We start from the raw sequence: 51,849 nt of genomic DNA, 5'->3' as shown, positions 1-51,849 counted from the left end.
GTCACACCCGTTCCCATACCGAACACGGAAGTTAAGCTCTTTAGCGCCGATGGTAGTTGGGGGCTTCCCCCTGTGAGAGTAGGACGTCGCTAGGCGCAAAAAGTCGCTGCTGATAAACTCAGTAGTGGCTTTTTTTATATCCAAAAGAATAATCATTTATGCAGAGGCATAATTGACGCCCGCTGAAAGAAGTTAAATAAAAGCAATATATATAGGAGACATTTCACCAATCACTTGGTTGAAATGTCTCCTTCCTATATTTTATACAGTTGCTGTTCGTAGCTCTACCCGGCGAATCTTACCAGAAGTTGTTTTTGGTAGTTCATCGATAAAGACAATACTACGAGGATATTTATAAGGTGCTGTTAATGCTTTAACGTGCTCCTGTAGCTCTTTTGTTAACTTGGCCTCATCACGATCTCTGAAACCTTCTCGTAAGATGACAAAGGCTTTAACAATATGTCCTCTAATTTCATCTGGTGCTGCGACTACAGCACATTCTTGTACAGCTTCATGTTTATTTAAAGCATCCTCTACCTCAAATGGTCCAATCGTATAGCCTGATGAAATAATGATGTCATCTCCTCGACCTTCAAACCAGAAGTATCCGTCTGCATCGCATTTGGCCTGGTCACCAGTAATATACCAATCTCCACGGAAGGCAGCTTGTGTACGTTCAGGCTCACGATAGTACTCTTTAAATAGAGCAGGAGATGATTTATGTACAGCAATATCTCCAACTTCTCCAATTGGTGCCTCGTTACCCTCATGATCAATAATACGGATAATATTGCCTGGGGTAGGAACACCCATTGAACCAGGACGTAACTCAGAATTTTCAAGTGTGCCTATTAATAAAGTATTTTCCGTTTGGCCATAGCCATCGCGCACTTTAAGACCAAAGTTGTTCATAAATGTTTCGATGACTGGTCGATTTAATGGTTCACCAGCAGAAACAGCGCTACGTAGAGAAGATAGATTATAGTCTTTTAAATTATCAAGCTTCGCCATAATTCGATATTCTGTTGGAGTACAGCATAATACATTGACTTTTTCATCCTGAAGCAGTTGAAGGTATGTTTTTCCATCAAATCCTCCTTGGTATACAAATGCAGTTGCGCCTAGCATAATAGTCGATAAAAATGGACTCCAAATCCATTTTTGCCACCCTGGAGCTGCTGTAGCCCACACTAGATCACCTTCACGTACACCAAGCCATTGAGAAGCAGCTGTTCTAATATGTGCATATCCCCAACCGTGCGAATGAACAGCTCCTTTTGGTTTACCAGTCGTGCCTGATGTATAAGAAAGAAATGCCATATCATCTCTTTTCGTCGCCGCTGCTTTAAATGTATCCGGTTGTGTACTAGCCAATTCATTTAAAGACGTCCAATCACCTGTAGCAGTACCTATGACTAGTTTATTATTTAAAGCCTCTACTGAAGAAGTAATACGATCTACTTCACTAGTGAACACTTCATAGGCAATTACTGCCTTTGCGGAAGAGTGCTCCATACGATATTCTAAATCACTTGCACGTAACATTTCTGAGCATGAAATAGGAACAATTCCAGCCTTTAGACAGCCAAGAAAGACAAAATAAGCCTCAGGCAGACGTGGAATAATAACTAATACGCGATCTCCTTTTTGAAGCCCCTTCTTCGTTAAGACATTCGCATATTGATTCATTTTTTGAACAAGTTCAACATAGGAAATTGTTCGGCGTTCCTGTTGAGTATTTAGCCATCGTATTGCTTGACGATCACTATCTTGGGAAAATTTCTCTAATTCCTCTGTGATGTTATAGAATTCTGGTGCAATTAAATCGTTTGTTACCATGTGAACATTCCTCCCCAAACAAATTTAATAGAAAATTCATAAAACTATCTCCATTTTAACAATTACAATAATATACAGCAAGAATATTCTATACATAAAATAGAAATATTAGATTTAATAGAGAACTATTAGGGTTCAGGTGGATGTAAAGGTATACTTCGACAAAAAATATAAAAATTTTCACAAAAGTATTGCATAATTTATAATGCTTGCTATAATAATAAATGTACTTATAGAGGTTTTAAAAACCGAATTGAATAGTATTGTTCCGAAGTAGCTCAGTTGGTAGTAGCACCTGACTGTTAATCAGGTTGTCGCAGGTTCGAGTCCTGCCTTCGGAGCCATTTTTTTGCCCATTTATAATGGTGATGTTATACATATAAAAAAAGTATAAAAAAAGTATTGCATCGATCAGTAAATAATGTTATCATAATTCTTGTCTTGTTCGAGACATTTGAAAAATGGCCCCTTGGTCAAGTGGTTAAGACACCGCCCTTTCACGGCGGTAACACGGGTTCGAATCCCGTAGGGGTCACCATTTATAAAACTTTGTAGTAATGCGAAGGTTTAAAAAAAAATTAACTGTGAAGAAATAAACACCTGTTTCTATGGAGGATTAGCTCAGCTGGGAGAGCATCTGCCTTACAAGCAGAGGGTCGGCGGTTCGAGCCCGTCATCCTCCACCATAATGTGTTATTTCGGAGGGGTAGCGAAGTGGCTAAACGCGGCGGACTGTAAATCCGCTCCTTAGGGTTCGGCGGTTCGAATCCGTCCCCCTCCACCAGTTTTTTTATATATGATTGGGGTATAGCCAAGCGGTAAGGCAACGGATTTTGATTCCGTCATGCCTAGGTTCGAATCCTAGTACCCCAGCCATTTTTATATTTTTTGAGCCATTAGCTCAGTTGGTAGAGCATCTGACTTTTAATCAGAGGGTCGAAGGTTCGAGTCCTTCATGGCTCACTTTTATTGAATAAAAAGTGTAACATTAACTACAGATACTAATCTCTTGCTGAAAACAGCAGGAGATTTTTTTATGCTCTTCTTAATTGTATAAATATTCATAAAATTGTGAGGTTGAGCCAGGTAGGATACAGGCTTTACAATAGACTTACAAGTACAAGGGGGTATGAAAAAATGAATAAACTAAATATTTCTATTATTGGGGTACCAACAGATTATGGGCAAACTCGTAGAGGGGTAGATATGGGACCGAGTGCCATCCGTTACGCAGGTGTTGTAGAACGCTTAGAGGCAATTGGGCATGTAGTACATGATCAAGGGGATATACGTGTTAGTCAAAAACAAGAGGGTATTATTGTTGATAAACAACTTCTGAATTTAGAGGAAGTTATCGATGTAAGTACATCTTTGGCGAATAGTGTAAATAAGTCAGTGGAACAAAAGTCATTTCCACTTGTACTCGGTGGCGACCATAGTATTGCTATTGGTACACTTGCAGGACTTAGTGAGCAATATAAAAATTTAGGTGTTATTTGGTTCGATGCACATGCTGACCTTAACACACCTGAAACGACACCTTCTGGTAATATACATGGTATGCCGTTAGCAGTTAGCATTGGCCTTGGTCATGAACGCTTAGTGAAAATTCGTAATAATGTACCGAAAATTAAACCTGAAAACGTCATTATTATTGGAGCACGTTCCGTAGATCCAGGTGAACGTGAATTAATTGGTCAGCAAGGAATCAAGGTGTATACAATGCACGAGGTAGATCGTCTTGGGATGACGCGTGTAATGGAAGATGCTCTTGCCTATTTAAGAGCGCGCGATATAGATGGTTTGCATTTATCACTTGATTTAGATGGATTAGATCCACTTTATACTCCAGGGGTTGGGACACCTGTACCTGGTGGGATTACGTATCGAGAAAGCCATTTGGCGATGGAGATGCTTCAGGAATCAGGTATGCTCACATCTGCTGAATTTGTTGAGGTTAACCCAATTTTAGATGAAAAGAATAGAACAGCTGATGTTGCTGTAGCATTGATGGGTTCCTTATTTGGTGAGACCCTAGTATAAGGCTCATCACTCTAGTTTAAAGATATTTGACAAAAAATTGCCTATTGCCACAATGTATAAAAATCTTTTGCTATAATTAATAACAAAATGAAACTTTTCTTATCGATGGGTCGTATAGTATAAGACAGTTGTAAAGGTGGAGAAATCAACACAATGGATGCGTTAGTAAACAAGAGAATAAAACAAGTGCTTAAAGGTGATCAAAACGCATTTGCAGATATTGTGAGTCTCTATCAGCACAAACTGTACCAAGTATGCTTTAGGATGTTAGGGAACAAGCAAGAATCTGAGGATATTACACAAGAAGCGTTTGTTCGTGCCTATATGAACTTGCATACTTTTGATCAAAAAAGAAAATTTTCGACGTGGCTTTATCGCATAGCGACAAACCTTTGCATAGACCGAATCCGGAAGAAAAAGCCGGACTATTATTTAGATGCGGAAGTAGCTGGTACAGAAGGACTTGATATGTATTCGCAAATCGCAGCGGATGACCAGCTACCAGAAGAACAGATAGAGCAAATGGAACTGCAAGATCGTATTCAATATGAGATTGGACGTTTGCCGGATAAATACCGTTCAGTTATAGTATTGAAATACATTGAAGAATTATCATTACAGGAAATTAGCGAGATTTTAGATATGCCTCTTGGAACGGTGAAAACGAGGATTCACCGCGGACGTGAAGCATTACGTAAGCAATTAAACAATCTGTAGGAGGGGAAGCGTCATGAATACTTGTCCAGAGCATATTATAGACTATATCCATGATTATTTAGATGGTGACATTAGTCGTGAGCATGAGCAAGAGTTAAAACGCCATTTGCATACATGCAGTGATTGTAAACAATTGATGCAGGAATTAAGTGAAACAATCGCCTTTGTGAAGAGTGCTTCCCATATTACAGCACCTCCGCATTTTGAAGAAGCCGTCATGGCTCGTTTACCGAAACCCAAAAGTCGTGTAGGCATGCAAAAATGGATTCGCCGGCATCCATTCTTTGTGGCAGCGGCAGTTTTTTGTTTATTCATGAGTGCAACTTTACTAGGTAGTTTCATGGATGACCAACAATTCTCTGTGACTAAACAGCCAAACCTTGTTGTTGACGGTCAAACGGTTATTGTACCGAAGGGAGAAGTTGTAAAAGGCGACATTGTTGTTAAAAATGGTGATTTAATTGTTGAGGGTGAAGTGGATGGCAATATTACCGTTATTAACGGACAGTATATGGCATCTTCGGCAGTTGTTTCAGGAAAAATAGAAGAAATTGACGAAGTATTTGAATGGCTTTGGTATACGATTAAAAATTCAGTAAAGTCTGCTGTAACATTCGAGGAGAACCAAGCAACTAAATAACACTCTATACGTCCTAATAGATAGTGCACGTGAGAGGCTGAAAGGTCTACTCTTTTGAGTAGACTTTTTATTTGAAAAAAGTTACATTTGTTAAGAATGTGCTATACTTAAATGTGTATGGATTCGCAATGAAAAGTGGGGGATGCCACGTGCAAATTATCGAACATTTCACTAATTTAACACCTGTGAATATTGTTATTAACTTATTAGATGTACTGCTCGTATGGTACGTTATTTATAAAATTTTAACCCTCATTAAAGGTACGAAGGCTGTCCAATTATTAAAAGGGATTTTCGTAATTATTATTGCGCGCCTTGCTACAGACTTCTTTGGGTTAGAAACGTTAGGGTGGATGTTACAACAAGTTATCGAGTTTGGTTTCTTGGCGATTATTATCATTTTCCAACCTGAAATAAGACGTGGCCTTGAACAAATTGGTAGAGGCAAGCTATTCCAACGTTCAATTAGTCAAGTTGAAGAAGAACAAACGAGGCTTATTGAAGCGATGAAGAAATCTGTTAGTTATATGGCCAAGCGTCGTATAGGGGCGTTAATTTCTATTGAAAAAGAAACTGGTCTAAATGAATATATCGAAACGGGCATAGGACTAAATGCTGAGATTTCATCGGAGTTACTGATTAACATTTTTATACCTAATACACCGCTTCATGATGGAGCAGTGATAATGCAGAAAGATAAAATATCGGCAGCGGCTTGTTATTTACCGCTTTCTGAGAGTCCGTTTATCTCTAAAGAACTTGGGACACGCCACCGAGCTGCACTCGGCTTAAGTGAAGTGACAGATGCCATTACTATTGTCGTATCAGAAGAAACCGGTGCCATTAGTCTTACAATGAATGGTAATCTACATCGAAATCTTTCTCTAGAGGAATTCGAAGGGCTGTTGCGTAAAATGTGGTTCGGATTAGCACAGGAGTCAAATGCAGCCTCTAAGTTAACTTGGAGGGGGAAAAAGAATGGATAAAATGATGGATAGCCCTTGGGTGTTACGAATCGTCGCACTATTTCTAGCCTTTTTGTTATTTTTCTCCGTTCATACCGAATTATCTCCTAAAAATAAAACAATAACGAGTGAGCAAACAGAGGTAATTCGAGATGTACCTGTAGATGTTTTTTATGATGATAAGAACCTCATTGTAACAGGTATACCTAAGACGGTGGATGTTACGATAAAAGGTCCAATGCCACTTGTTATAAAAACAAAGACAACGAAGGATTTTTCTGTATTTGTGGATTTGAGTAAATTACTTATAGGTGAGCATAATGTTAACCTACAATACCAAAATATTTCTGATAAGTTGCAAGTTACATTAGACCCTAAGACTATTAAGGTAAACATTGAGGAAAAGGTCACACAGGAGTTTCGTGTTGACCCTGAGATGAGTAATCGTTTAATCGAAGAAGGATATATTTTAAATGGCATGACTGCTAATCCAGCTACGGTGTATGTTACAGGTGCCAAAAGTGCCATTGATAGCATTAGCTATGTAAAAGCCACTGTAACAGGTGAACAAGGCTTGAAAGAACCGTTCTCACAGATAGCGGAAGTTAAAGTATTAGATCGTGATTTAAATAAATTAGATGTTACGATTGAACCGAAAACTGTGAAGGTACAAGTAGATATTGGAGCATACAGCAGAGAGTTGCCTGTAGTGCTTAAGGAAGTAGGAAAAGTGGCAAATGATATAACCGTTAACCAGTTAACAGTTAGCACTACAATGGTGAGGGTATACGGTAGGAAATCTATCCTAGATGGTTTAACTGCAATACCATTAGAGGTGGACTTATCAAAAATTACAGAATCAACAACTTATGAATTTGATGTAAAATTACCAGAAGGTGTGACAAAAATATCTGAATCAAGGATTAAAGTGAAAGCAGACATTACGAAGGTAGAGCAGGAGAAAACACCAACAACGACACCAACAACTACCACACCTGCACCTTCACCCGTACCTGCACCTGCACCTGAACCTCCGCCTACTAAGGAGGAATCAGTCACTCCTTCTGAGGACAACACGCCACCAACAGAAAAAACAGAAGATGTTGATTCTTAAACAATAACTGACTATAATTTTATTTTGATTCAGTAGAGATTTCGTTCTCTATCGGTAAGGGTGTCATTTTCGGTTTTGAAACATTAACGAAAAAAGTTGCTCAGGCTAAATCAAAATACCTTATGCTAAATTTATCTGTGCTAATTTACAAGTCCAAATAAATGGGCATAGGGGCAAAATGAATAGTTACCAGAAAATGAACGAAAATAGACTTTTCCAAAAGTAAGCAGACGAGTGGTCTAGTTGTCAGTGTAGACAAGCGTGACCACCGTCTTGCATTGAAGGAGAGAATAATCAAAATGGGTAAATATTTTGGAACAGATGGCGTCCGTGGCGTCGCGAATAGTGAATTAACACCGGAGTTTGCATTTAAGCTTGGCCGCGTAGGTGGCTACGTTTTAACGAAGGATGCAACGGACCGTCCAAAGGTTTTAATCGGTCGTGACACACGTATTTCAGGTGAAATGCTTGAAGGTGCACTTGTAGCTGGTCTTTTATCAATCGGCGTAGAGGTAATGCGTCTTGGTGTTATTTCAACACCAGGTGTGGCTTACCTTACTCGAATTATGAGCGCAAATGCAGGCGTTATGATTTCAGCTTCACATAACCCAGTTGCTGATAATGGTATCAAATTTTTCGGTCCTGATGGCTTTAAACTAACAGATGCACAAGAGGCCGAAATCGAAGCAATATTAGATGCACAAGAAGATACATTGCCACGTCCAATCGGGGCAGATTTAGGTTCAGTAAGTGACTACTTCGAGGGTGGACAAAAATATATTCAATATTTAAAGCAAACAGTGGCTGAAGAATTTGAGGGCATCCATGTAGCATTAGATTGTGCACATGGCGCTACGTCTTCACTAGCTACACACCTATTTGCAGATTTAGAAGCGGATATCTCAACAATGGGTGCCTCACCAACAGGCTTAAATATTAATGAAGGTGTCGGTTCAACACATCCAGAGGGGTTAGCTAAATTTGTCACAGAAAAAGGTGCTGACGTTGGTCTAGCGTTCGATGGCGATGGGGACCGTTTAATCGCAGTAGATGAAAACGGTAAAATTGTTGATGGTGATCAAATTATGTTCATCATTGGGAAGCATTTAAATACAGTTGGTCGCTTGAAAAAGCAAACAATCGTGTCGACGGTAATGAGTAACATGGGCTTCTACAAAGCTGTTGAAGATAACGATATACACAGTGTACAAACAGCTGTAGGTGATCGTTATGTCGTAGAAGAAATGCGTGCCAATGATTATAATTTAGGCGGCGAGCAATCTGGCCATATTGTTTTCCTAGACTATAATACAACTGGTGATGGCTTATTAACGGGTATTCAGCTTGTTAACATTATGAAATCTACAGGTAAAAAACTGTCAGAGCTTGCTTCTGAAATGAAAATTTTCCCACAGCGTTTAGTCAACGTACGTGTAACAGACAAGCATGCTGTGACGGAAAATGCAAAAGTTGCTGCAGTGATCGCTGAGGTAGAAGCAGATATGGCTGGTAACGGTCGCGTGTTAGTGCGTCCTTCTGGTACTGAGCCACTTGTACGAGTAATGGTGGAAGCTGCGACAGAAGCAGACTGCGAGCATTATGTAGAGCGTATAGCAGATGTTGTCCGTACTGAGATGGGCTTAACGGAATAAATAGTTTATCTTCATTCAGTAGGTGATAAACACCCACTGAATGAAGATAAAGCCTCCGGCGGATGTCACGGATTTTGAAAGGAATGAATTGTGCAGGCACAATTCAAAACCCAGACGAAATTACGCCAAGGCGAAATTTATCAACAACTCGATTTCCTTTCAAAGGAGGTCGGGTTTTTTTATTTGGCACAAAAAAGTAACTTATAGAAAAGTAAAAGTTGTGGATAGAACCATCGAAGTGATGGATAGAACGATTCTGTGTTTCACATATTGAGAGCTCGCCAACGAAATGAATGTTTTCAAAGAGAATGGGAACAGTAGTACAGAGTCACAATTATAAGGAGTGTTGTATGGCAATGGCTAAAATTGCTACGGTGATTACTGATATGTTCGAGGACGCCGAATTTACGAGTCCTAAAGGAGCGTTAGAAGCGGCAGGTCATGAACTAATAACGATTGATACGACAGCGGGCATTGAGGTAGAGGGTAAGCACGGGGAGAAAGTAAAAATAGATAAAGGCATCGATGAGGTAACGGCTTCTGAATTCGATGCATTGTTCATCCCAGGTGGGTTTTCTCCTGATATATTACGTGTAGATGATCGCGTTGTGGCATTTGTAAAGGAGTTTATGGACGATATGAAGCCAACCTTTGCTATTTGTCATGGACCTCAATTACTCATTACAGCAAAAACATTAAATGGTCGTGACGCAACTGGCTACAAATCAATTCGAGTAGACTTAGAAAATGCAGGTGCGATATTCCATGACGAGGAAGTGTTTGTTTGCCAAAAACAATTAGTAACAAGCCGCACACCGGAAGATCTACCAGCATTTAATCGAGAAATTGTGAGATTATTAGCGAGTGAAGAAGGCTAAGTTTAAAAGGCACAGGTGAATATGCCTGTGCCTTTCATGTTATTCAATTAGGACAGCCCTACTTCTTTTTCAACGCGATAATAGCATTGGTAATTTGCCCAAGTCCGATGCCAATAATAATGCCAACGCCAGCGCCGATTGCAGTATTAATCCAGCCCCTGTCCAAAAAAGCTTCATAGCCACCGCCAGTTAGAAAACCGATTAAACCGCCGATACCCAATCCTAAAAATAGAAAACCACCATAAAACAACCCGATTGCTTCATAATCTGCAGGGTCACGATCTTCGTAATACTGCTGGAAACGTTCATTTAAATCTTCAGATTGCTCAGAGTTACTGGCAAATTTCAATTCCTCGCTGGCCTTATGAAAGGCTTCTTGCTCCATTAAACCTTGTGACATTAAATCATTCATATAATCGCTCATATATAGTATCATGTCGTCTTGTGCTTCTCGACCTTGATCGGAACGTCCTTTAAACTTGGACAGTTGCTTGTCGATTTTACGTTTAGTTTGCCCACTTTTTTTGCGCAGCTTTTCCATATAGGTCATTTCAGCGTCTTGCAAATAATTCTGAGATTGTTCCTTCGCGAAACGATTAATTCTCTCCTGAATTTCACGACTAAAGCTCATGTTTGTTCCCTCCATTATTTCTTAAAATTTCAATACGGCTACTTAAAAAATCCCATTTAGCCCAGAAGGACGTCAATTTTTCTTGCCCTTGTTCATTAAGCGTATAAAATTTCCTTGGTGGACCCATTTCAGATGGCTTTTTGACAATATTGACAAGATGATTTCTTTCCAAACGCATAAGTAACGCATAAACAGTTCCTTCAGCTATGCCCTCGAACCCCATTTGCGTGAGATATTTGACAATCTCATAACCGTAGATTTCACCACGGCTGATGATTTCTAATACAATACCTTCTAAAACTCCTTTGAGCATTTCACTCAGATTATCCACGATCTCACCCCTAGGCTAAGCTTACCTTGTACTAAGTGTTGCTAAGTACTGTATATAGTATTGCTAAGTAGTGATTTTGTCAAGCGATTAAAAAAGGGGGTTTCGTTCCGAGGTATATTTTCTTTGACTTAGTTCAACACAAATTTATAGCAGAGAATAGTGGTTGCTGACCTATGGAAAAAAACATCATATATTTAATAGGAATTTCAAGATAATGCTTTATAGCAGATTGTTTGTCTACATTTTGTCACTAAAAAGTAGGAGAAATAGGTGTTTTTTATAACGGAAATTTGACGTACAGCATATGATTGAGTATGATGGAGAAGTTGAATATGAGGTCCGACCTTATCATTTAACGAGAGCGCATAAGGAGGGAAGAAAGCGCAAAATCGGAAAACAATTATAGCGCCTGAGCTGAAGAAATTGGACGAAACTATCTTCAGCAGACGAGGTGGAGGTTTATCGAAAATTCGGCGGATGCCTCCCAATCGACATACCCGATTGTCACTTTTCATTTTGAAAGCATTTGAGTGATTGAATGTACAGAAAATGGAGAAGGTATAGTTAAAGCAATAGATAAATAGAGAAACCTCACGTATCGAATGGTTACTGTTCAGATGGCTGAATGAGTGTTAAGAATGTGTATGTATTAGTTACGTTTATTTTATTTACCTTCTTTCAGCAGGTATCCAAACACCTGCAAAAAGAAGTTAAGCCTCCGGCGGATGTCACGGAAATCGGAATGGAGTTCTTAAGGATGTTAGCCTAAAATCATCGCATCCATGCGATAACAGCTAACTGACCTGCATCGGTAAAAACGCCACGTCCTGTGGCATTATCGAAATGACCGATATCGTGTCGGCCCTCGTGCAGGCCTAAGCACAAAGCCGATTCCGGACGCAATTATGCCGAGGCATAATTGATAAATAAGTATAGCTTTTACATTCATAAAAAAATTCGATAGGTTGAGGTCTAGTTTGTCATTGCGTCAAATTGACGATATCGGAGGACAAGAAATTATGTGTGGAATTGTAGGATATATTGGTGAATCAGATGCAAAGGAAATCTTATTAAAAGGTTTAGAGAAACTAGAGTACCGTGGTTATGATTCAGCAGGTATTGCAGTACGTAACGAAGATGGTGTAACAGTCTTCAAAGAAAAGGGTCGTATTGCCGATTTACGTGATGCAGTGGACGAGGACGTTGCTGCAAAAGCGGGTATTGGTCATACACGTTGGGCAACTCACGGTGTGCCCAACCGTTTAAATGCACACCCTCACCAAAGTGCAACAGGACGTTTTACGCTAGTACACAACGGAGTTATTGAAAACTATCATTTATTACAAAAAACATATTTAAAAGGTATTCCGATGAAATCTGATACAGACACAGAGGTCATCGTGCAATTAGTAGAGTTATTTGTGAAAGAAGGTTTAAGCACAGCTGAGGCGTTCCGTAAGACTCTATCTTTATTACACGGCTCATACGCATTAGCTCTTTTAGATGCAGAAACGGCTGATACAATTTTCGTTGCGAAAAACAAATCTCCACTTTTAGTAGGTGTTGGCGAAGGCTTCAATGTTGTAGCTTCAGATGCGATGGCGATGCTACAGGTAACAGATCAATATGTGGAGCTACACGATAAAGAGGTCGTAATCGTACACAAAGCTAGCGTTGAAATTACAAAATTAGACGGTTCCATAGTTGAGCGTGCACCATATACTGCAGAGCTTGATATGAGCGATATTGAAAAAGGTACGTACCCTCACTATATGTTAAAAGAAATGGATGAGCAGCCAACGGTTATTCGTAAAATCATTCAAGCATATGAAGGCGAGAATGGTGAATTAACAATTGACGCTGATGTTTTAGAAGCATTACAAGCAGCAGACCGTTTATATATTATTGCAGCCGGCACAAGCTATCATGCAGGTCTAATTGGTAAGCAATATTTCGAAAAAATGGCCGGTATCCCAGTAGAAGTTCATATTTCAAGTGAATTCGGCTACAATATGCCATTACTTTCAGAAAAACCATTGTTTATCTTTATTACACAATCAGGTGAAACAGCAGATAGCCGTCAAGTACTTGTGAAAATTAAAGAGCTTGGTTATCCAACATTAACAATTACAAACGTACCTGGCTCTACACTATCACGTGAAGCGGATCATACGCTTTTATTACATGCAGGCCCAGAAATTGCAGTAGCTTCAACAAAAGCATATGTAGCGCAAGTAGCTGTACTTGCTGTAACAGCATATGTAACGGCGAAGGCTAATGGCAAAGGCTTAGAATTCGATTTAAAACAAGAACTTGCGATTGCAGCAAATGGTATCCAAACAATTATCGATTCAAAAGATGTATTAGAGGATATCGCAGAGGACTACTTAAAAATAGCACGCAACGCATTCTTCATCGGTCGTAACATCGACTTCTATGTAAGCCTTGAGGGTGCCTTGAAGCTAAAAGAAATCTCTTACATCCAAGCAGAAGGCTTCGCAGGTGGCGAGCTGAAACACGGAACAATTGCCTTAATCGAAGAAGGTACACCAGTGTTTGCCCTTGTCACACAAGAAGCAGTATCATTAAATATCCGTGGTAATGTCAAAGAGGTAGCTGCACGTGGAGCATATCCATGCATTATTGCCATGGCTGGCGTAGATGAAGACGGTGACCGTTTAGTAATTCCTCAAGTTCATGAATTACTAACACCACTTGTATCTGTAGTGCCATTACAGTTAATTAGCTACTACGCAGCGCTACACCGCCGATGTGATGTAGATAAACCACGTAACTTGGCTAAATCAGTGACTGTGGAATAATTTTATGCAGCTACAGACTTCTTCTTGTTAGCATATAATAAAGTCATTTAAAGTGATTTTTTAAATATTCGTGCAATTCGCATCCGTTCGCTTGTAATAAAAGAAGCGAGCGGATGTTTTTTGTTTTGGATGTTTCATGGTATTAAGATAGAGTTGTTAAGGTTATACCCTTGCCGCGAAATAGTGATTGTCCTAAGCTAATCCTGATTCTATAATAGTGAATGTAGAATAGTTAGATAACAATGAATGAGGTGGCATATGAAAAAGCAATGGAACTTAATATTTGCAATAATTGTGGTCTTAATTATCGCGGTATTTTCAGTTATAAATGTTGACAAGGTAACGGTTAATTATTTATTTGGAAAAGCTGAGTGGCCATTGATCCTCGTTATTATTGGGTCAGTCCTATTGGGTGCCCTATTAGTTGGATTAATTAGTATGATGAAAATTTATCAACTTCAAAGAGCTTTGAAAAAGGCTGGAAGTGAAATAGATCAACATTCTTAAATATTGATTTATTTCACTAAGAAAAAAGATGTATCGTTTTGCCCCTTTAGACTATAGTTATCTAAAGGGGCATTTTTATGTCTAAGAGAGCAAGACATCTGAAGTAGAAAAGTGGATTAAAGAAGGACGTGGTATTGAGATATCTTTTTGTGAAGAATAAGGGATTCTTAAATATAAGTACCCCGTCCCGTATTGGCTAGCTAGGTCTAGTCTACTTAATAAAATATAAAGCAGAGACACGGTCATTTGATTGCTCCCTTAAAAAAGCAGTGCCCAGAAAAATGGGGCACTTGTGCAGAGGTAATAAAGTTGTTTAATTTACAATAAAGTCACTTTAAAAATAATATAGTTGTTTAAAAATCCTTCTTCCACTAACGGTGCAGGTAAGTTCAAGAAGTACTTGTTTCTTGTGGTAAAATTTATTCTGAATGAAAGTGAAAAGGGGAAAAGATGAAAAAAACTTTTAATAAGTTAGATAAGATACAAATTTGTTATTGCTATCACCGCATTACTACTAATGAAATGTTTCATTTTGGTATTTTTGGTGAAACAATCTTCTCAATTTCAAGAATCAAACTGATCAAAAATAAATTAATTATTTTTTAGTTTTGCGGTTTCCTTTTTAAATACTTCAATGCTTTTATTTAAGAAACTCATAATAGTTTTGATTTCATGATCATTATAACTTGAATAAATTTTCCTCATTTCCACTCCAAATGATTGAAAAATTGGAGCCAATTCAGTATATGTTTTTTCTATATTATTTTTAATTATTACTTTTCGTCGGTCACTAGGATGTTTATCTCTATATACATAGTTTTTCTTTTCAAGACGATCAACAACTGTTGTCACCATTCCAGTTGATAATCCCGTATGAATAGCAATCTCTCCTGCAGTTATCCCTCCGTTCGGAATAATTCCCAACACCTTATAATCCGTTATATTTAAATCCAATTTATTTGCAACTTCCTGATGAAACATAATTAAGGCAGAACTAAATTCTTGTCCAAGTATATTATTTTCTGTTTGATTATGATTTGAGTTTGTTTTATTTTCCATTGACATATAATTATCCTCCAATTATATTATTAAATATATCTCTAATTTAGAGATACTTTATTTTAGAGATACCGTTTTATTGAGTTATCTTATAAAAATTATATCAAAGTTGGAGGTTATTCACTCATGTTCATTATTGATAGTATTTATAAATTTATTTCTGCTTTCGATTTCTTTTTTTCAAGTTTTATCTTTATAGCTCTTTCAATCGTAACGTCTATAGGAAGGGTGTCACAAGTACTTTTTAAGAATAAGTTCAATAAACCAACATATATTATCTTGGAAATTTTAGTGGAACTTTTAAGAGTTTTGCAATATCTGTTGTTTATTGTTATAGGCTCAGGGGTTTCACTGAATACAACAAGTTTATTTCAAAATATCAGCAATGGACTGTCAGAAGTAACATCTCCAAAAATAATTTGGGATCTTATTGGTTTTATTGTTATATTTGGTCTTTATAATATTGTAATATTCTCTGTCTTTAATAAGTTTTTGATACAGAGAATTATTGAAAGAGTTCATATTCAACAACACTCTGCAAAAACTATTCGATTAGCAATTATACTTGGCTATAAGAATTTATTTTTGATACCAATTAGTGTTATTTACCTCTTTATAATACTTAACTTTATATAAATAATTAGAAAAGTGCATGTAATTTCCTTTTAATTACCACAATTGATGAAAGGTACAAAAAGGGCTACTCATAAAAGGTAGCCAATATTGATGAAGGTTAATCTATTATATGTAATAAGAAAAAATCCTCAAATATCAAAAATCCATAAATAATAGGTGGAACTTAAAATGTTCCAACTTTTCTGCAAACTACAAACTCTATTTGAAACGGTCGACCTTTATTCTAAATCCACAGTAATCCTCGGGTTTTCTTACGATAATTTAACGGAAATCGGATTCATATTAATAGCTATACATTTACTTGTACCTGCACGAAATATAAGAAAAGACAAGAAATCCATTTTTCCATATTTGATAATAGTGATGGCAATACTAATAATTTTCCTTTCAATCCATCAGTTATTTAACTAACAAGTGCTTTAGTTCAATAAGAATCAAACATCTTTATTAATGATTTTTAAGTACAAACACCTTTAAATGTATAGAAATTCAACAACTTTAACGAGCCATACTACACTAGATTGTAGTGTGGCTCTTATATTTACATAACAAAATTCAACAACTTTATTATCGTTTTACAGCACTGCTTTTTTGCGTGGATGTATAAATTCCATTATTTTAATAAAATGTATCTGCCACACTAGTGAATAAGGTATAAATTCCCTAGTTGCCCAATTCTATATTAATATTACCTTATTTTTAGCATTTATTTTTTGGAATCATAGTAATATTATTGTTTGGTGAGGCAAATTTTGATTGGGAAATTTAATCATCATGGATTTGGAATATGCTTTACATATAATTTTTTGTAGTAAATTTATTATTTGTGAAAACTTATTATACATATTTTAGAAAATTAATAGAGCGATAATATTGTTTTCACAGAATAAATATAATTTTATTAAAGTTCTGGAGGAATAAAATAATGGCAAAGCAAAACAAAGGTCGTAAATTTTTCGCAACTACAGCTACAGCAGCTCTAGTAGCATCAGCAATCGTACCAGTAGCATCAGCTGCTGAATTTAAAGATGCAAATAGCATTTCATCTTGGGCAAAAGAAGCTGTACAGTTTTTGACTGACAAAGGTTTCATCCAAGGCGATGAAAAAGGAAACTTCAACCCAGCTGGTACACTTACTCGTGCAGAAGCTGCTGAAATTTTATCAAAAGCATTAGATTTAAAAGCTACAGGAACAGAAGATTTTTCTGATGTAAATGAAAATGACTGGTTCTATAATGCAGTGCTTGCAACTTCACCCGAATTATTTGATGGTATGGGCAATGGTAAATTTGAACCTAAAGCTCAGTTAACAAGAGAACAAGCTGCTAAAGTTATCGTGCAAGGTTACCAATTAACAGGTAAAGCAGATCTTAGCAAATTCTCAGATGCTTCTAAAGCCTCTAAATGGGCTGTATCTTACTTAGAAACAGCTGTAGAAAACGGCGTAATCAACGGTAAAGGTTCTTTATTAGCACCACAAGATAAAATCAGCCGTGAAGAATTCGCTACTATGGTAAAACGTACAATTGATGCAACAGCTAAAGAGGTAACACCAGCTGTAGATTCTGTAAAAGGACTTAATGCGAAGGAACTTGAAGTGAAGTTCAACACAGCTGTTGATGCAAAAGATGCTGAAATGACAGCGAAATATGCTATTGATGGTGTAGCTATCACAAAAGCGGAAGCATCTGAAGACGGCATGACTGTTACTTTAACAACTGATAAAGAGTTAAAATTAACTAATGGCAAAGTGACTGTAAAACCAATCAAAACGAAAGCAGATGCTAAAGTTCTAACTGAAGAGTTTAACAAATTGATCACATTTGCAGACACAACTCCTGTTAGCGTTAATTCTGTTGAAGCAAAAGGTACTGAAGCAAAGATCACTTTCGATGAGCCTGTACAAAGCGCAGGAACAGTAAGCTTGAACGGTACTGAACTTTCTGATAATCAATATGAATTATCTGGTAAAACATTAACAATCAAAGGCTTAACTGCTGAACAGACTTATAAAGTGGACATTGTTGGCGCTACTGACTTTGCTAACAATATCGCTAACCCTATTGCTGTTAACTTCACAGTTGCTAAGGCAGACGTTGATAGTTCAAAACCAACTGTTTCTACAGCAGTGAACGGTACAGAAATCACGTTTGATTTCTCAGAAGAATTAATGAAACAAAATCTTGATGGAACTGAAGGGTATGCAAAAGTAACTGTTGGATCAACTCCTTTCGTCTTAACAGATAAAAATATTAAAGATGCTGCTGATAATACTGTATTCACTATCGATGCAAAAACTGCATTAGGTACAGCGACATTTATTAATACAAACATTAAAGTAGAAGGACATAAAGATTTAGCTGGTAATGCTGGAGATGAATTTGTGTTCAATGCAATTCTATCTAAAGATACAACTCCTGCTACACTTGTATCTGCTTCAACTAAAATGTTAGTAGCTGATGATGTGAATTCTACTACAGACGTAGATGCTTTATACCTTACTTTTAGTGAACCTGTAAAAGTAGATGGAAATTTAACGCTTAAAACTCAAAATGGTATTGCTTACACTGCTGGAAAAGTAACAGCGGTAAAAGCTGATGCTGGTTTCGACGTAGATGGTAACGGCAAAATTGAGGGTGCTGAGAAAAACACAGTGAAAGTTGACATTGATTTAGATAGCAATTCAACATATACATTTGAATTATCTGCTGGAGCGGTTAAAGATTTATCTAAAAACGTTACTGCAGATACGATTACATTTAATGTTACAACTGGATCTTTCGAAGCTACACCTGAAACTACTACAGATTCATTAGTATTTGGAACTACACCTGTTGTCGTAACAGATAACAATGTATTTACTGTTGAATATGCTGCAGATGTGACGGCAACAGCAACAACAGCTGCTAACTACACACTTGGAGGAAAAGAGCTTCCAGCTGGAACTCAACTTCAGTTTGTAGATGGTACTAAAAAAGTAAGATTCACTTTACCAGAAGGTTCTATCACTGCTAATGGTCCTTATGTACTTGAAGCTAAGAATGTAGTAGATACTAAAGGTAACACACTTAAAAATGGTAAAGCTACTACTCAAGTAACACTTAAAGAAAATGTTGCACCTGTAGCTTCTAAAATAACTGTGGTAAATAGCAAAACATTTACAGTAGACTTCTCTAAAAGTATTGTTGATCAAGCTACAGCAACAGGTTTAACAGTTAAAATTGCTGGTTCAACTGTAAAATTTACTTCTGCTACTGTAACTGGTGGTAAACTTACTGTGACAACTAAAGATCACTATGCATTAACAGATAGCATTGTAGTTGATTTCAAATCAACTAATCTAGTTGATGCTAATAACAACAATGTTAAAGACGGTTCTGTTTTAAATTAATAAGTTTGTAATGTAAACCGTTCAAATTAGAAAAGCCTTGTAGAGATATCTCTATAAGGCTTTTCTTTTTAGCAATCGTATCAAAGTGTTTTCAGGTCGATACAAAATTGTAAACATTTTCACATTTAGTATAAAATAGATGGATGTTAAATGGTATAATTTAAAACGGTGTAGATACAAAAATAAGACCGAGGGAGAGAAGATAATATGATGAAAAAGATAATGAAACGTACGAGTGCTGCGTTGCTTGCCGCTTCATTGATGCTGACAACAGTTGTGCCAGTGATCCATGCGGAGGAGCAATCACCTCCCTTAGCGCCATCGATTAGTGACTGGGCTATTGAAACCTTAAACGAGGGTGAAAAATACGGGATTTACCCAATTGAGTGGTATTACGAAGACTTCCTTCAAGAAATCTCTGTGGAAAAGGTAAATGAACTGCTGGCATTAACGGAAAAGAAAATTGCCTCATTGGGCTTAGCGAAAAATAAACAATATAAGCCAGTGAGCGTGAAGAACGATAACACACGCGGTGATATTGTGAAGCGTTTGTATAATATCGTAGCGCGTTATGATTTACCAGTTGGTACAGATGCCATTAAGTTTATGAAAGAACATAATATTTTACAAGGTTCTTCAAACGGACTGCAATTAGATAAGAAAGCAACGACGCAACAAGCTGTTCTACTAGCTGTTCGATTCATTCAGAGTACATACGCACTTGCAGAACAAGGGGCAAAGGGAGTAGCCTGGGTAGTAGAGGATGAGGATACGCGTGTGTATTTACTGGGCTCCATTCACCTAGGTACACCTGACTTATATCCATTCGATCAAAAACTAATGAAGGCGTTCGATGAAGCGGATGCGCTATTAGTAGAGGCAAATATTCTAGATCCGAAAGGGCTTGATTATTATGCGGAAAAGGCAATGTATTCAGAAGGCACAACATTGAAAGATGCTGTTGCACCAGAAACATATGCGAAGCTTGAAAAAGTTGCAAAGCTATACAATCTCCCGATGGAACAACTGACATTGCAAAAGCCTTGGATGCTGTCAAGCACCTTATCAATGCTGGCAACGGATGATTCCTTTGGTATGACGCCACAAGAAATGGCGATGCATGGTATTGATATGTACTTTTTATTAAATGCACAGCTGCAACAAAAGCCAGTGATTGAATTAGAAGGTATGAAAGCACAAGTTGATATGTTTGACGCGTTATCGCCAGAAGCACAGGAGCAGTCTTTAGTTGCTGTGTTGGATAACATAATCAATCCATCTGAAGAAAACCAATCTAACATCCTCCAAGAGTGGTTTACAAGCTGGAAGCAGGGGAACGTTGAAGAGTTTGCAAAAAGCTTCCAAGCGATGGAAGGCGGATCGTCAGAGTACAATGAAATGCTATTTGGTTTACGTGATGAACAAATGGCAAAGAAAATCATGAATGTACTTGAAGAGAAAAAAGGTACGTACTTTGTTGTGGTTGGTTCAGGTCACTTCTTAGGTGAGAAAAGCATTCGCTATCATTTGGAGAAAAACGGGTACAAAGTGAAGCCATTTTATCAATAAAGAAAAGCCCTTTACTAGTAAATCTCCCGTAAAGAGAATTGGGATTAAGGGTAAGTTGTACCTTAATTTAATTATTTGAGTATAAAAGCCTTTAAGGGATCTATTTCCTTAAGGGCTTTTTGTCTCCTCATGTGGCAAGAGAACTGTAAGACTTTCTCCAGTGCTTGTCGTGCCAAAAAAGGCAAAAGCACTTTTCTTAGTAAAAATTAGTGTACATATAAATATAAAAAAAATACAAACTAATTGTAATGTCGAAATTTTAGGAGGTTACCATGGCCAATTCAAGACACTCGAAACCAGATGATAGATCTAATAATGTTGAACGAATTCGTGATATCGTTAAGAACACTGAAGAAAAACTTCATGAAGCGGAAATTAGTTTGGAATTTGCAGACCCTATGCAAAGTGAAATGATTAAAGAAAAAAATAAGCGACGTCAAAAGTCGATTGAAGGATTAAAAGAAGAAATGAAAGATGAAATGGCAGCACGTAAAAAAGGAGAAGTGTAGAATTGGAGACATAGGAAGAGGAACTACCATTTCTCCAACTTGAAAGTACTTCCCAACAAAAGCAGATGGTTTAGAAGTTCTATAATGGGCCTCTATATCGCCGTCTGCTTTTATTATGAGGTTGTAAATGACTTATTACATCCCTTTTTAGAACATGGATTATCAAATAATTAAATATAGATAAAATTTGAACCCCGCGCTTTGACTGTGTCAAAATGCGGGGTTTCTTTAGGATAAAAGCTTTCTCTTCTAATGTAGTTGTCTTAGTATTGAATAACAAAGTATGCAAAAAGGAATTAAATATAATTAAAGAATAATATTACTAAAAAAGATGAACCTTTCCCATTGGTCATTTGTTTATAAAGTATAACGCAAAGAAAGGAGTGCCTTGGATTGACAGAGCGTGAATTACGATTCTTATAACAAGGATGAATACCGTACATGTTATTACATGCTGCGGAACGCACAAGATGGGATTTCTATAGGATAAAAGCTTTCTCTTCTATTGTTACTGTCTTAGTATTGAATAACAAAGTATGCAAAAAGGAATTAAATATAATTGAAGAATAATTTTACTAAAAAAGATGAACCTTTTACAATAGTCATTTGTTTATAAAGTATAACGCAAAGAAAGGAGTGCCTTGGATTGACAGAGCGTGAATTATTCGATTCTTATAACAAGGATGTATACCGTACATGTTATTACATGTTGCGAAACGCACAAGATGCGGAAGATCTCTGCCATGACGTATTTATCACCGTTTTCCGTCAGGATTGGCAAAACATTGAGCATACGCGTGCCTGGATCATGCGCATCGCAATGAACCATTGCTTAAACTTGCTAAAACGGAATCAGACTCAGCGTGATAAACAGGGTCAGGTTCAATGGCTTCATGAGCAGGCCACATTTTCAATTAAATCCGTAGACACCATTGTAGTAGAAAAAACAGCTCAGGAAGAATGGGAGGAACTACTAAAGCAACTACCAGACAAATTGATGGCAGTTGTCACCCTCCGCTATATCGGTGAGCTATCCATGGTAGAAATCGCTGAAACCCTACAGATTCCTGTGGGTACAGTGAAGTCGAGACTCCATAAGGCATTGAAAATCATGCGCAAAAAACTTGAACACAAAAACAACTTATGGTTGAAGGGAGAGAACCAATTTGGAACGCATTGAAAACAAGGTTAAAAACCAAATGAAGGATTCAAATAACGTCGATTACCCTGACTTTGATCAGATGTGGAGCAGTATCCAGCAGGACGAGCTAAAGGTTGCTGGAGGTGAACCAGTTGTGCTCCGTCCTCGAAAACGAAAGCGCTTTGCATTGGTGGCAGGGCTATCTGTAGCTTTGATGGCTACACCAGTTTATGCAGCTCTGAATTATGACTGGTCCAGCATGCTTTCTCATAGGGAAGGTATTCAGTCCGCATTAGAGCAGGGCTTAGGTCAAACGATTGAGCAATCCGTTACAAAGGAGGGTGTTACGTTAACCGTACATACGGCGTTTATAGATGAGAACAGAACCGTACTGCTGTATAGTTTGAAACCTGAAACATCCCAGGATGTAAAGGATATAACGGATATAGATTTTAAACTTATCGGACTAAAAGATTCGAAGGGCAACTTTATTGAAGGATATAATAGATACGAGTGGAATAAGAATCTTGGTGAATTCCAGGGGTATTTTGAAACGGACTGGGTTGGCGAAGGGCAGACGACCGATGTTGAGTTTATAATGGAGAAGATCCAATTCATCGGCAATAAGAAGCAGTCTATTAGCTATAATCCTAATGACTCTACTACGCAAGTGCTTCCAATTCAAAAGGATGGGATAGACAGTGTAACCTTACAATCTTTTGAACAAGCAGAAGGTAAAGTTCTCCTGAAATCAGAGGCTAAGGTTACGGATCCTGAAATGCAGAACAGACATATAGATTTTGAGGCAATCAATGATGTGGATAAATCTGTTAAAAAAGGAGAAAGTCTTTCTTTTTCATTCCATGACGAAAGAACATACACGAGTCAAATATACAAGTCTGACACCTTACGTGAAGAAGGAACTAAATTCCAGCTTTCTTATGATCACATACTAGAAACAAAAGAAAGTACTTGGAACATAAATATGAATCTTTCCAAAAAACAGTTGGAAAATGCGTCATTTAAGCAAGTGCTAGATATCCCTATGGACAATGTGCCTGGTGGAACGAAAATCCACGAAATGAAGGTTACACCAACCCAAGTTCGTTTGAAAATTACTCAAGAAGACTACTACACTCTTCCTTTTAGAGAGTATCAACTAGATGTAGGTGGAACTCTGTTAAATGGGTATCTTATGGGTAAAGGACAAGAAGAACTACGCTTTGAAGTGGTAGGGCTAGATGCAGCTTCTCTGGCTAATCAGCCTATAACCCTCGTCGCGAAGCACCGTATCGATGGTTTTTACGGAGACGAGAACGACAAACCAATCCATTTGACTGACATATCAGAAAAACATCAAACTACAACGTCTAGCATTGCGGGGTATCCAATCTCATGGACTTATTATTTGAAGGACAATAACCTCTATGTGGAAACCTTGAGTTCAGACCCGATGTTTGATGGAGTCGATCGAACTTATTATTTGGACGGTAAAGAACAGATCTTAGGGGAACCAGAATCTTATGATGAAAGTAATAAATCTATGGACGTTTATGAGAAATTCGACAAGAAAGAGCTAGATATTTACATTTATAGTTATGGAATCAATAAGCCAAACGAAGAGCTTCGTATTCCACTTAAGTCTGGAAAATGACCTGCATTAGTATTTCAGAAGCTCAGGGGGAATTTAACAGAACTTGAAGAGATACATTATTCATTGAAAATCTAACTCCTACTATAGATAGTCCTATTCATATAACTAAATGAAGTAACGTAAAAACCCAACTTCTCTATATTAATTTGCAGAGAAGTTGGGCCTTTTAATTAAACAGTAACAATCTCTTTTAAATGAGATAACGTTCTTTTTGCTACTTTCTCAGTTTACAACTTTATTATCTCTTCACATCTTCTGAGCTTTGTAAAAAAGATAGATAATTTGTAATAAAGCTTGATAAAAATCACCTCTTTAGCTATTCTTTGAGGTGGTTTTTTTATGGATATTTGTGTTAAAATTGATGATTGTCTCGTAAATTATATAATGAGGAATTATCAAGAAGGTTAATGAATAACTTTTCTTGTTTCATTAACGAGGGCGATTGTTCAATTAGAGTGATCGCCTTTTGTGCTGACCGGGGCAGATTAGTTGAAGTACATAATGTTGAAGATGGAGAAATTAACGGGGTCTGACGATAATTGTTTTATTGATATCCGTTTCAATGGTGGAGATATTCAATTTGACGTTTTAGAAGATACATAGTTATTAGTTGATATATAATAAAAAATACTTAGTTATATATTGGGTTTTTTAACCAGATGGAAGTGAAAGGGAAAAATATGAGAAAAAAAGTTATTTTATCATTAATGTTAATGACATTTCTTTCTGCTGTAGAAGGAACAATTATTAGTACAGCAATCCCCCGTATAACGAGTGATTTGTCAGGCGTCGAACTTGTTAGTTGGGTTTATGCAATTTATATGCTTGCCACAGCTGTTTCGACGCCAATATACGGGAAACTGGCTGATTTATTCGGTCGTAAAAAAGTTTTACTTATCGGAGCTACAATATTTTTAATTGGCTCTGCACTTTGCGGTGTCGTGACATCGATGGAACAGCTCATCGTCTTTCGTGCCCTTCAAGGTCTAGGTGCTGGCGCTATTATGCCAATAACAATGACCATCATGGGTGACTTATATAGCGAAGTGAAGGACCGTGCAAAAGCACAGGGTTGGATTAGTGCTGTTTGGGGTATCTCAGGTGTTATCGGACCATTAGTTGGCGGATTTTTAGTTGATTCCCTTTCTTGGCGCTATATCTTCTTCTTAAACGTTCCATTTGGAATTATCGCTTGCATAATGATTGTCATTTATTATAAAGAATCTATTAAGCCTGCTAAGCATCATATCGACTATCTTGGTGCAACAGTATTCTCATTAAGTACAATTGCTCTACTATACGCGTTATTAACAGGAAGCAGTAAGCAAAACTGGGGGGACATGACGATTATTGGCCTCTTAATCTTTGCAGCCGTTTCATTCATTATTTTCTTATTCATTGAGAAAAAATCTCCGGAACCATTAATTCCGCTAGCGCTTTTCTCTAACCGTACATTATCTATTATAAATATACTAACTCTTATTTCTGGTGCAATGATTATTAGTATTACAATGTATCTTCCGATTTGGAGCCAAGGTGTATTAGGAAAGAATGCGACAGACGCCGGACTCATTTTAATGCCACTTCCTGTAATGTGGACATTTGGCACTATTTTTTCAGGTAAATTAGTTGGTAGCTTAAATACGAAACAAATCATTCTACTTGGAGCTAGCGTTCTTTCGGTTGCTGCCTTTTCATTATTTACATTGTCGACAGATTCACCAGCATTCCTAATTTATGTTGCAGTTGGATTATTCGGCTTAGGCATGGGGCTTATAACACCTATCTATATGGTAACAATTCAAGCGGCTGTTCCAAATCATACGCGCGGGACAGCAATTGGCTTAAACACATTTATCAATACGTTTAGCCAAACATTAGGAGCTGCAGTTTTCGGGGCAATGTTCAACACGATGATTCATGCACGCGGTATAAAAAACCTTGACCTTGTAACTTCTGGTGGACATGAAGGAACTACAGCAAACGTAGTAACCGAATCGCAAGAAGCATTAGCTTCAAGTGTACATTTTATTTATATGGGTACTTTTATATTAGCACTAGCAACTTTAGTAATTGTTTGGTTCTTATTAAAGCCATCCACACAAACTAGTGAGCAATAAAAAATAATTATATAAAAATAAGCTGTGAAGAAATTTTTCTTTATAGCTTATTTTTTTAAAACATGATTACTTAAGGTTATTATTTGCTTGTAGAGTTTAAAGCGGCGGAACTGGGGCACGGGCCGTATGTGCATTTATACAAGTATCTACAATCAAGACAAAATGAAAACAGGTCAACCGGGCGTTTGTATGTGGGGAATATTACAAAGTTTAGGAAGGAATCCATTTTGATCAGTCCTTTATTCAAAATGGATTCTTTTATTTGTTGTAAGAATCACTGCGAAACAGAAACCTAATTTCTTTAAAAATTCGTAGGACTTAGCTTAATAAAAATAACACCGAATAAAATCTTTATTAGGCCATCTATTACGAAAAAGATATCTAGACTTACATTAGTAATAATTAATCCTATGAATGCATTGATTATTAAACTGATTGATAGAAAAAGCATTAATTTCCAGTGGACAGGGATAAAAGGTAAAAAATGAACGCTGACTGCTAAAAGAATTAATAGCCAGCAAGTTCTATAATCATCGGCGAAAAAGTGAAAACTGACAAAGACTAAAATAGCTAATAAAAAAATTGAAAAATTAGACCACTTTTTTTGTTCCTGCGTTCCAGGACCGACTGCTAACTTCTCCCGTGTTTTAGGGCTTAATTGCCAAATTATACCTATCGCATATATGATGGAAAAAGGCCAAATATTTGGATAGCCGTTATATTTTATTAAGAGTAAGAACATTGCTAAGCCAGCTATTATTAGCCAAATCCCATTAATCTTTTGTCTTGGATATTTGTAGGTTTGTGTCTCCATATTTATTCTCCATTCTCGAATAACACGATAAGCTAACTTCAACCACTTTAAGTTGTTGCTACTAAATATGTAGTAAGTACGCGAAACATTTAGAGCTCATGTTTTCTTTTATCTCCTTCGAATAATAGATTTCTAGAATAATTTATCAAATTGTATTACATTTTTTTGTCACAATCTGTCGAAGTGATAAATATATAGATCCAAATTAAGTTGCATTGTTTATAAAAAAGTCATTCGGAGCTGCCTAGTTCTGTTCCACTAATAACGGTCAATGAACTGTATTGTGATAAAATAAATTAAACATATCTTATGACCAAAGGAAGATTTAAATGAAGAATCGATTTTCAATAGGGGAGATGGCTAAGCTTCATAATACAACTATAAAGACTTTAAGACATTATGATGAAATTGGAATATTAAAGCCTATTCAAATTGACATAAAAAACGGATATAGATACTATTCAACGAGGGTTTATATTTTGGGTTAAAAGTATTATTTAATAGGAGAAATGATTATGATTGGAACAATATTTAACACAATGATGATAATAGTAGGGAGTATTGTGGGAAGCATCTTTAAAAAGGGGATAAAAGATGAATATCATAATATTTTAATGCAGGCTATGGGGCTAGTAGCTATGGGATTAGGAATAAATGCACTAGTACAACATTTACCTTCAAGCAAATATCCAGTGCTTTTTATTGTAAGTTTAGCTATAGGAGGTTTGCTAGGTCAAAAACTAAAGTTAGAAACAAGATTTAATGCTTTAGTAAATAAGTACTCTAAGGGTAATTTAGCTGAAGGGTTATCGACTGCTATCTTATTATTTTGTATTGGAACTTTATCAATTTTAGGTCCCGTTGAGGCTGCGTTAAAGGGAGACTATACATATCTGCTTGCAAACGGTATGTTGGATGGAATTACTTCAATTGTTTTAGCTTCCACTTTTGGTATTGGGATAGCTGTTGCAGGGATAGTATTATTTGTATGGCAAGGTTCTATTTATTTAATTGCGATATTAATGGAGAATTCTTTAAGTAATGACCTTCTAAATGAAGTGACTATTGTAGGAGGTATATTAATATTAGCTTCAGGTTTAAGTATTTTGGGGATCAAGAAATTTAATACGTTAAATCTTCTGCCAGCATTAATGATTCCTCCTATAGTATTTTTAATTATTCATTTAGCGGGGCTTTAGTTATCTAAAGCTACAATAATCTAGGGTCTTAACATTTCTCCCTTGTCCCATGAAACAATTAATCGATTCAATCTTCTTAGCCGAGTTTCTTCTTTTTTAGCACTCATTACCCACCAAATAGAATCTCTTCTGTACGAAGGTGGAAGCTGATTAAAAAATTCCCAAGAACTTGGATGTTTTCTAATTTCATCCTCATATTCTTTCGTTAAAGTAACGTTCCTATGAACGGAAGAATAACCTGTTTGATCATTTCTTTGATTGAAAACAGTCAATCCCTCAGGCCTCATTTGATTGTGTTCTATCAGTTTATGCACCTTTTGCACATTAACTTTACTCCAGAGGCTATTAGGCTTACGTGGAGTAAAGCGAATTTTATAGCAATCTTCATCAACTGTTTTTCGTATCCCATCAATCCAACCAAATGACAGTGCACAATCTACTGATTCGGACCAAGTGAGACTTGCTTTATTGGTCTTTTTCTTTAAAAAAACTACCCAAATTTCACTAGCTGTTTGGTGATGAATATCCAACCAATCAATAAATTCTGTTTGATTACTAAAAAATAGCACTTCACTCATTTTTCCAGCCATTCTAAAATCATTTGATTAAGCTCTTCAGGTCTTTCTTCTTGAATCCAATGACCAGTGTTTAAACTCTTAATGTCTATATTAGGTACAAAATCTTTTATATTTGGAAGCGGCGGAATAATATCTTTCTCACCATAAATCATCAATGTTGGCTGATGAAGAATAGGAGATGCGTCACCTAATAAATGCCAATTACGATTTAAATTTCTGTACCAATTGATGCTTGGAGTGAAACCTGTCTTATTGAAGGCTGTGATATAAACAGAAAGATCATCATCGCTCATAACAGGTTCACCTAACGGCTGGGTTGCTTTAGCTAGATTAATCATTTCCATTCCTTCAACAGAGCCTTGTGATGGAACATTCTTTCGATATAAGTTACGAAGAAATTGGGCTGCATTTTCGTCTAATACAGCATCTGCAACACCTGGTTGTTTGTTAAAGTGAACAAAATAGTAATCATCGCCAAAAGCTTCTTCCATAAAATCAATCCAAGGTCTCTCTCCTCGAACTTGGTAGGGCAAGCATAAGTTAATCATTTTATTAACACGTTCTGGATGCAGCAAAGCCATACTCCAAACAACACTTGCGCCCCAATCATGGCCCATAAAAATGGCATCTTTGTATTGGTAGTGATCCAAAAGAGCAACAAGATCACCCGTTAAATGTTCAATATCATATTTTGTGACTTCTTTTGGGCAAGAAGACTCTCCATACCCTCGTTGATTAGGAATAATAACGTGATAACCTGCTTCTACAAGAGGAGTCACTTGATGTCTCCAAGAAAAGGCATGCTCTGGCCATCCGTGGCAGAGAACGATAGGTTGCCCCCCATTTTTTTGTCCAGCTTCAAAAACCTCTAGCTCCACACCGTTACCTGAGATAAGTGTTGGTGTTGGAAATTCATAATTGTTTGTCATTTAACATCCTCCTAATTAAAATAAAAGTATCTTACAATGACAATATTATCATGGACGTTTGACAACGGTCTGTCAGCTTTGAGAAACTCACTTAATGATATTTGTCAGCCATCAATCTGAGTTTGGAAGCAATTTTTTTGCGCATTTCTTTTGGAGCTAAGACCTCTATATGCTCTCCAAAACTAAATATGAGAGAGAACAACCATTCTTTTTCGGGGAATGTAGCTGTAACAAGAAGTTCACCTGTTTCTAACACCGCAATATCTTCTTTATTAAAAACATCCTTCACACGAGACTTCATTTGAGGGGAAACTTTTAAGACAATTGTTGTCATTGTTGTTTGTTCATTTAATAATGCCATAATCTCATGATAGGATTTTTCTCGACGTTCAAATGAGTGATTTTCAATGTGAAAATCACTTATACGGGAAACTCTAAATATTCTGAAGTCTTCTTTTGAAAGACAATAAGCAAATAAATACCAAGTATAATTTTTAAATATGAGCGACATAGGCTCAACTTGTCTTTTGCTGACGATATTATCATAATTTCTGTAGTCAATAGTCAGTAAATTAGTCTGTGTAATAGCTTTCCTTAGCGTCTTAACTAATGCTTTTTGATTTGGAGAGTCTCCATAAGGATGTAAATCAATGATGATTTGTTCCATATGCAGCTTTAGATAATCTACCTTGTTTTTAGGAATGATATTTTGTAGTTTTTCTATGGATGATTCTAACTCAATGTCGTCAACTGTGAAATTAATATCCTTGAGAACAGAAAGAAGGGAGGACAGGTTATTAAGAGTTAGTACTTGATGATTTAATTTATAACTCTCATAAATGCTGAATCCACCATTGTTTCCGGAATGGGAAATGATGGGAATACCAGCTAGATTGATTGTTTCAATATCTCGGTAAATAGTCCGGACCGACACTTCAAATTTCTCAGCCAATTCATTTGCTGTTACACGATTTCTATTAAGTAACATCACAATAATGGTTAACATACGTTCTATTTTCATCTTGTTCTCCTTAAAAATATATTTTTTTATTATGTAGTAGAATCAATTTCATAATACGCACTTTTAAAAAATCATAAAGAAACAGAATTTCGATGATTTCTTAAAAAAACGAATGAAATAGCTAATTATGCTACAGAAAGTTGTAGTTGGGAAAGCCGATCAACTGCCAGTTTGCAGGCGTTGTACGCAAGATGAACCAAATCAAAATGGACTTTAGCTTTCTTCCCTGTACAATTGTAAATCTGATTGACATAGGGGTATCTCTCCAGTCTGTTAATGTGTGTGTCGTAACTCTCATTATACAGGATTTGGGGAGGTACCCTATTTTTTTGTCGTTTTAAACTTAGAGCTCCAAGGGCTCAGAGATATGAAATTGATTCGGATACTAAAAAATAGTTTTTAGCCCTTTGAAAAATGATGATTATAATTTTTTCTTCATTGGAGTATGGACGAAAAGTTTTGTGAAGCGAATGGGTGGGAAAAAATCAAGACGAAGAAGATTTATATAATTGGTGGCAGTACTGTGTTAGGGGATGGAATGTAAAACGTATACCATGAATATAAGTTGATCTTCGTTCCAGCTGGGCGACTCCTTGGGGATCAGCAATAGAGGAACGAAGGCTAAGAGCATCACATCCTGTGATAACGCCTTCGTGACCAACATCATGTTGGCCCAAGCGGCTCATCGGACGCCCCCAGCTGGAGCGGAAATCACCCCCACGTTATGATGCTTAAAAACCAGTTTATTGACAATTCGAATAAAGGGACTATAATAATTAACAAGATTTGCATAACGAAAAATTGTTGATAACAATTTGGAATATAAGAGTAAAAGCGTTGAAGAGAACGAGTAGTTTTAATGGAACTTACAGAAAGTAGCCGGTCGATGAGAGGCGCAAGGAAAGTTAAAATGAATACATCTTGGAGCTGCGTACCGAACTTTAGTAGGCTACGACGGGTTTGCATCCGTAATCAATGCAAAGGTATCGCCATTTAGCCGTACCTATTGAGAAGGGTTATGTAAATAACTCTTAAATTAAGGTGGTAACACGTTCATACACGTCCTTTAGGTTGATTCCTAAAGGACATTTTTTTTTGCTCTTATAGAACTTGCAATATTAATTCAATATTAAGGAGTTGCATTGTATGTTTTTAAAACCAGAGGAACAATTAGAAATTATTCAAAAGGGTGTAGGTAAGATTGTTAATGAAGAAGAGTTATTAGCAAAATTAGCACATTCTTTTAAGGAACAAAAGCCTTTAACGATTAAGCTGGGTTTAGATCCTTCTGCGCCAGACATTCATTTAGGGCATGCTGTTGTGCTACGAAAAATTAAACAAATGCAAGATTTAGGTCATCGAGTGGTCATTATTATTGGTGATTTTACAGGACGTATAGGAGACCCAACAGGTAAAGCCAAAGGGCGCAATGCGTTAAGTGATGAAATTGTAAAAGAAAACGCTAAAACATATTGTGAGCAAATTTTTAAAATTTTAGATAAGGAAAAGACCACGGTGCGTTTTAATAGTGAGTGGTTATCAACGTTAACATTTGAGGAGGTTATCAAATTAGCTGCGACGACTTCTGTAGCGCGTATTTTAGAACGTGATGATTTCCAAAAACGCTATAACAGTCAGGTACCAATTGGCATTCATGAATTTTTCTATCCATTAATGCAAGCGTATGATTCAGTCGAAATTTTTGCTGATATTGAATTAGGCGGTACCGACCAAACGTTTAATATTTTAATGGGGCGTACATTACAAAAGCATTTAGGGCTGGAGAAACAAATTGCCATTTTCATGCCGTTATTAGAAGGTTTAGATGGTGTTGAAAAAATGAGTAAAAGCTTAGGGAATTATATTGGCGTAAATGAAGCACCAGAAGTAATGTTCAAAAAAGTAATGGAAGTACCTGATGCATTAATTATTAAATACTTTGAACTTGCAACAGATGAGCATCCTAAAGTGATAAAAGAAGTGGAAAAACGATTATTAAAAGGTGAAAATCCGCGAGATATCAAACTAGAGTTAGCAGAAATTATTACTACTTTATATCATGGGGAAGAATCTATGAAGGAAGCGGAGCAATATTTTGAAACAGCATTTCAAAAGAAAAAAATCCCGGATAACATCCCCTCAATGTTAATCGAAATAGGAAAAGAATCTGTACTAGATATTATTCCAGCATTAATTGCCAATGATTATATTCAAAGTAAAAGTGAATTTATACGATTAATCAAACAAAATGGTGTTTCTATAAATGGTGAAAAACTTACTGTAGATGATACTGATAGAATAGTAATGAATGGAGAAGTTTTGCAAATTGGGAAGAAACGATTTGTACGATTTATAAAATAAGGGGGGCCTGAACCATCCTTCTGTTCCTTTTTCTTCCTTTTTTAGTTTCTTAATATAATAATTATGCAAGGCTGTCCTCAAAAGGTTGTAAACTTTAACCGTTTAGGATAGCCATATAGTTCTATTATAGAAGGAGAATTATGTAATCAATCCAAGTGCCTTCAAGTGTAATCGCTAAAAGAAGAATCTACTTTTCATGTATTGTAAGTTCCTTGCTATAAAAGATTTTGGTATAAAAATACAATAAAATGCTATGTCAAATTAGAAGGATATGCATTTCTGCATTCCAACTCCGAAATTGAATTTTTTGTTAATTTCTTTCTCATTTTACCATTATCATGTGAAATAATGGTATGCTATATCACGATAATAGTTTATGGAGGCGGTATTATGTATTACAGTAATGGTAATTATGAGGCTTTCGCACGTCCTAAAAAACCTGTGGGTGTTGATGAGAAATCAGCGTATCTTGTTGGTTCGGGGCTAGCTTCACTGTCAGCCGCATGTTTTTTAATTCGTGATGGTCAAATGAAAGGTGAGAATATTCATATTCTCGAAGAACTAGATATCTCGGGAGGTAGCCTTGATGGTATTCTAAATCCGACTAGAGGTTTCATTATTCGTGGTGGTCGTGAAATGGAAGATCATTTTGAATGCTTATGGGACTTATTCCGTTCAATCCCATCTTTAGAAATAGAAAACGCTTCTGTTTTAGATGAATTTTATTGGTTAAATAAAGAGGATCCTAACTATTCAAAATGTAGATTAATTGAAAATAGAGGGCAAAGACTTGAGGATGATGGTAAGTTTACATTATCTGATAAAGCATCTGAAGAAATGATTAAATTATTCTTTACGCCTGAAGAGAAATTAGACGATGTAAAAATTACAGATGTTTTCTCGGAAGAGTTTTTCGAATCGAATTTCTGGCTATATTGGTCTACGATGTTTGCTTTTGAAAAATGGCATTCAGCAATGGAAATGCGTCGTTATATTATGCGTTTCATTCATCATGTTGGGGGTCTACCTGATTTATCTGCCTTAAAATTTACAAAATATAACCAGTATGAATCTTTAGTACTTCCTATGATTAAATATTTGGAAAGCCATAATGTTGATTTCCAATTTAATACGGTTGTAGAGAATGTTTTAGTTGATAAAGTTGGCGATAAAAAGGTAGCTCATACTTTAGTGTTAAAACAAGATGGTGTGAAAAAGAATATTGAGCTAACAGAAAATGAATTAGTATTTGTGACAAATGGTAGTATCACGGAGAGTACAACATATGGTGACAATAATACGCCAGCCCCTATAAGCACTGATTTAGGCGGAAGCTGGTCACTTTGGAAAAACATCGCTTCTCAAGACTCTGAGTTTGGTAGACCAGAAAAGTTCTGCGATGATCTTCCGGAAGAAAGTTGGTTTGTTTCAGCAACACTAACTACATTGGATGATCGAGTTGCTCCATATATTGAAAAAATCAGTAAAAGAGATCCATATGCAGGCAAGGTAGTTACTGGTGGTATTGTAACTGCTACAGATTCAAATTGGATGCTAAGCTATACATTGAACCGACAACCTCATTTTAAAGATCAACCAAAAGACCAATTAGTAGTTTGGATTTATGGTTTACTATCTAATAAACCAGGTGATTTTATTAAAAAGAGTATTACGGAATGCTCTGGAAGTGAGATAGCACAAGAGTGGTTGTACCATATGGGTGTGCCTGTAGACGAAATACCGGATTTAGCACAAAATTCTTGTAATACAATTCCATGTTACATGCCTTATATAACATCTTACTTCATGCCTAGAGCAATGGGAGATCGTCCTTTAGTCGTCCCTAATGGATCGGTTAACTTAGCCTTCATGGGTAATTTTAGTGAAACAGAAAGAGACACTGTATTCACAACAGAATATTCAGTAAGAACAGCGATGGAAGCTGTTTATCAATTGTTAGATATTGATCGAGGCGTTCCAGAAGTGTTTGCATCTACTTATGATATTCGTACTTTGCTCGCTTCAACTGCTCGCTTACTAGATGGTAAAAAATTAACAGACGTAGATGCTCCATTTATCTTAAAACAAATAGGTAAATTTGGTATTCATAAAACAAAAGACACGATCATCTATGATTTACTCAAAGACAGTAAATTGATATAAAGATATATACTAAAAAAGCTGATTCATAATTGAATCAGCTTTTTTGCAATACTATCTAGTCTTGCTTTGTTCAGTTAAATAGTAAATTTTTTCATTTCATCTCTTAAAGCATCAACCATAGCGGTTAGATCCTTAGCTTTTTCAGAAACAGTCTCGATGGCTTTAAGCTGTTCATTTGCGGATGCTGAAACTTGTTCTGTTCCTGCAGAAGTTTCTACTGCAGAAGCAGATATGTTTTGAACTGCACTAATGATTTGCTCCTTGCGCTCATCCATTTCATGAGATAAATGTTTCACCTCTTGTGCCACTTCACTCGTTTGATCTAGAGCTACCTTGATTGTATTAAAGATTTCGCTAGTATCCTCTGTAGCTTTTGCGTTTTGTTCGACAATGCTAAGGCTTGTACTAATTTCCTGCACAGCACTTTTAGAAATACCCTGAATTGCGGAGATTTTATTCTTAATATCTTCAGTGGCAATAGATGTCTGTTCCGATAATTTTCGAATTTCATCAGCAACAACCGCGAAGCCTTTACCTGCTTCACCTACGCGAGCTGACTCAATGGATGCATTTAGAGCTAATAAATTAGTTTGCGTTGCGATATCTGTAATGGTATTGACAATACTTGATATATCAGATGAAGTTTTATTTACTTCTTGAACGATGTTACTTACCTGTTGTGAAGATTCGCGATTCTTCTCTGACCAAATAGAGAGTTGGTTGATCGTTTCTACACCTTGATTACTTAAATGATCAATATCCTCTGTCATGGAAGCGATCTTCTCAGTGCGCTCAATAACACGATCAATATTTCCGGATAGTTGATTTAATTGTTCAGCACTTTTTTCTGTATCATGAGCCTGCTCTTCTGTAGCTTTTGCTATTTCATTTATAGCCGAGCTAATTTCGTCAGTCGTACGTACCGTATCTTCTGCTACTTGAATAAGAATCTCTGAGGAATCTGATAACTCTGAGCTAGTATTATGTATGTTGCCGGTAACATTCTTTAATGCCGATTGCATGCCAGAGATGCCTTTTGCCATAAGACCAATTTCATCTTGATGATTTAAAAGCTTTTCTAATTTTGGATTTGCGGTAAAGTCTAAGCTTGTAGTTTGATGAATGATATTTTCAAGATTCTTAATAGCGGCAACAATGCGACCGATAATCAACGACATTAAAGCACCTATGATTATAAAACTAACTATGCCTGTAATAATCTGATAGCTTAGTACAGAGTTTGTAATAGATTGAATACCGCTTTCAGGCACCCCAATATCAATTACTCCATAAAGCTTGCCATCTTTATAGATTGGCTCCATGATGTCATAAGTCCATATACTTTGAACTTCAGCATACCATCTTGTAAATTGCTTTTTTCCGTTTTTAGCACCATCGATTGTGTATGCATCCTCATATACTTTTCCTAATTTTCCTTTATCACTATGCGCCACAGCTTTTACATTCGTATCAATGACAATTGCATAAGTTACATTCTCTTGTTTTGCTTTTAATTCCACAAAATCTTGTAAAGATGAGATGGGATCACTCTCAGATTCTAATATAGTTTCCGCTTGCTTTGCGATTTCATAGACCTGTTCATTGGCTTTCTCAATTAAAACATCCTTACTATTTTTGCCAACAATCCATACACCTAATACGGAATTGATTACAGATGACAATAACAACAAACTTAATGTAAAAAACAATAATCGTCGCTTAATACTTTTACTTTTCAAATGTTTTCCTCCTTTGAGTTTTGTTGGAACTTTATGCCTACGAAAACTCAAATTTTAAGTATAGTATTATGCAATAAAATATGAATGTCAATAATAAATTGATAGGCTTATTACTTAAGATGTGATGTATTGGGGTATAAAAGTCCTTTGGTTTTTGATAATTTTATAAAGTTTTGAATAAGGTTTAAATACCTGTTTTAGGAGAGTAAACAGTGTCAGTTGTTTTAAATATCCTCTTATTTACAATTTGTGTTAGTAAGTGGCGACCGACTTTATATCGTCGGTTGCTTTTTTAATGTTATAAAATAATAAATCGATGCAACTAACGATCAATCAAAATGCTCTAACGGTATGAAAGAGAAAAAAGAGGTGATGACATGCAATCCGAGTTTCTTGTAAAAAAAGCAAAGAAGGGCGATGGAGAAGCGTTTATACAATTAATCCGTCAATACGAAATGACACTTTATCGGACGGCCAAACGACTTGGTTTGAAAGATGAGGATATTGCAGACCTTCTACAAGATACGATTTTGACAGCGTTTGAAAAAATAGATTCTCTAAAAGAAGCAAAATATTTTAATACATGGATTTGTCGAATACTTTTAAATAACTGTTATCGCTTTATGAAGCAGGATCAACGTACTGTACCACTGGATGTAACGACATTGCATGAACTGCGACACCAAGATCAAATTTCTCTTGAGCTTGATGAGGCATTAGAAAGTCTAGACGAGAGTTATCGCATTGCTTTAACGCTTTATTATGTGAATGGGCTCACGACAAAGGAAATAAGCGAATTTCTTCATGAATCAGAGGGGACGATTAAGTCGAGGATTTCCAGGGCGAAGCAATATTTGAAAAATAATTATTATGTTGAGGAGGTACATTTACTATGAAAAAATCATTAGACGACCGTTTACATGAGGAAATGAATAGAGAACAAGAAATACCGGAAATTGTGCAAAAAGCTTTTGATCGTTCCTATACAGAGATCCGCTCTACATCAAAGAAAAAGACAAAAAAACGTTGGTTGAAGCCTATTTCAGCTGCGGCTGCATGTGCAGTGCTCGCTTCGGGTGTGATTTTATCAAATGGTACAGCAATGGCTAAACTAAAAGCATTTCTAGGTTTCCAAGATGCTGGGATTGAACTTGCTAGTCAAAATGGTGAAGTACAATATATTGGGGTATCGGAAAGTTCACAAGATGTTACGGTCATACTTGAAAATACATTTGCTGATGCCTACCGTGTAGGGTTTCAAATGGAAATTTTGCCGAAAAATATGGATATAAAAGATATTTATAACGTAGACATTGAATATCGTATGTATGATTCGGCAGGGAAAGAAATTGACTCCCACGTGTCAGACACAAAGCCTCTCGCCCCAACAATAATTTCGGCAAGCCCATATATGAACACGCTAAAAGAGAACGATCAATCTATGATATTAGAACTTTTATTAGAATCCAAAGAGATGGCGTGGCCTTCCTTAGATAACGCTCAATTAGTAATTGAAACAATTCATTTCTATACAGAGAAGAAAGGGATTGTCACTATTAATGGAGAATGGCCATTTACATTGACACCAATGAAGGTTGTAACGCAATCATTTGTAGCGGAAAAAGCTGTTGAGGGTATTCAACTTCAATCAGCAACCCTTACGAATGGCTCTATGCATGTATCTTTACTGTTCGACGCAGACCTTGCCGAGGATGAAAATCAATTTTTTGAATGGGCATTAACAAATGGAAAGGGAGAGTCCTTTTATGCACGAGGAGTCTCTGTAGAAGTGAAAGATGGAAAAACCGTTGTTAATTTAGTTTACCCTTATAGTATTTGGAATAAAGAAAAACAAATAAGCTTAAATATAAAGGGCTATGAAGAATTAAAATTAATAAGTAAAGAATAATAGAGTGTTCTAATGTTTCGGAGTAATGACTAGACTTATTATGAAGTACATTAGCAGCTATATCGCTAATGTACTTTTTCATTTTTGTTTATCAATAATAAAGCGTACAAGAATCTATAAAACCTCTTTGTATTTTTGGATTATATGGTATAGTATGGATTAAAATTACAGAAACACAAGGGGGATTGTTTGATGAGAAGGTATACTTTTTTGCATAGCAAAGGCTATTGCAATATAAGATGAATTAAATAGCCTTTGCTCTTCCTAAGAAATATTAACATTTAGGAGTGCAAATATGAGCTATAAAAAAGCAAAGCATATTCTACCAGCTGAGTTGCTAGAGTTAGTACAAGAATATGTTGATGGTGAATATATTTATATACCGCGAAGAGCAGAACATAAAAAAGACTGGGGATCCAATACTGCGACAAGAAAAGAATTGGATGTAAGAGACTTTAATATTTATAACGATTATTTATTGGGAATGGATACGGCTACTTTGGGCGAAAAATACTATTTGTCATTAAAAAGTATCCAAAGAATTGTACTAAAAGAGAAAAGAAGAACAAAATAAGCCAATGTGATAGTAGACCACATTGGCTTATTTTCCTTTATGAAATATGTTTGAGGTTTTTTCAGGCAATCTAGGCTGGGTATAATTTAATCAGCTTCTTTTGAATTTTCATCTTTAGTTTATGTTGATATTTATTCAAAAAAAGGAGAGAAAAAAATGAACTTTACCGAATTATTAGGAACCTCTTTTCCAACAGTACAAACTGAACGGATTAAATTAAGAAAGTTGAAGTTGGAGGATGCGCCTACGTTATTTAACTATTATTCAAATGAAAATGTATATCGTTATCTTGATTGGAATGGACCAGAGACTTTAGAAAGAAGTTCTGAAGTAATTCATTTTTGGAACAAAGGCTATGATGAAGGTTGGATTATTCGTTTTGCGATTGCTAACAAAGAAACGGATGAAATTATTGGTACCATTTTCTTGAGTGAATTTGCAGGCAAACGAGCTGAAATGGGCTATGAATTATCTGAAGAATATTGGCATCGTGGCATTATGTCGGAAGCTGTTAAAGAAGTATTAGCAATAGGATTTAATCAGTTAGGTCTAGTAAGAATACAGGCAATTGTTTCTGAAGAAAATATAGCTTCAAAGCAGTTATTGTCGAAATTCAACTTTAAGGAAGAAGGCTGCTTAAGACAGTTTGAATGCCATAGCGTTACAGGAGAATGCAAAGATATGTTGATCTATAGTTTGTTGAATACCGAGTTTTCGTAGAAGAATATATAAGTTTTATAAGAACAAAGGGGTGTGTTAGCTTGAAAATATCAATTAATAGCTTACAAGAAAGTGACGCAGAAAAATTATTAGAGTTTGAAAAGAATAATAGACAATTTTTTGAACAAATGGTACCTAGTCGTGGAGAAGATTATTATAATTTTGAAACGTTTCAATTGAAACATAGAGAGCTATTAGCAGAACAAGAAGAAGAAAAATCAAGGTTCTATTTAATAAGGGACAACGCAGGCAATATTATTGGAAGAATTAATTTAGTAGATATAGATACAACGAATAATATAGCAGAGGTTGGTTATAGAATAGGTAAAGAATATGGCGGAAAAGGAATAGGGGCTAAAGCCTTAAAACTACTATTAGAAACAGAAATCAGTGTTAAAAAGATTAAAGCAAAAACAACAACAAATAATATTGCCTCTCAAAGGGTTCTTGAAAAGAATGGTTTTAAACAAGTTTGTATAGATGATGATGAGTTCGAAATGAATGGCCAAAAGCTCCAGTTTATCGATTATCTTTTGGAACTCTAAAAGCCATGGTGTCTTCTGTTGGGCAAATTTATTAAGTCAGGCTTGTTGGATAGTAAAAATCCTAAGAGGGGTGGTTGAAAGATAATGTTTAAACGAATCATGATACTTCTTTCAATTATTACAGCGATACTTTTGTTAATTATTACGACAAGTTATATTATTCATCAAATTAAATTATCAAAGGAAGATCAATTATTTACGCCAACAGGGAAAATGGTAGAAGTGAATGATCATCAGATGCATGTCTACATAGAAGGAAATGGAGAAGATACGCTTGTATTTATGTCCGGGGGAGGCACAAGCTCACCTGTTTTAGATTTTAAATCATTATACTCATTATTAAGCGATAAATATAGAATCGTTGTCGTTGAAAAGGCAGGGTATGGCTTTAGTGACATTACAGATTCTGAGCGTGATATTGATACTATTTTACAAGAAACAAGAGAAGCTCTATTAAAATCAGGTGTTGAAGGACCATATATTTTAGTTCCTCATTCTATGTCTGGTATTGAGGCATTGTATTGGGCTCAAGTCTATCCGAATGAAGTTAAAGCAATTATAGGATTGGATATGGCTGTTCCTGCTGCATATAAAGATTATGATATAAATATGCCTCTAGTTCATTTAAGTGCCTTTGCTGCTAATATTGGTTTTACTAGATGGATTCCGGGCCTTTCTGAAAGTGATGCCAACAAATATGGGACTTTGACAGATGAGGAAAAAGAATTGTATAAAGTGATTTTTTATCGTAGAACAGTAACTAAAAATATGGTGAGTGAAATTAAGCATATTAAGGAAAATGCCGAAAAGGTAGGAGCGGCAGAAATCCCAAATGTTCCAATGCTTTTGTTCTCTTCAAACGGTCAAGGGACAGGGTGGAATGAAGCTGAGTGGAATGAATTTCAAAAGGATTTCATTAGTAAACATAAAGACGGCACATTAATAAAATTGGATTGCTCTCATTATATTCATGACATTGAATTTAAGCGAATAGCGGACGAATCAGAAAATTATATAGAGAGTTTAAATCGTTAAATCTTCAGAGCATGTTTTGAACAATCTTTTCAAAACATGCTCTACTTTTACGTGATAGGGAAACTCCAATCACATTAGTTTTTAGAATCTAACGTAATCCCAGATAATATATAAGGAATTGACAATTTAATAAATTCCTCCGGGGATTTATCTATACTATTTTTTCTCCATTCCACAGAAGCACCGTAAATTCCCCAGCTTAGTATGACAGCGGTAGTTTTTAGCGCTGCATCCTCTTTCATATTATGTTGTTTTAATAACATCTTGTAAAAAACAATTTCGAGATGCTCCCGAATGATACGGGAAATGGTATCTTCATATCCTCTATGACAACGATTAGATAAAGATTTTTGAAAGTTCGTTATGGCTGTAAAAATACGAATAATTGATTCTTCATTTAGATCGCTTTTTTCGAAGATACTACAATTTAAATTAACTAATAATACTTCTGATAATACCTTATCCAATAAGTCATATACATCTTGAAAATGATAATAGAATGTTGCGCGATTAATCATAGCCTCTGTCGTAATATCCTTCACAGTAATATCCTTAAACTCTTTTTGACCTGAAAGTTCAATGAAAGAATCCATAATTAATTTGCGAGTACGAAGAACACGAGGGTCAGTCTTTGATTGAGTCATTTTTTTGTATCACTCCTACTTTTTAAACAATTTCTTCGATGTGTTGTATATACGACAAATCTAAAGAACTATTGGTACTGCTGAACTTCATTATTTACTAAAATACGCTTATAAAGCAAATAGCTTCTTTAGAAAACGATACAGCAAAGTATTCCTATTTATAAAGATATTAAAATGAAAGTGGTGAGTATGGTGACGAACAATAATAATTTAATCTGTGATTTAGAAACGGGCGTATGTGGTGTTTCAGAAGATGATGAAATGGAGGTGATCGATTTCAATCAAAAAAGGAAATCGATTGATTTATATTATGTGACAGATCCAATCTGCTCGCATTGTTGGGCATTAGAGCCAGTTCTTCGTCGCTTTGTAGAGCAATACGGTCATTATGTTAATTTCCATACTATAATGGGAGGTTTGCTTGAAGAATGGGCTGGCTTTGCTGATGTATCTAATGGTATATCAAGTCCATCAGATGTGGCTGGACACTGGAGAGAGGTTGGTGAGCATAGTCGTATGCCAATTGATGGTACGCTTTGGCTTGAAAATCCCATTCAATCATCTTATCCTCCATCTAAGGTTTTTAAAGTAATTCAAAAGCACAATGGAGATTTAGCAAATGTGTTTTTACGCCGTGCAAGAGAAGCCGTTTTCGTATTTAATCAAAATATTGCAGAGAAATCTGTTTTAATTGCAATCGTAAATAATCTTGGACTGGATGGAGAAAAAATTGTAAAAGAGGCCGAACTTTCGATTGGACAGCAATTATTAAACGAAGATTTTGGGTTAGCTTCACAACTAGGCGTAAGAGGATTTCCAACTATTATCCTGTTGAACGAAGAAAATAAAGGTGTAAAAATTGTCGGTAGTCGAACGTTAGATTCTTATATTGCCGGGCTAAAACAAGTTCTTAATTTAGATGAACTACAGCCAAAACAACAGCCAGCACTTTTCAGTTTACTTGAGAAAGAACAGCTTCTTTTTTCGAAAGAGATTGAAGTTATGTATGATATTGAACAAAAGGATATCAGTATATTTGCTGAAAAAGAGCTTGCATCAACTGCTTATGATGCGAAAGAAATACTTGGTGAAACTTATTTTGTAATGAAATAAAAGAGTCATTTTATATAAAATGGGGGTTTTAATCATGAAATATTTATTACAAGTTGATTTTACAATGGACGGGCCATTCGGTGAAGAAATGTCCAAGGCATTCGTTGATTTAGCGAAAAGTATTAACGGAGAGTCGGGGATGAGTTGGAAGATTTGGACTGAGAATGCTGCGACTAAAGAATCTGGCGGGATCTATTTATTTGAAACCAAAACAGATGCTGAAAAATATTTAGTCATGCATTCAGAACGATTAACAAGTTTTGGTGTTACCGATATTCGCGGGAAGATCTTCGAAGTGAATGAAGTATTATCAACAATTAATAATGCGCCAATTAAATAGTTACTTAAGCTAATTAAGGTCATCATTGGCAGTTTTATTAACTAAATAATTAGGAATTGAAAACATGGGATTGTAAATTAACAATCTCATGTTCTTTTTTTGAGCTTGAAAATAATTTATTACTTGCAAAAAAAATCCATTTTGTATATATTGTACATAGAGTATATATACATTATTTTTATGAAGAGTTGAGAAATACGGATGTATTCTATCTGTTGGAAAAAGTTCGTTCATTTCGCGAAAGAAACGGATACTCAAGGAAATGCTTACATTATTGTATACGGAGGATGGATGATGGAAAATGTCATTGAATTACAGAATATTCATAAAGCGTTTAAAGGATTTCAGGTAAAGGATTTTTCTATTAACGTTAAAAAGGGCTATGTAACTGGATTTATTGGGGGAAATGGTGCAGGTAAATCAACAACGATCAAGTTGATTATGAACTTATTACAGCAAGATAGTGGTACTGTTTCATTATTTGGTATGAAATATAAGGGACATGAAAAAGAAATAAAAGAACGTATTGGTTTTGTCTATGATGAAAAAGTCTTTTATGAAAATATGACGTTAAAGGATATGAAAAAGATTATTAAACCGGCCTATAAAAACTGGGATGATAACGCTTTTCAACATTATGTTGAAAAATTCGAACTACCATTGAATAAAAATATGAAGACCTTTTCGAAGGGAATGAAGATGAAAGCTTCGTTAGCTATTGCTCTAGCTCATCATGCAGAATTAATTATTATGGATGAGCCGACTTCTGGGCTCGATCCGATATTTCGTAGAGAGTTACTAAACATTTTACATGAGTTAATGCAGGATGGGGAAAAAACAATTTTCTTTTCGACACATATTACAACAGATTTAGATCGTATTGCGGATTATATTACCTTTATTCATAAAGGAGAACATATTTTCACGAAAGAATTTTATAAAATTGAAGAGGAATATGCCATTGTCAAAGGGAAGTTGGATTTATTGGATAAAGAAACGGAACAAGAGTTTATTTCGATCAGAAAAACGAATGCAGGTTTTGAAGCATTAACAGCTGATAAAAATCGTGTGGCAAACATATTCGGGGATACTGTGATTGTGGAAAAACCAACGCTTGAAGATATTATGTATTATACGAAGAAAGGATGGTAACTGTATGTTTAACCTTATATTTAAGGATATATTAATACAAAAGAAAGTAATTATATTTTACATTGCTACTATAATAATCTACTTATTGGTAGATGTTTCGCCAATTCCTATTGTAGTTTTATATAGTCTAACATTTATTAATATGGCTTTATCTTACGATGAAAAAGATAACGCTAATATTCTGCTCAATTCGCTTCCATATACGAGAAAGGAAATTGTTTCTTCAAGGTATGTAGGTGTATTAATATTTACATCACTATTTATAATTATTACTTATGGAGGGAGTTTCCTGTTAAATGGAAAAGAAACGTCGTTTTCGTGGAAAGCTATATTGCTAATTATGGGTCTTGTTATGGTCGCTATTTCATTCATGCTCCCAGTCTTTTATAAATTTAAAAGGCAATATTTAGTGTTTGCTGCAGGTGCTTTAATTGGCATCTATCTGGTAACGAGTAAGTTTTTAGTCCCTGATTTAAATAAGATATTAAGGGAATTAATACGAAAGTTCCTAACTTTACAAGAAACGCAAATGTATTTAATAGCTATCCCTACAATTGCTATATTGTATATTGGGTCGTGGCTACTATCTATTCGTATATATGAGAGAAAAGCTTTTTAAAATTTTTTTTTGAAAAAGTTCTCAGAAGAAAAACGGCATGAGCCTAGACTCATGCCGTTTTCGTACGCTTAAACGCAAGTTTCCATAGTATAAAATTCGTGATGACAAGCACGAGTAAGTAAATGATTGCACCATAAGAAATATAAGCAACCATGACGTAATGCAATCCCGCCAGTACACCTAAAGGGAGAAGCAATATAAACGTTTTCCAGCTCTGGGCATCGCCAACTTCATTATAGGGCTTTGTGAAAGGAATCTTACTTCCGATGCCGAGGTAACAAATGACGGTATACATGCAGCTTGCTACTAAAACAGTCAGTAAATCTGGGATAATTCTCGTACCATAAATGAAGCAGAAAATGATGCTCAGAACAATATACAATGGAATGTACAACTTAATCAGAAATGCTTTTAAGCTACCTTTTTTTAAGTCTGTATAATCTTTGATTGGAAAGACTTTATAGATCCAAGCTGCTTTATATTTTCCTGAATGCCCGAGCAAAAGCACAGCTGTCGGAATAATTAGCATGCTGAAATAAATATTTAAATAGCCCATGCTAACGGAATAATCAATAGCCTCGTGCCTTGAAAAAGAAAACATAAAAATAAATGGAATGACAAATGAAAATCCTAAAGATGGATATACTTTTAGTTTAAACTCTCGCTCCTGTTTCATCATAAGGGAGGCGAAGCGGTAAAAAGCTCTTTCTTCATTTGTTCTACAAATGATTGTTAACAAAAGCGTCTTAAGTCGATTGTTCTTTTCTTTTTTCGATTTGCTTGTGTTTAATAGTTTTTGCAGATTACGTTCAAAGGTAGGAATTAGCTTTAGGTAAAGCCATATCGAGATGATTGGCATGACGACAGCCAAAATACTGAATATCACTGTAAATAAAGAGATGTCACCGTTTAGCAGTAACTCATAAGGAGCGGCAAACCACATAGGAATGAGAAAAACATTCCACCAATGAAATGTTACTACCATATCAAAATTGACGAATTCAAAGGATCTAATAAGAACTTGATAGCCAATCATCAGCATTAAGGATAAGCCGATTTGTACATAATTGATGATATCTTTCAGCTTTTCTCCATCAAAGAATCTTAAAATAGCAATATATAAAACAGCCGTTAAAACGACAATAAAAATATTAATTAAAACTAGTAAGAGCAACGTTAAAATAAAGAATACAATTCCTTGTCTGAATAGGCCAACTATTAGGGAGATGGCTGTAAAAGCAATAGTTAAATACGTCAAGTAGATGAAAATATGCATAAACTTGGCCGCGTTAATCGTTCTAGCAGAGATAGGCTTGGTCGAGAGAATGCTTCGGTCCCGTACATCCAAAAGTACGGAAGAAAAATCAGAAATCAATGTTGTCATGATGATAAAAATAATCATGGCATAAGCAATACTCATCTGGAAAAGATAGTTTTGACCAAATCCTATAAAGGGAATTAACATAAGCCCAAATAAAACATAAATCCATAAAGATTTGATGTAGCCGTATTTTTGCTCTTCTTTGTTTTTATTTGATGCTTGGTTAAATATTGTCGGTACTTTACGCTCATCCATTGTTAGTTTAATATGGAGGATCTTTCTCATGATTTCGTAATCGACGCCCATTTTCACAAAAATAAATTGAATTTTATCAAGCACTTGTAGGATTTTGAAATCTTTCATGATCATACCTCTTGTACAATAGAAACGAATTTCTCGCCAATTTCCTGATGATCATGGAAGCCTGTCAATTGGTTGAAAATTCTTTCCAGAGTTCCTTCAGTATTGTCTGCCTGTAGTTGGGCAAATGTCCCATCAGCAGCGATTTTTCCATCATTCAACAGGATGATACGACTACTGATTTTTTCGACGACATCCATGATATGAGAGGAATAAAATATTGTTTTTTCTTGGGCAGCCAGTTGAGTCAAAATTTCTTTGAAAATCATCACACTATTCGCATCTAATCCATTGATCGGCTCATCTAAAAATAACAAGTCGGGATTATGTATAAGGCTAGCAATAATTAATAGCTTTTGCCGCATCCCTTTTGAATAAGAAGATATTCTGGAATGATACGCTTCTCCAACACCAAACAATTCCATTAAGGATTTTGATTTATTAGCAGCGACTTCTAATTCAAGGCCATAAAGCTGGCCGATGAAGGTTAAATACTCATAACCCGTTAAATTATCATAAACGTCTGCTATCTCCGGTACATAGCCAATTTTTCGTTTATATTCAATGCTGTCTTTGCCGATATTCTCCCCAAAAAGCTTAATTTCTCCACCGTAATCACCCTCAAGTCCTAAAATGATTTTGACAGTCGTACTTTTACCAGCACCGTTCGGACCGATATAGCCAATGATTTCTCCCCTTGAGACGTGTAAGTCGATTCCTTTTAAAATTTCCTTGCTACCATAACTTTTCGTCAAATTCGTAATCGTCAAGATTTCTTCCATGTTGCAACTCCTTTCTGTTGATCCTACATTATCGGTCAGTAATTTATCTGGTACCGCCGTAAAAGCCCAATCGATGAAGTCTAATAATCGGTGGAGTGTGAAGAACACCTCCTCTCCGATTAAAGTTCACTTTATCTTATGTTTAGTGTAATTAATTTAGATAAAATATCCATAAATATAATATAACATTTAAAAATGTGGAAATATCCCTTTTTAAAATGAAACCGGTTCATTTCCTGTCTAACTTTAAAAGAGAGGAGGTAATGCCTTATGATAAAGAGAAAGAATATTTAGTTTTTTGAAAATGTGGTAGGTGCAAACGGGAGGCGTAAAATGTTAGTTAAATCAAATGAACAATTGCTAGTTGTATTAGATAATTTATTACGTGAACCGCAAAATTTTTGGGATGGATTTTATGATCAAACATTTAAAAATGTACCTTTTTTTGTTAATAAACCGGATGAAAATCTAGTAAGCTATTTTGAAAAAAAGGTGATTCAGCCAAATAGAGTTTTAGAGTTAGGTTGTGGCGCAGGACGAAATGCCATTTACTTAGCAAAACAAGGCTGTTCAGTTGTTGGTGTCGACTTATCGGTTAATGGGATTGCAATGGGCGCAAAAAAAGGTTGATGAAGCAGACGTAAATGTAGATTTCATTTGTGCTAATATTTTTGAACTGAATCTACAAGAAGAGAGCTTTGATTTTATTTATGATTCAGGTTGTTTTCATCATATAGCACCTCATCGTCGTGTGACGTATATTGAATTGATTCATAAATTATTAAAGCCTAATGGTTACTTCGCTTTATGCTCATTTGAGGAACATGGTGCATATGGTGGTTCAGCCATCTCAGATGAAGAAGTATATATAAAACGTAGTTTAGAAGGCGGATTAGGGTATACCAAAAATCAACTAAAAGAAATATTTCAATCATTAGAAGAAATTGAAATACGGAAAATGATAGCCATATCTGATGAAGATCAATATTTCGGTTTAGAAGGATTTTTAGTAGGTTTATTTAAAAAAGAATTAACGGGGAGGTAAGCTTGTGCGAGTTAAGGTTCAACTTTCCGAATATAATCCACATTGGGAACAACAATATGCAGTTGAACAAAACAAAATTGGAAAAGCTTTAGGTAATAGTGCTATTCGTATTGAGCATATTGGAAGTACATCGATAAAGGGACTAAAAGCGAAACCGATTATTGATATTCTTGTTGGTGTACAGAGTTTAGATGAAGTGCCGACCTTCATAGACTCTCTAAGTGAAATTGACTATGAATATGTTCCGAAACTAGAGTTTAAGGATAGAAGATTTTTTAGAAAGGGATTGTGGGGGCAGAGAACAATCCATTTACATATTTGTGAATATAACAGTCATGAATGGATTGAAAAATTACTTTTCCGTGATTATCTAAGATCACACCCTCAACTAGCAAATGAATATGCAGTATTAAAAAATCAATTAGCGTCTAAATATCGATTCGATCGATCGACATATACAAAGGAAAAAGAGCTGTTTATCCAAATGATTATCCAAAAAGCTAAGATGTTGTGAATAAAAGGCTTTGAGATTAGGCATTACGATTAATTGTTTAAAGAGCAGGATGAAAGAAAGGACTCCTTCTAAATAGTTGCTTACAGTTTTTAGTTTAAATACATCGCAATATTTCTTTATAAAATACCCGAAAAGTTGGATTTTGACTCTAACTTTTCGGGTGCAGCACCTTGTCACGGACTCATTTTGCCTTCAACCGTTTTGTATTATAGTATTCATCTTTGCCTTAGATTAAAATTAGTTTACTGCTTAGTAACTTCAAGATGTAAATAATTAGTAGGCTCAATTAAATAACCTAAATTTCGTGTTACTGTAGTTTGTACTTTAGGTTTATCTACTGTATATGCCTTCCAATCACTTTTTATATCATAGTATATACCTTTGATATAAAAATCTATCTGATAGGTACCAGGTTTTGTGATGTTTGTTTCTGATTTTGTGCCTTGAGTCATTGTAACTGTTGATGATTTACTATAGCCATATTCAAATTTATAATCTATCTCACTAATAAATTTAGCTCCGCCTTGTAGACGAAGTGAATTACTTATATTATGAGAAGATGATGCAGACTTAGTTATTGTACGCTCCCATGTATATTTGTAATTAGTACCAGAAGGTATTGTTACAGATGTATTAAAAAAGTGCTTATGTTTATTTACCCATCCTAAGTTTTTAAATGATAGAGTGTTGGGAACATAGCCATCTTTTACATATACAATTGTCGATGATCTTGGTTGATTTATATTTTCTGTTTTTTCAGTTTCTTCAACTTCTAAATCACCCTTCACGATTTCACCATCAATGGTAATTGAATCTGGGTTTATTATGTCTTCAGCTTTGACTATCCCACTATTCATAAATAAAGTTAACCCAAATATAAGTGTAAGGAGCGAAATAAAGCTGAATTTTTTTTCTAGTTTCATTATATATCCTCTCCATTTCTAGTTTAGATAGGTACTTAAGGCATCTACAAATTGGGCTGTTTCACTCAATGTAAAAACTTCTTGATTTGTTAAGTTATTAGAGATACCAAGTACGGATATTGCAAAACCATTTCCCAAAAAACTGTACTGTGCTACCTCTGATGAAGGATAATTATCATGATAGGTTTTAGATAAATCACCACTTTGAGGATTAAATAAATTCTCTGTATAATAAATACTGTGTTCCCATGTATTATTAGATTTGCTTGCAGCCGCGGTAATACTTAAAATTATAACTACACCTTTTTCTGGATTTTTATAAACATACTTTTTATTTCTCTGATAGAGGCCTTGTTTACCTAAGCTTTCATCGTTACCTGTAATACTATCTGGTACAACGACAATATCCCCTTTTTCACCTAATATTTCCTCATAACCTGGAAAAGTAAATTCATCAGTAATTTTCTCATTCATTTTATTAAAACTAGAAAAATCAAATTCTTCATTGAAGAAATCATTATTTGAACTTCCATCAGCATCTGATTTTGAATAATAAATTAAAAGGGATATTAAAAATACTACTGCAATAGTGAGAGTTAATATTGTTTTTCTCATGTAATCACACCCCTACAATTATCCAGATGAAAGATAGAATTGATAGTAAATTCATATTTGTTTCACCTACCTTTTCTTAAATATAAACGAAAAACTTTGTAATTTAACAAAATATTCTGAATAGAATATTTGGGGGGATGGGTAGCGAGAAAACTATTTAAAATTGTATCTAAAATACATTTTCAAATTATGAATAAAAATCTAATACAAGCTCACTAACAAGTACAAGATCTAAACAACCGCTAAGCCATTTATATTTCTCTAATAATCAAAACCATATAAGAAAAACTCGATTTCAAACTTGAAATTGAGTTGAAGATTGAATATAACTTTACGTTGTATGAATGGGAAGCTAATATTGATACTCTTAAGTCATCATATTCCTGCAATAATCCAGATAAATGATAATAAATTAATGTTTTCTCGTTAGATATAAAGGGTAAATACTAAAATACTCAGAAGTATTCTACATATGACAATATTATGCGAGGTGAAAATAATGAATAGGGGGAAAACTTTAAAAGAAATTCGAAAAAATAAAGGGTTTAGTCAACTAATCCTGTCAAAGGGGATTGTATCTCAAAGTACATATTCAAAATATGAGGCAGGTAGAATC

49 protein-coding genes, 6 tRNA genes, 1 rRNA gene and 1 other annotated feature are annotated in these 51,849 nt (G+C 35.5%); of the genes, 41 read left to right on the top strand and 15 right to left on the bottom strand.

All coding sequences use genetic code 11. The annotated features are described in order from the left end of the window. Positions 1–95: ribosomal RNA gene (gene rrf / locus ACFCYJ_RS21110) — 5S ribosomal RNA — on the top strand; the annotation flags it as partial. A gap of 166 nt (positions 96–261) precedes the next feature. On the opposite strand, the gene mbcS is transcribed toward rrf, so the two are convergent. Next, on the bottom strand, positions 262–1,839 hold the full coding sequence (gene mbcS, locus ACFCYJ_RS21105; protein WP_376076658.1) for an acyl-CoA synthetase MbcS: 1,578 nt from the start codon (positions 1,837–1,839) through the stop codon (positions 262–264). A 267-nt stretch (positions 1,840–2,106) separates the two neighbouring features. Between mbcS and ACFCYJ_RS21100 the strand changes: the two genes are divergently transcribed. From ACFCYJ_RS21100 to ACFCYJ_RS21040, 13 genes are all read left to right on the top strand, one after another. After that, a tRNA-Asn gene (locus ACFCYJ_RS21100) sits at positions 2,107–2,183 on the top strand. Between the two features lie 119 nt (positions 2,184–2,302). Continuing rightward, positions 2,303–2,377 (top strand) — tRNA-Glu (locus ACFCYJ_RS21095). A gap of 72 nt (positions 2,378–2,449) precedes the next feature. Continuing rightward, positions 2,450–2,525 (top strand) — tRNA-Val (locus tag ACFCYJ_RS21090). Between the two features lie 14 nt (positions 2,526–2,539). Further along, positions 2,540–2,623: transfer RNA gene (locus ACFCYJ_RS21085), tRNA-Tyr, on the top strand. 17 nt (positions 2,624–2,640) lie between these two features. After that, positions 2,641–2,715, top strand: a tRNA-Gln gene (locus ACFCYJ_RS21080). 14 nt (positions 2,716–2,729) lie between these two features. Continuing rightward, positions 2,730–2,802: transfer RNA gene (locus tag ACFCYJ_RS21075), tRNA-Lys, on the top strand. A 174-nt stretch (positions 2,803–2,976) separates the two neighbouring features. Further along, positions 2,977–3,882, top strand: coding sequence for an arginase (gene rocF / locus ACFCYJ_RS21070; RefSeq protein ID WP_376076656.1), 906 nt, complete (start codon positions 2,977–2,979; stop codon positions 3,880–3,882). Between the two features lie 153 nt (positions 3,883–4,035). Further along, positions 4,036–4,599 (top strand): RNA polymerase sigma factor SigW, encoded by a 564-nt coding sequence (sigW, locus tag ACFCYJ_RS21065; RefSeq protein WP_376076653.1) that lies wholly within the window; start codon positions 4,036–4,038, stop codon positions 4,597–4,599. A gap of 13 nt (positions 4,600–4,612) precedes the next feature. Then, positions 4,613–5,239, top strand: coding sequence for a zf-HC2 domain-containing protein (locus ACFCYJ_RS21060; RefSeq protein WP_376076651.1), 627 nt, complete (start codon positions 4,613–4,615; stop codon positions 5,237–5,239). 149 nt (positions 5,240–5,388) lie between these two features. Next, on the top strand, positions 5,389–6,225 hold the full coding sequence (gene cdaA / locus ACFCYJ_RS21055) for a diadenylate cyclase CdaA (protein ID WP_376076650.1): 837 nt from the start codon (positions 5,389–5,391) through the stop codon (positions 6,223–6,225). After that, positions 6,218–7,318 (top strand): CdaR family protein, encoded by a 1,101-nt coding sequence (locus tag ACFCYJ_RS21050; protein ID WP_376076647.1) that lies wholly within the window; start codon positions 6,218–6,220, stop codon positions 7,316–7,318. The genes cdaA and ACFCYJ_RS21050 overlap by 8 nt, the downstream gene beginning before the upstream one ends. A gap of 299 nt (positions 7,319–7,617) precedes the next feature. Continuing rightward, a complete protein-coding gene (gene glmM / locus ACFCYJ_RS21045) occupies positions 7,618–8,970 on the top strand; it encodes a phosphoglucosamine mutase (RefSeq protein ID WP_376076645.1) in 1,353 nt (450 codons plus the stop codon). 356 nt (positions 8,971–9,326) lie between these two features. Next, complete coding sequence (locus tag ACFCYJ_RS21040) at positions 9,327–9,848, top strand: type 1 glutamine amidotransferase domain-containing protein (protein WP_376076666.1); 522 nt, start codon at positions 9,327–9,329, stop codon at positions 9,846–9,848. A 58-nt stretch (positions 9,849–9,906) separates the two neighbouring features. On the opposite strand, the gene ACFCYJ_RS21035 is transcribed toward ACFCYJ_RS21040, so the two are convergent. Together ACFCYJ_RS21035 and ACFCYJ_RS21030 are read right to left on the bottom strand one after the other, a co-directional pair. Continuing rightward, positions 9,907–10,479 carry a hypothetical protein gene (locus ACFCYJ_RS21035; RefSeq protein WP_376076643.1) on the bottom strand — a complete coding sequence of 191 codons (573 nt, stop codon included), beginning with the start codon at positions 10,477–10,479 and terminating at the stop codon, positions 9,907–9,909. Next, positions 10,469–10,810 (bottom strand): PadR family transcriptional regulator, encoded by a 342-nt coding sequence (locus ACFCYJ_RS21030; RefSeq protein ID WP_376076640.1) that lies wholly within the window; start codon positions 10,808–10,810, stop codon positions 10,469–10,471. The genes ACFCYJ_RS21035 and ACFCYJ_RS21030 overlap by 11 nt, the downstream gene beginning before the upstream one ends. A gap of 1,019 nt (positions 10,811–11,829) precedes the next feature. Here ACFCYJ_RS21030 and glmS point away from each other — a divergent pair. Beyond that, entirely contained in the window at positions 11,830–13,632 is a 1,803-nt protein-coding gene (gene glmS, locus ACFCYJ_RS21025) for a glutamine--fructose-6-phosphate transaminase (isomerizing) (protein WP_376076665.1), read from the top strand. A 258-nt stretch (positions 13,633–13,890) separates the two neighbouring features. Further along, positions 13,891–14,139: a LapA family protein gene (locus ACFCYJ_RS21020; protein WP_376076638.1), complete on the top strand. Its 249-nt coding sequence runs from the start codon at positions 13,891–13,893 to the stop codon at positions 14,137–14,139. 591 nt (positions 14,140–14,730) lie between these two features. On the opposite strand, the gene ACFCYJ_RS21015 is transcribed toward ACFCYJ_RS21020, so the two are convergent. Then, entirely contained in the window at positions 14,731–15,204 is a 474-nt protein-coding gene (locus tag ACFCYJ_RS21015; protein ID WP_376076635.1) for a MarR family winged helix-turn-helix transcriptional regulator, read from the bottom strand. 120 nt (positions 15,205–15,324) lie between these two features. Here ACFCYJ_RS21015 and ACFCYJ_RS21010 point away from each other — a divergent pair, with 120 nt between their 5' ends. The 7 genes from ACFCYJ_RS21010 to ACFCYJ_RS20980 all read left to right on the top strand — a co-directional run bounded on the left by ACFCYJ_RS21010 (position 15,325) and on the right by ACFCYJ_RS20980 (position 26,218). Next, on the top strand, positions 15,325–15,834 hold the full coding sequence (locus tag ACFCYJ_RS21010; RefSeq protein WP_376076632.1) for a hypothetical protein: 510 nt from the start codon (positions 15,325–15,327) through the stop codon (positions 15,832–15,834). Between the two features lie 925 nt (positions 15,835–16,759). Continuing rightward, complete coding sequence (locus ACFCYJ_RS21005) at positions 16,760–19,225, top strand: S-layer homology domain-containing protein (RefSeq protein WP_376076630.1); 2,466 nt, start codon at positions 16,760–16,762, stop codon at positions 19,223–19,225. 207 nt (positions 19,226–19,432) lie between these two features. Beyond that, positions 19,433–20,794, top strand: a complete 1,362-nt coding sequence (locus ACFCYJ_RS21000; RefSeq protein ID WP_376076627.1) for a TraB/GumN family protein — start codon at positions 19,433–19,435, stop codon at positions 20,792–20,794. Positions 20,795–21,066: 272 nt separating this feature from the next. Then, a complete protein-coding gene (tlp, locus tag ACFCYJ_RS20995; protein ID WP_053595505.1) occupies positions 21,067–21,303 on the top strand; it encodes a small acid-soluble spore protein Tlp in 237 nt (78 codons plus the stop codon). Positions 21,304–21,949: 646 nt separating this feature from the next. After that, positions 21,950–22,483: an RNA polymerase sigma factor gene (locus ACFCYJ_RS20990; protein WP_376076624.1), complete on the top strand. Its 534-nt coding sequence runs from the start codon at positions 21,950–21,952 to the stop codon at positions 22,481–22,483. Then, positions 22,470–24,098: a DUF4179 domain-containing protein gene (locus tag ACFCYJ_RS20985; protein WP_376076621.1), complete on the top strand. Its 1,629-nt coding sequence runs from the start codon at positions 22,470–22,472 to the stop codon at positions 24,096–24,098. The genes ACFCYJ_RS20990 and ACFCYJ_RS20985 overlap by 14 nt, the downstream gene beginning before the upstream one ends. A 680-nt stretch (positions 24,099–24,778) precedes the next feature. After that, complete coding sequence (locus tag ACFCYJ_RS20980) at positions 24,779–26,218, top strand: MDR family MFS transporter (RefSeq protein ID WP_376076618.1); 1,440 nt, start codon at positions 24,779–24,781, stop codon at positions 26,216–26,218. Between the two features lie 301 nt (positions 26,219–26,519). On the opposite strand, the gene ACFCYJ_RS20975 is transcribed toward ACFCYJ_RS20980, so the two are convergent. Further along, positions 26,520–27,032, bottom strand: a complete 513-nt coding sequence (locus ACFCYJ_RS20975) for a DUF6609 family protein (RefSeq protein ID WP_376076663.1) — start codon at positions 27,030–27,032, stop codon at positions 26,520–26,522. Positions 27,033–27,361: 329 nt separating this feature from the next. On the opposite strand from ACFCYJ_RS20975, the gene ACFCYJ_RS20970 reads away from it, so the two are divergent. Further along, positions 27,362–27,520, top strand: a complete 159-nt coding sequence (locus ACFCYJ_RS20970; RefSeq protein ID WP_376076615.1) for a MerR family DNA-binding transcriptional regulator — start codon at positions 27,362–27,364, stop codon at positions 27,518–27,520. A gap of 27 nt (positions 27,521–27,547) precedes the next feature. After that, positions 27,548–28,231 (top strand): DUF554 domain-containing protein, encoded by a 684-nt coding sequence (locus ACFCYJ_RS20965; RefSeq protein WP_376076613.1) that lies wholly within the window; start codon positions 27,548–27,550, stop codon positions 28,229–28,231. A 20-nt stretch (positions 28,232–28,251) separates the two neighbouring features. Here the strand turns inward: ACFCYJ_RS20965 and ACFCYJ_RS20960 are convergent, their stop codons facing one another. The 4 genes from ACFCYJ_RS20960 to ACFCYJ_RS20945 form a co-directional block, all read right to left on the bottom strand. After that, the gene (locus ACFCYJ_RS20960) at positions 28,252–28,821 is read right to left on the bottom strand and encodes a YdeI/OmpD-associated family protein (RefSeq protein WP_376076611.1); all 570 of its coding nucleotides are present in this window, start codon (positions 28,819–28,821) and stop codon (positions 28,252–28,254) included. Continuing rightward, on the bottom strand, positions 28,806–29,738 hold the full coding sequence (locus ACFCYJ_RS20955; RefSeq protein ID WP_376076608.1) for an alpha/beta fold hydrolase: 933 nt from the start codon (positions 29,736–29,738) through the stop codon (positions 28,806–28,808). The genes ACFCYJ_RS20960 and ACFCYJ_RS20955 overlap by 16 nt, the downstream gene beginning before the upstream one ends. Before the next feature lie 91 nt (positions 29,739–29,829). Then, positions 29,830–30,759 carry a helix-turn-helix transcriptional regulator gene (locus ACFCYJ_RS20950; protein ID WP_376076606.1) on the bottom strand — a complete coding sequence of 310 codons (930 nt, stop codon included), beginning with the start codon at positions 30,757–30,759 and terminating at the stop codon, positions 29,830–29,832. A gap of 485 nt (positions 30,760–31,244) precedes the next feature. Further along, positions 31,245–31,445, bottom strand: coding sequence for a hypothetical protein (locus tag ACFCYJ_RS20945; protein WP_376076604.1), 201 nt, complete (start codon positions 31,443–31,445; stop codon positions 31,245–31,247). Positions 31,446–31,587: 142 nt separating this feature from the next. Then, positions 31,588–31,829, top strand: a binding site (T-box leader). 76 nt (positions 31,830–31,905) lie between these two features. Between ACFCYJ_RS20945 and tyrS the strand changes: the two genes are divergently transcribed. Together tyrS and ACFCYJ_RS20935 are read left to right on the top strand one after the other, a co-directional pair. Beyond that, entirely contained in the window at positions 31,906–33,120 is a 1,215-nt protein-coding gene (tyrS, locus tag ACFCYJ_RS20940) for a tyrosine--tRNA ligase (protein WP_376076601.1), read from the top strand. A gap of 390 nt (positions 33,121–33,510) precedes the next feature. Continuing rightward, positions 33,511–35,283, top strand: a complete 1,773-nt coding sequence (locus ACFCYJ_RS20935) for an oleate hydratase (protein ID WP_376076599.1) — start codon at positions 33,511–33,513, stop codon at positions 35,281–35,283. Between the two features lie 74 nt (positions 35,284–35,357). Here ACFCYJ_RS20935 and ACFCYJ_RS20930 read toward each other — a convergent pair whose 3' ends face one another. Beyond that, the gene (locus ACFCYJ_RS20930; protein WP_376076597.1) at positions 35,358–37,022 is read right to left on the bottom strand and encodes a methyl-accepting chemotaxis protein; all 1,665 of its coding nucleotides are present in this window, start codon (positions 37,020–37,022) and stop codon (positions 35,358–35,360) included. Between the two features lie 377 nt (positions 37,023–37,399). Here ACFCYJ_RS20930 and ACFCYJ_RS20925 point away from each other — a divergent pair, with 377 nt between their 5' ends. From ACFCYJ_RS20925 to ACFCYJ_RS20900, 6 genes are all read left to right on the top strand, one after another. Beyond that, entirely contained in the window at positions 37,400–37,918 is a 519-nt protein-coding gene (locus ACFCYJ_RS20925) for an RNA polymerase sigma factor (RefSeq protein ID WP_376076594.1), read from the top strand. Then, positions 37,915–38,931, top strand: coding sequence for a DUF4179 domain-containing protein (locus ACFCYJ_RS20920; RefSeq protein ID WP_376076592.1), 1,017 nt, complete (start codon positions 37,915–37,917; stop codon positions 38,929–38,931). The genes ACFCYJ_RS20925 and ACFCYJ_RS20920 overlap by 4 nt, the downstream gene beginning before the upstream one ends. A gap of 295 nt (positions 38,932–39,226) precedes the next feature. Then, positions 39,227–39,505: a CD3324 family protein gene (locus ACFCYJ_RS20915; RefSeq protein WP_376076590.1), complete on the top strand. Its 279-nt coding sequence runs from the start codon at positions 39,227–39,229 to the stop codon at positions 39,503–39,505. A 156-nt stretch (positions 39,506–39,661) separates the two neighbouring features. Further along, positions 39,662–40,225 carry a GNAT family N-acetyltransferase gene (locus ACFCYJ_RS20910; protein ID WP_376076587.1) on the top strand — a complete coding sequence of 188 codons (564 nt, stop codon included), beginning with the start codon at positions 39,662–39,664 and terminating at the stop codon, positions 40,223–40,225. Between the two features lie 41 nt (positions 40,226–40,266). Continuing rightward, positions 40,267–40,770 (top strand): GNAT family N-acetyltransferase, encoded by a 504-nt coding sequence (locus ACFCYJ_RS20905; protein WP_376076584.1) that lies wholly within the window; start codon positions 40,267–40,269, stop codon positions 40,768–40,770. A gap of 84 nt (positions 40,771–40,854) precedes the next feature. Continuing rightward, on the top strand, positions 40,855–41,805 hold the full coding sequence (locus tag ACFCYJ_RS20900) for an alpha/beta fold hydrolase (RefSeq protein WP_376076583.1): 951 nt from the start codon (positions 40,855–40,857) through the stop codon (positions 41,803–41,805). Positions 41,806–41,879: 74 nt separating this feature from the next. On the opposite strand, the gene ACFCYJ_RS20895 is transcribed toward ACFCYJ_RS20900, so the two are convergent. Then, positions 41,880–42,449: a TetR/AcrR family transcriptional regulator gene (locus tag ACFCYJ_RS20895; protein WP_376076581.1), complete on the bottom strand. Its 570-nt coding sequence runs from the start codon at positions 42,447–42,449 to the stop codon at positions 41,880–41,882. Between the two features lie 174 nt (positions 42,450–42,623). Between ACFCYJ_RS20895 and ACFCYJ_RS20890 the strand changes: the two genes are divergently transcribed. From ACFCYJ_RS20890 to ACFCYJ_RS20875, 4 genes are all read left to right on the top strand, one after another. Beyond that, positions 42,624–43,562, top strand: coding sequence for a DsbA family protein (locus tag ACFCYJ_RS20890; RefSeq protein ID WP_376076579.1), 939 nt, complete (start codon positions 42,624–42,626; stop codon positions 43,560–43,562). Between the two features lie 34 nt (positions 43,563–43,596). Next, on the top strand, positions 43,597–43,902 hold the full coding sequence (locus ACFCYJ_RS20885; RefSeq protein ID WP_376076577.1) for a monooxygenase: 306 nt from the start codon (positions 43,597–43,599) through the stop codon (positions 43,900–43,902). 294 nt (positions 43,903–44,196) lie between these two features. Then, positions 44,197–45,054, top strand: a complete 858-nt coding sequence (locus tag ACFCYJ_RS20880; protein ID WP_376076661.1) for an ABC transporter ATP-binding protein — start codon at positions 44,197–44,199, stop codon at positions 45,052–45,054. Between the two features lie 4 nt (positions 45,055–45,058). After that, entirely contained in the window at positions 45,059–45,673 is a 615-nt protein-coding gene (locus ACFCYJ_RS20875; RefSeq protein ID WP_376076575.1) for an ABC-2 transporter permease, read from the top strand. Positions 45,674–45,722: 49 nt separating this feature from the next. Here the strand turns inward: ACFCYJ_RS20875 and ACFCYJ_RS20870 are convergent, their stop codons facing one another. Both ACFCYJ_RS20870 and ACFCYJ_RS20865 read right to left on the bottom strand, forming a co-directional pair. Next, the gene (locus tag ACFCYJ_RS20870) at positions 45,723–47,357 is read right to left on the bottom strand and encodes a hypothetical protein (RefSeq protein WP_376076573.1); all 1,635 of its coding nucleotides are present in this window, start codon (positions 47,355–47,357) and stop codon (positions 45,723–45,725) included. Positions 47,358–47,359: 2 nt separating this feature from the next. Beyond that, on the bottom strand, positions 47,360–48,136 hold the full coding sequence (locus tag ACFCYJ_RS20865; RefSeq protein WP_376076570.1) for an ABC transporter ATP-binding protein: 777 nt from the start codon (positions 48,134–48,136) through the stop codon (positions 47,360–47,362). Positions 48,137–48,469: 333 nt separating this feature from the next. Here ACFCYJ_RS20865 and ACFCYJ_RS20860 point away from each other — a divergent pair, with 333 nt between their 5' ends. From ACFCYJ_RS20860 to ACFCYJ_RS20850, 3 genes are read left to right on the top strand one after another with little or no spacing between them, the layout of a single operon-like run. After that, positions 48,470–48,766, top strand: coding sequence for a class I SAM-dependent methyltransferase (locus tag ACFCYJ_RS20860; RefSeq protein WP_376076568.1), 297 nt, complete (start codon positions 48,470–48,472; stop codon positions 48,764–48,766). Next, entirely contained in the window at positions 48,735–49,181 is a 447-nt protein-coding gene (locus ACFCYJ_RS20855) for a class I SAM-dependent methyltransferase (protein WP_376076566.1), read from the top strand. The genes ACFCYJ_RS20860 and ACFCYJ_RS20855 overlap by 32 nt, the downstream gene beginning before the upstream one ends. A 4-nt stretch (positions 49,182–49,185) precedes the next feature. After that, positions 49,186–49,695 carry a GrpB family protein gene (locus tag ACFCYJ_RS20850; protein WP_376076563.1) on the top strand — a complete coding sequence of 170 codons (510 nt, stop codon included), beginning with the start codon at positions 49,186–49,188 and terminating at the stop codon, positions 49,693–49,695. A gap of 242 nt (positions 49,696–49,937) precedes the next feature. On the opposite strand, the gene ACFCYJ_RS20845 is transcribed toward ACFCYJ_RS20850, so the two are convergent. Together ACFCYJ_RS20845 and ACFCYJ_RS20840 are read right to left on the bottom strand one after the other, a co-directional pair. Further along, positions 49,938–50,618: a hypothetical protein gene (locus tag ACFCYJ_RS20845; protein WP_376076560.1), complete on the bottom strand. Its 681-nt coding sequence runs from the start codon at positions 50,616–50,618 to the stop codon at positions 49,938–49,940. 18 nt (positions 50,619–50,636) lie between these two features. Continuing rightward, positions 50,637–51,233: a hypothetical protein gene (locus tag ACFCYJ_RS20840; protein WP_376076557.1), complete on the bottom strand. Its 597-nt coding sequence runs from the start codon at positions 51,231–51,233 to the stop codon at positions 50,637–50,639. A 472-nt stretch (positions 51,234–51,705) separates the two neighbouring features. Here ACFCYJ_RS20840 and ACFCYJ_RS20835 point away from each other — a divergent pair. After that, positions 51,706–51,849: helix-turn-helix domain-containing protein (locus tag ACFCYJ_RS20835; protein WP_376076659.1), on the top strand; the 144-nt coding region annotated here is incomplete at its 3' end.

Source organism: Lysinibacillus sp. NPDC056232 (assembly GCF_042267565.1).
Taxonomy (GTDB): Bacteria; Bacillota; Bacilli; order Bacillales_A; family Planococcaceae; genus Lysinibacillus.
The sequence above is the reverse complement of the archived record's forward strand: the minus strand, read 5'-3'. Positions and strand labels throughout refer to the sequence as shown.

Bases quoted from the DNA above. Each gene is read 5' to 3' on its own strand.
- mbcS (WP_376076658.1), bottom strand. From the start codon at position 1,839: ATGGTAACAAACGATTTAATTGCACCAGAATTCTATAACATCACAGAG.
- rocF (WP_376076656.1), top strand. From the start codon at position 2,977: ATGAATAAACTAAATATTTCTATTATTGGGGTACCAACAGATTATGGG.
- sigW (WP_376076653.1), top strand. From the start codon at position 4,036: ATGGATGCGTTAGTAAACAAGAGAATAAAACAAGTGCTTAAAGGTGAT.
- ACFCYJ_RS21060 (WP_376076651.1), top strand. From the start codon at position 4,613: ATGAATACTTGTCCAGAGCATATTATAGACTATATCCATGATTATTTA.
- ACFCYJ_RS21050 (WP_376076647.1), top strand. From the start codon at position 6,218: ATGGATAAAATGATGGATAGCCCTTGGGTGTTACGAATCGTCGCACTA.
- glmM (WP_376076645.1), top strand. From the start codon at position 7,618: ATGGGTAAATATTTTGGAACAGATGGCGTCCGTGGCGTCGCGAATAGT.
- ACFCYJ_RS21040 (WP_376076666.1), top strand. From the start codon at position 9,327: ATGGCTAAAATTGCTACGGTGATTACTGATATGTTCGAGGACGCCGAA.
- ACFCYJ_RS21035 (WP_376076643.1), bottom strand. From the start codon at position 10,479: ATGAGCTTTAGTCGTGAAATTCAGGAGAGAATTAATCGTTTCGCGAAG.
- glmS (WP_376076665.1), top strand. From the start codon at position 11,830: ATGTGTGGAATTGTAGGATATATTGGTGAATCAGATGCAAAGGAAATC.
- ACFCYJ_RS21020 (WP_376076638.1), top strand. From the start codon at position 13,891: ATGAAAAAGCAATGGAACTTAATATTTGCAATAATTGTGGTCTTAATT.
- ACFCYJ_RS21015 (WP_376076635.1), bottom strand. From the start codon at position 15,204: ATGTCAATGGAAAATAAAACAAACTCAAATCATAATCAAACAGAAAAT.
- ACFCYJ_RS21010 (WP_376076632.1), top strand. From the start codon at position 15,325: ATGTTCATTATTGATAGTATTTATAAATTTATTTCTGCTTTCGATTTC.
- ACFCYJ_RS21005 (WP_376076630.1), top strand. From the start codon at position 16,760: ATGGCAAAGCAAAACAAAGGTCGTAAATTTTTCGCAACTACAGCTACA.
- ACFCYJ_RS21000 (WP_376076627.1), top strand. From the start codon at position 19,433: ATGATGAAAAAGATAATGAAACGTACGAGTGCTGCGTTGCTTGCCGCT.
- tlp (WP_053595505.1), top strand. From the start codon at position 21,067: ATGGCCAATTCAAGACACTCGAAACCAGATGATAGATCTAATAATGTT.
- ACFCYJ_RS20980 (WP_376076618.1), top strand. From the start codon at position 24,779: ATGAGAAAAAAAGTTATTTTATCATTAATGTTAATGACATTTCTTTCT.
- ACFCYJ_RS20975 (WP_376076663.1), bottom strand. From the start codon at position 27,032: ATGGAGACACAAACCTACAAATATCCAAGACAAAAGATTAATGGGATT.
- ACFCYJ_RS20970 (WP_376076615.1), top strand. From the start codon at position 27,362: ATGAAGAATCGATTTTCAATAGGGGAGATGGCTAAGCTTCATAATACA.
- ACFCYJ_RS20965 (WP_376076613.1), top strand. From the start codon at position 27,548: ATGATTGGAACAATATTTAACACAATGATGATAATAGTAGGGAGTATT.
- ACFCYJ_RS20960 (WP_376076611.1), bottom strand. From the start codon at position 28,821: ATGGCTGGAAAAATGAGTGAAGTGCTATTTTTTAGTAATCAAACAGAA.
- ACFCYJ_RS20955 (WP_376076608.1), bottom strand. From the start codon at position 29,738: ATGACAAACAATTATGAATTTCCAACACCAACACTTATCTCAGGTAAC.
- ACFCYJ_RS20950 (WP_376076606.1), bottom strand. From the start codon at position 30,759: ATGAAAATAGAACGTATGTTAACCATTATTGTGATGTTACTTAATAGA.
- ACFCYJ_RS20945 (WP_376076604.1), bottom strand. From the start codon at position 31,445: ATGAGCCGCTTGGGCCAACATGATGTTGGTCACGAAGGCGTTATCACA.
- tyrS (WP_376076601.1), top strand. From the start codon at position 31,906: ATGTTTTTAAAACCAGAGGAACAATTAGAAATTATTCAAAAGGGTGTA.
- ACFCYJ_RS20935 (WP_376076599.1), top strand. From the start codon at position 33,511: ATGTATTACAGTAATGGTAATTATGAGGCTTTCGCACGTCCTAAAAAA.
- ACFCYJ_RS20925 (WP_376076594.1), top strand. From the start codon at position 37,400: ATGCAATCCGAGTTTCTTGTAAAAAAAGCAAAGAAGGGCGATGGAGAA.
- ACFCYJ_RS20920 (WP_376076592.1), top strand. From the start codon at position 37,915: ATGAAAAAATCATTAGACGACCGTTTACATGAGGAAATGAATAGAGAA.
- ACFCYJ_RS20915 (WP_376076590.1), top strand. From the start codon at position 39,227: ATGAGCTATAAAAAAGCAAAGCATATTCTACCAGCTGAGTTGCTAGAG.
- ACFCYJ_RS20910 (WP_376076587.1), top strand. From the start codon at position 39,662: ATGAACTTTACCGAATTATTAGGAACCTCTTTTCCAACAGTACAAACT.
- ACFCYJ_RS20900 (WP_376076583.1), top strand. From the start codon at position 40,855: ATGTTTAAACGAATCATGATACTTCTTTCAATTATTACAGCGATACTT.
- ACFCYJ_RS20895 (WP_376076581.1), bottom strand. From the start codon at position 42,449: ATGACTCAATCAAAGACTGACCCTCGTGTTCTTCGTACTCGCAAATTA.
- ACFCYJ_RS20890 (WP_376076579.1), top strand. From the start codon at position 42,624: ATGAAAGTGGTGAGTATGGTGACGAACAATAATAATTTAATCTGTGAT.
- ACFCYJ_RS20885 (WP_376076577.1), top strand. From the start codon at position 43,597: ATGAAATATTTATTACAAGTTGATTTTACAATGGACGGGCCATTCGGT.
- ACFCYJ_RS20880 (WP_376076661.1), top strand. From the start codon at position 44,197: ATGGAAAATGTCATTGAATTACAGAATATTCATAAAGCGTTTAAAGGA.
- ACFCYJ_RS20875 (WP_376076575.1), top strand. From the start codon at position 45,059: ATGTTTAACCTTATATTTAAGGATATATTAATACAAAAGAAAGTAATT.
- ACFCYJ_RS20870 (WP_376076573.1), bottom strand. From the start codon at position 47,357: ATGAAAGATTTCAAAATCCTACAAGTGCTTGATAAAATTCAATTTATT.
- ACFCYJ_RS20865 (WP_376076570.1), bottom strand. From the start codon at position 48,136: ATGGAAGAAATCTTGACGATTACGAATTTGACGAAAAGTTATGGTAGC.
- ACFCYJ_RS20860 (WP_376076568.1), top strand. From the start codon at position 48,470: ATGTTAGTTAAATCAAATGAACAATTGCTAGTTGTATTAGATAATTTA.
- ACFCYJ_RS20855 (WP_376076566.1), top strand. From the start codon at position 48,735: ATGGGATTGCAATGGGCGCAAAAAAAGGTTGATGAAGCAGACGTAAAT.
- ACFCYJ_RS20845 (WP_376076560.1), bottom strand. From the start codon at position 50,618: ATGAAACTAGAAAAAAAATTCAGCTTTATTTCGCTCCTTACACTTATA.
- ACFCYJ_RS20840 (WP_376076557.1), bottom strand. From the start codon at position 51,233: ATGAGAAAAACAATATTAACTCTCACTATTGCAGTAGTATTTTTAATA.